We start from the raw sequence: 55327 nt of genomic DNA, 5'->3' as shown, positions 1-55327 counted from the left end.
CGATCGCGAACAGCCCCAACACCGTCGCCGATCCAGCCAGGCTGGCGGCGATGCGCCAACCGAAGCTGTTGTCGCCGAACACCGCCATCCCCAGCCCGATCAGCGCCTTGCCGAGCAGCGGGTGCTCGATGTTGGTTGGTCCGGCCAACGCCCACAGCTGGCGTGCGGCGGGAACGTAATGGACCTCGTCGAAGACAAGCGTGGTCGGGGTGGCGAGGCGGTAGAGGAACAGCGCCTGCGCAAACAGGGCTAGCGCGATCGCGACGGGCAGGGGGCGGGTCGGGAGGCGCACCCAAAGGGTTGTTTAGAATGGCCGCCGGTCACGCAAGCCCTGACATCGGCAAGTCAGCCCCTCCCCGGCGGAAGCCGGGGGCCGGTCGGCCGTGCCGGAGCAGGTGAGCACCCGAGACGGTGTGTCGATGGTCCGCGCGGCGGACTAGGCCCCTGCTTCCGCCGGGGAGGGTTGCTGCTCCTTGCGGCCCCGCCTGGGAACAGGCAAAGCGCCCGCATGAAGCGCCACACCGGCCAGGACCGTTCGATCACCGACCGCTGGCGGCCCGCCACCCGCGCGATCCGCGGCGGCACCGCGCGCAGCGAGTGGGGCGAGACGTCCGAAGCGCTCTTCCTGACCTCGGGCTATTGCTACGACAAGGCCGCCGACGCCGCCGCGCGGTTCGCCGGCGAGCAGGCGGGGATGACCTATTCGCGCCTCCAGAACCCGACGGTGGAGATGCTGGAGCACCGCATTGCGCTGATGGAGGGAGCGGAGGCCTGCCGCACCACCGCGACCGGTATGGCGGCGATGACGGCGGCGCTGCTGTGCCAGTTGCAGGCGGGCGATCACCTGGTCGGCGGCCGCGCGGCGTTCGGCTCGTGCCGCTGGCTCACGGACACGCTGCTGCCGAAATTCGGCATCGCTACCACGGTCGTCGATGCGCGGGACCCGCAGGCGTTCGCCGATGCGTGCCGGCCTGAGACCAAGGTGTTCTTCTTCGAGACGCCCGCCAACCCGACCATGGATGTGGTCGACCTCAGGGCCGTGTGCGACATCGCCCGCGCTCGCGGCATCGTCACCGTGGTCGACAACGCCTTTGCAACCCCGGCCTTGCAACGGCCGATGGAATGGGGCGCGGACGTGGTCGCCTATTCCGCGACCAAGATGATGGACGGGCAGGGTCGGGTGCTCGCCGGGGCGGTGTGCGGCACGCACGCGTTCATCAACGACACGCTGCTGCCCTTCACGCGCAACACCGGCCCGACGCTGTCGCCGTTCAACGCCTGGGTGGTGCTGAAGGGACTGGAGACGCTGGACCTGCGCATCCGCCGCCAGTCGGAGCATGCAGTAACGGTCGGCCGTTTCCTGGAGGGCCGGGTGCCGCGCGTGCTGCACCCAGGCCTGCCCAGTCATCCGCAGCACAATCTGGCGATGAGCCAGATGGACGCCGCCGGCGCGATCTTCGCATTCGAGGTGGCGGACCGCAGCCAGGCGCACGGCCTGCTCGACGCGCTGGAGCTGATCGACATCTCCAACAACATCGGCGACTCGCGTTCGCTGATGACGCATCCCTCGTCGACGACGCATTCGGGCATGGCCGAGGAGAAGCGGCTGGAAATGGGCGTGACCGAGGGGCTGCTGCGCCTGAACGTCGGGCTGGAGGATCCCGCCGACCTGCTCGACGATCTCAACCGCGCGCTGCTCGCGGTGGGCCTGTGAACTTTCTCTTCCCCCACGCCACGACGACGCGTGGCGTCACCGTGCGCGTGTCGGTGAGCTATCTGCCCGAACAATCCGAGCCGCGGCGCGGTCGGTGGTTCTGGGCCTATCACATCCGGCTGGAGAATGAGGGAGCCGGCGCGGTGCAGCTGCTCACGCGGCATTGGATCATCACCGACGGCCGCGGGGCCAAGCACACGGTCGAGGGCGAGGGCGTGGTCGGCGAGCAGCCGCTGATCGAGCCGGGTGGCAGTTTCGACTATGTGTCCGGCTGTCCGTTGGCGACGCCGACGGGCGCGATGCAGGGCAGCTATCGGATGGTGGCGGAAGACGGCACGACGTTCGATGTCGACATCCCGCCCTTCGCGCTGATCGCTCCGGCGGTGACGAGCTAGTTCGCCTCCCGCTTGCGGGAGGCGCTACGGGAGGGCATGTCCGCGTCGTGTTAATCGCATCACATTCCCACCCTCGACCCCACCCGCGAGCGGGAGGGGAGAGATGAAACGCACTCACCTGCCCCTGAACGGCCTGCGCGTACTCGACGCGGCCGCGCGGCACCTGTCGTTCACGCGTGCCGCCGACGAGCTGGCGGTGACCCCGGCGGCCGTCGGCCAACAGATCCGCGCGCTGGAGGACACGCTGGGCGCGGTGCTGTTCCGCCGCACCACGCGCGGGCTGGAGCTGACGCCGGAAGCGGAGGCGGGGCTCGGCCCGCTGCGCGACGGGTTCCTGCAATTCGAGGAAGCGGTGCGCGCGATGCAGGCCGGGCAGACCTCCAAGTCGCTGACCATCGCCGCGCCGCGTGACGTCACGGAGAAATGGCTGATGCCGCGCCTCGCCGAGATCGCGCGCGCGGACCCAGAGATGCGCTTCGTGCTGCTCGCCGCCGACGAGATGGTGGATTTTGCGCAAGCCAATCTGGACCTGGCCGTGCGCTGGGGCGACGGCCCGGGGGCGGAGGAGGGCGAGGCGATCGAGTCCGAAGGGATGGTGACTGTCGCCGGGCAGAGTTCCGGCCACGACGGCGCGATCGCCTGGCCGGGAGCGCCGGACGGGACCGCCGCGATGACGGTCGCCGACGCTGGGCTGGCGGTCGATGCGGCGGCGGCGGGGCTGGGCAGCGCCACCGTACCCGAGCTGATCGCACGCGCCGATCTGGCGAGCGGTCGGGTGGTCGCGGTCGGGGAGCCGCAGCCCTCCGGCCAAGGCTATTGGCTGGTCGCACCGCTGCCGCAGTGGCGGCAGAAGAAGGTCCGCGCGCTGGTGGATGCGCTGAGCGCATGAACTCCACACGCGCGTGAACGTGCCGGTGCTGACGACCACGCGGCTGGTGCTCCGGCCGCTGGTCACGAGCGACGCTGACGCGCTTCACGCCATCTATGGCGACGAGGAGGCGATGCGCTGGTGGTCGCACGCACCCCACGACACGCTCGAGCAGACGCGCGAGCGTGTCGCGCGCAACGTCGCCGGGCCCGACTTCCGGGTCTGGGCGGTCACCCTGCGCGGCGACGATCGCGCGATCGGCACCGTCAACGCGATGGAAAGGCGCAGCGGCTTGATCGAGATCGGCTATTCACTCGCGCGCGCGCACTGGCGTCGTGGCCTGGCAGGCGAGGCGGTGACGGCCCTGATCGACCTGCTGTTCCACCAAGGCGCCCGTCGGCTGTTTGCCGACACCGACCCGGATAACGCCCCCTCCAACCGCCTGCTCGAACGGCTCGGCTTCACGCTGGAAGGTCGGCTTCGCGGCGAGTGGGAGACGCATATCGGCGTGCGCGACTCGCTGATCTGGGGATTGCTCGGCGACGAGTGGCGGGCGCATTCTCACAGTAGGGGCACGGTGCGAGCTACCGTCTAGTTCTTCAGCTTCCACCCACGCCGCAGCAGCATATAGCACAGCGCACCCAGGGCGAGGGTCAGCACCAGCATCAGCGTCAATCCGATTGCCACGGGCGAGTCGGATACGCCCAGGAACCCGTAGCGAAACCCGGAAATGATATAGAAGAAGGGATTGGCGTGGCTGATGTCGCGGAACAGCGGCGATAGCCGGTCGACCGAGTAGAAGGTGCCCGACAGCAGCGTCAGCGGTCCGACCACGAAGTTGGTCACCGCGGCGGCGTGATCGAACTTCTCCGCCCAGATCGAGGTCAGCAGCCCGAGCAGCGCCAGAAATGTGGCGCCGAGCAGCCCAAAGGCGAGCACCACCAGCGGATGTTCGGGAATGACATCGACGCCCGGCCACAACAGCATCGCCAGCCACACCGCGCCGCCGACGCAGAACGCGCGCGTCACCGACCCGCCAATCAACGCCACCAGCAGCTCGCCCGTCGACAGCGGCGGCATCAGGTAATCGACGATCGTGCCCTGAATCTTGCCGACCAGCAGCGAGAAGCTCGCGTTCGCGAACGCGCTCGTCATCATCCCCATGACGATCAGCCCCGGCCCGACGAAATTGGCGAAGGTTACCGTCGTGCCGCCGATCGACACGCCGCCATTCGCGCCCAGCGCGGTGGTGAAGACGACCAGATAGAGCAGCGTCTGGATCGCGGGCGCCCACACCGTCTGCAGCTGCACCTTGAAGAACCGGCGCACCTCCTTCACATAGAGCGTCTTCAGGCCACCCCAATTGACGTTTCGGATCACCGGCACACCCCAACTGCTCAAGGGGGGCGCGGTCCTGATCGCCGATGGAACTAAGACGGGGGGTTGGCTGCTCATCGCTCGTGGCGCTACTCCGCGCCGCCGCCGCCCGCAACGCACTAAGGAAGATGCATGTCCTGGACCGAAGACCGCATGGACCAGCTGAAGACGATGTGGGAGGCGGGCCAGACCGCCAGCCAGATTGCCGAGGCGCTGGGCGAGGTCAGCCGCAACGCCGTGATCGGCAAGGCGCATCGGCTGGGCCTCCAGGCGCGTCCTTCGCCCGTCCGGCCCAACGAGCCGGAGGCCAAGGCACCGATACCGACGCCCGCGCCGCCGCCGCCGGTGGTTGAACCGGTGCGGGAAGTCGCACCGCCGCCGGTCGATCGCCCGACGGCGGTGGCCGCGCCGGAACCGGAGTCGGACGCGGACAGCGAAACACCCGTACCGCGTCCGGCGGCGCCGTTGCCGATCATGCGTTCGGTCGGCCCGGGTGGGTTCGTGCGCCAGTCGCCCGGCGACCAGCATCCGCCCACCACACCCGCGCCGCCGCGCCGGCTGGTGCCCGCGAAGCCTTCCGCCGACATCGCCGGCAAGACGACGCTGCTCGACCTCAACGATCGGATCTGCAAATGGCCGCTGGGCCATCCCGGCGAGCCCGACTTCCACTTCTGCGGCGACAAGGTGAACCCGGGCTTCCCGTATTGCGTCGCGCATTGCGGCCACGCGTATCAGGCACAGCTGCCGCGCCGTGATCGCCGTGCCCCGCCGCCGCTGCCGTTCGGCGGACCCAGGGTGCGCTGAGCCAAGCTTAGCGGGCCTATTCGGGGCCGCCCGTGACGGGGCGGTGATCGCAGCGTTACCTCCGTGCGCTTGCTCCCTTTGGGCTTGTCTCCCATACGTTCCGCACATGGCTGACCTGTTCGCTTCCGCCCCTTCGACACAACCCACTTACGACGCCTCCTCGATCGAGGTGCTCGAAGGGCTGGAGCCGGTCCGCCGCCGTCCCGGCATGTATGTCGGCGGCACCGACGAGCGCGCATTGCATCATCTCGCGGCCGAGGTGCTCGACAATGCAATGGACGAGGCGGTGGCGGGGCATGCGACCCGCATCGAGGTGACGCTGGAGCCCGGCAACCGGCTGACGATCACCGACAACGGCCGTGGCATCCCGGTCGATCCGCACCCCAAGTTCCCCGACAAGTCGGCGCTGGAGGTGATCCTGTCGACGCTGCACTCGGGCGGCAAGTTCGGCGGCAAGGCGTACGCGACCAGCGGCGGGCTGCACGGGGTGGGCGTGTCGGTGGTAAACGCGCTGTCGTCGGACACGGTGGTGGAGGTCGCGCGCGACCGGCAGCTGTACCGCCAGCGCTTCGCCAAGGGTCTGACGTTGGGGCCGCTGGAACATCTGGGCGGCACCCCCAACCGGCGCGGCACGTCGGTCGCGTTCACGCCCGATACGGAAATCTTCGGGCCCGAGCTCAGCTTCAAGCCGCAGCGGCTGTACCGGCTCGCGCGGTCCAAGGCGTACCTCTTCGCCGGGGTCGAGATCCGCTGGCATTGCGACGCGTCGCTGATCGCCGACGACACGCCCCCGGAGGCGACCTTCCAGTTCCCGGGCGGTCTAGCCGATCACCTCAAGGAGCAGCTCGGCGATCGCGAAAGCGCGACCGCGCAGTTCTTCGCCGGATCGCAGGACTTTCCCGCCGAGCAGGGCCGCGTCGAATGGGCGGTCGCGTGGCCGCTATGGTCCGACGGCAGCTATTCCTGGTACTGCAACACCATCCCGACGCCCGACGGCGGCACGCATGAGCAGGGCCTGCGGCAGGCGGTGGTGCGCGGATTGCGCCAGTTCGGCGAGCTGGTGAAGGACAAGCGCGCCAAGGAGCTGACCGCCGACGATGTGGTGGTCGGCGCCGAGCTGATGCTGTCCGTCTTCATCCGCGAGCCGCAGTTCCAGAGCCAGACCAAGGACCGGCTGACCTCGCCCGAGGCGGCCGGGCTGGTCGAGAAGGCGGTCCGGGATCACTTCGACCACTGGCTGTCCGCGCACATGGATCGCGGCAAGGCGCTGCTCGGCTATGTCTGCGAGCGGATGGAGGATCGCCTGCGCCGCAAGCAGGAGCGCGAGGTCAAGCGCAAGACCGCGACATCGGGCCGCAAGCTGCGCCTGCCCGGCAAGCTGACCGACTGCTCCGCCGACAGCCCGGCCGGCACCGAGCTGTTCATCGTCGAAGGCGACAGTGCGGGCGGCTCGGCCAAGCAGGCCCGCGACCGCAAGACGCAGGCGATCCTGCCGATTCGAGGCAAGATCCTCAACGTCGCATCCGCCACGCAGGCCAAGATCGGGGCCAATTCGGAGATCGCCGATCTGATCCAGGCGCTCGGCTGCGGCACGCGCAAGGACTGCGACCCGACCGCGTTGCGCTACGAACGCATCGTCATCATGACCGACGCCGATGTCGACGGCGCGCATATCGCGACGTTGCTGATGACCTTCTTCTTTCAGGAGATGACGGACATCGTCCGGCGCGGGCACCTTTATCTCGCGCAACCGCCGCTCTATCGGCTGACCGTCGGCGCGAAGTCGCTCTACGCGCGCGACGATGCGCACCGCGCCGAGATCGAACGCACCGCGTTCAAGGGCAAGACGGTGGATGTGTCGCGGTTCAAGGGGCTGGGCGAGATGAACCCGATGCAGCTGCGCGAGACCACCATGGACCCGAAGACGCGAGGCATGCTCCGCATCACCCTGCCGCAGGAGTACGAGGAGCGCGCCGGCGTGAAGGACTTGGTCGACCGCCTGATGGGCAACAACCCCGCGCACCGCTTCGCCTTTATTCAGGAGAATGCAGGCCGGCTGGAGGAAGAGGCGATCGACGCCTGATTGCGTCCCTTGGCAGGCGGGCACTCCACCCGTATGAAGTCGCAGGGCGGTCCAGCGCGGGCCGCCCTTTTGCGTCGGAGAACTCCCGTGGCGATCACCGCTCTCATGCCCGTCTATCCCCGCTGCGGGGTTCGGCCGGTGCGAGGCGAGGGCTGCTATCTGTATGGTGAGGACGGGGCCAAGTATCTCGACATGGCAGCGGGCATCGCGGTCAACGCGCTCGGCCACGGCCATCCGGCGCTGACCGAGACGATCGCGCGTCAGGCGGCCACGCTGATGCACGTTTCGAACCTTTACGGCTCGCCGCAAGGGGAGCGGTTCGCGCAGCGCCTTGTCGACGCGAGCTTTGCCGACACGGTGTTCTTCACCAATTCGGGTGCCGAGGCGATCGAGTGCGCGATCAAGACCGCGCGCCGATATCACTATGCGAACGGCAATCCGCAGCGGCACACGCTCATCACCTTCGACACCGCGTTCCACGGCCGCACGCTGGGCGCGATCTCGGCGACCGACCAGGCCAAGATGCGCGACGGGTTCGAGCCGCTGTTGCCGGGGTTTGCCTACAGCAAGTTCAACGATCTCGACGCCGCGCTGGCGCTGATCGACGACAACACCGCCGGCTTCATGGTCGAACCGATCCAGGGCGAGGGCGGTATCCGCGTCGCGTCGCAGGACTTCCTGCGCGGCCTGCGTCAGGCGTGCGACGAGCGCGGGCTGCTGCTGGTGCTGGACGAGGTGCAGTGCGGCTATGGCCGGACCGGCAAGATGTGGGCGCACGAATTGTACGGGATCACGCCCGACATCATGGCGGTGGCAAAGGCGATCGGCGGCGGGTTTCCGCTCGGCGCGTGCCTGGCCACCGAAGACGCGGCCAAGGGCATGGTGTTCGGCACCCACGGCTCCACCTATGGCGGCAACCCGCTCGCGATGGCGGTCGGCGAGGCGGTGCTGGATGTGATCGAAGCGCCGGGATTTCTTGACCATGTCGTGCAGATGGGCGCGCGGCTGCGGCAGGCGCTGGAGCAGATGCTGCCCAACCACGACCACCTGTTCGCGGAGGTGCGCGGCGAGGGGCTGATGCTGGGCGTCAAGCTCAAGAGCGACGCGCGCCCGTTCGTCGCGCACGCCCGCGACAATCACGGCCTGCTGACGGTCTCTGCCGGCGAGAACGTCGTCCGCATCCTGCCGCCACTGGTGATCGACGAAAGCCACATCGCGGAGTGCGTGGAAAAGCTGAGCGAGGCGGCGCGGGTGTATGTGCCGGTGGCGGATGAATAGTCTGCTTTCCCCGCTCCCCTCGCGGGAGGGGGAGGGAGGCCCGCAGGGCCGGAAGGGTGAGGGGGGCGACCGCGCAGCGGTCGCGCGAGCCGTCGACTCGCGCGCCTCATCCGTCTCCGCTTCGCGGAGCCACCTTCTCCCGCAAGGGGAGAAGGAAACATGAGGCACTTCCTCTCGCTCACCGAGGCCGGTGCCGACGGCATCGCCGCGATGCTGGCGGATGCGCTCGACCGCAAGGCGGCGCGTGCGGGGTGGCCCAAGGGTCGGGTGGATGCGGACGCACCGCTCGCCGGCCATGTGCTGGCGATGGTGTTCGAGAAGAACTCGACCCGCACCCGGTTCAGCTTTGACGGTGCCATGCGGCAGCTCGGCGGCGAGGTGATCATATCGGACTCGAGCCAGATGCAGCTCGGTCGCGGCGAGACGGTGGCGGACACCGCGCGCGTCCTGTCGGGCTATTGCGATGCGATCATGCTGCGCACCGACGACCATGCGAAGCTGCTGGAAATGGCCGAGTACGCGACCGTGCCCGTTATCAACGGCCTGACCGACGCATCGCACCCCTGCCAGATCATGGCCGATCTGCTGACCATCGTCGAGGCGGGCAAGCCGCTCCCCGGCCTGAAGGTCGCGTGGCTGGGGGACGGCAACAACGTGCTCGCGTCGATCGTCGAGGCGGCATCGCTGATGCACTTCGACGTCGTGGCCGCTTGCCCACAGGGGTTCCAGCCGGACGAGGAGGCGATCGGTCGCAGTTCCGGTCGCGCTCGAGTCGTCGCGTCGCCTCACGAGGCGGTGGAGGGTGCGGACGTGGTCGTCACCGACACCTGGATCTCGATGGGCCAGGCGCATGCCGACACCAAATTGGCGGCGCTGACGCCGTATCAGGTCGACGCGGCGCTGATGGCGCTCGCCAAGCCCGATGCGAAGTTCCTCCACTGCCTGCCTGCGCATCGCGGCGAAGAGGTGAGCGCGGAGGTGATCGACGGGCCGCAGTCGCTGATCTGGGCGGAGGCGGAGAACCGCCTGCACGCGCAGAAGAGCGTGTTGAGGTGGTGCTTCGGGCAGATCTAGCCGTCATGCCGGGCTTGATCCGGCATCGCCGTGTTGCGCCAGCGGCTGCGGCGGGTTGGCGGCACGTTGGACCCAGGCTCAAGGCCTGGTGACGTTGGTAGCCATTTGATCGAGCCCACGCGCGTCTTATGTCATGTCGATGAACGACCCCACTCTCGACCTCGCGCTCGGCTTCGCCATCCCGCAGCGTCACGCGCGCGGACGGCTGGTCCGGCTCGGCCCGACGCTGACCCGCGTGCTCGCCGCGCATGCCTATCCGCCCGCGATCGAGCGGTTGCTGGCGGAGGCGTTGACGCTGACAGCGCTGATCGGTTCGACACTCAAGGACGGCGACGCGCAGCTGACGATGCAGACGCGTACCGAAACCGGCGTGGTGCGGCTGCTGGTGTGCGACTATCGCGGCGGCGCCGTGCGGGGCTATGTCGAGTTCGACGCCGACGCGCTCGCCGCCGCGCCGATCGAGCCGACGCTGTTCGCGCTGTTCGGGCCGACCTATCTGGCGATCACCTTCGATCTCGCGACATCGGGCGAGCGCTATCAGGGCATCGTGCCGCTGGACGGCGAGACGCTCGCCGAGGCGGTGCAGAGCTATTTCGTGCAGTCGGAGCAGATCCCCAGCCTGGTGCGGATCGGCGTCGGCAAGCTGGCGGACGGCACAACGATTGCGGGCGGGCTGTTCCTCCAGCACCTGCCCGAGGGCGAGGACGGCCGCGAGCGGCTGCACACGCGGCTCGATCACCCCGAATGGGAGCATGTCGCCGCCCTGGGCGAGACGGTCGCGCCGGCCGAGCTTGCCGACCGGCAGCTGCCGCTGGAGACGTTGCTGTGGCGGCTGTTCAACGAGGACGAGGTGCGGCTGCTGAGCAGCACCGCGATGACGCGCGGCTGCCGCTGCGATGGCGACCACATCCGCTCGGTGCTCGCGAAGTTCCCCGCCGACGAACGCCGCGCCATGGCCGACGCGCAAGGGCTGATCAAGGTCGACTGTCATTTCTGCGCGACGGTGTTCAGCGTGCCGTCGGAAACGGTGGCCGCCTGAATCCTCCCCGTCCCGGGGAGGATTAAGATGTTCTTCATTCCTGCAGGTTAGTGGACGTCGGGTGCTTGATCGGCACGCTATTCTCCCTTGATCGAACCTCGGGCCGCGTCACTGCGGCCCGTTTTTTCGTTGCGGCGCGGCAGCGTGCCCCGTAGCGCGCGCGCGATGACCCAGCCTCTCGCCGTGGTGCTCGTATCCGGCGGGCTCGATTCCTTCGTCGCCGCCGCCCTGGCGCGCGAGAGCGGGTTCGCGGTGCTCGCGCTGTCGTTCGACTATAATCAGCGCCATCGTGTCGAACTCGCCGCAGCCCGCCGCGTCGCGGCTGCGGTGAGCGTCGCGCGTCACGTCGTGTTGCCGCTCGACCTTGCCGCGTTTGGCGGCTCCGCGCTGACCGACGACATAGCCGTGCCGAAGGGGGGCGTGGGCGAGGGCATTCCCGTCACCTATGTCCCCGCGCGCAACACGGTGTTCCTGTCGCTGGCGCTTGCCTGGGCGGAGGCGGCGGGCGCGCGCGATCTGTTCATCGGCGTCAACGCGCTCGACTATTCGGGTTATCCGGACTGCCGGCCCGAGTTCATCGAGGCGTTCGAAACGCTGGCCGAGCTCGCCACCAAGGCGGGCGTCGAGGGCAACGCGTTTCGCGTCCGCGCGCCGTTACAGCACATGACCAAGGCCGACATCGTGCGCGAGGGCACCCGGCTCGGGCTCGATCTCGGCTTGAGCTGGTCCTGCTACGATCCGTCCGATGACGAGCATTGCGGCCTGTGCGATAGCTGCCGGTTGCGCAGCAAGGGCTTCGCAGACGCGGGTATTGCCGACCCGACCCGATACGCCGCCGCCCCATGAGCTATGCCGTCAAGGAGCTGTTCCTGACCCTGCAGGGCGAGGGCGTCAACGCCGGCCGGCGTGCCGTCTTCGTCCGCTTCGCCGGCTGCAACCTGTGGTCGGGGCGGGAGGAAGACCGCGCGCGTGCCGTGTGCCGGTTCTGCGACACCGACTTTGTCGGTACCGACGGCGATGGCGGCGGCAAGTTCGCGGACGCGGAGGCGCTTGCGGCACAGGCGGCCGCAAGCTGGGGCGAGGGACTGGCCGATCGGTTCGCCGTCCTTACCGGTGGCGAGCCGATGCTGCAGGTCGACGACGCGCTGGTCGAGGCGCTGCATGCGCAGGGGTTTCGCATCGCGATGGAGAGCAACGGCACGCTGCCGGCACATCCCGGCATCGACTGGCTGTGCATCAGCCCCAAGGCCGGCAGCACGGTGGTGCAACGCACCGGTGACGAGCTGAAGCTGGTCTGGCCGCAGGCGGGCACCGATCTGGCGGAAGCCGAACGGTGGGACTTCACCCACCGCCTCCTCCAGCCGCTCGACGACGTACAGGCGGTCGCCAATCAGGCGGCTTGCATCGCGCTCGTCATGGAACGCCCCCAGTGGCGACTGTCGCTACAGACGCACAAGCTGCTGGGGTTACGGTAGCTCCGCTACGCGGCAGCCGCCGGCGGCCACACCAGCGGACCGCACTTCTTGGCGACCCATTCGCCTTTCTTGCTCCAGCATACCGGGTCCAGTCGCGGGAGCCGTGGCGGAACGTAGCCCATGCGGCTGAGCGCCTGTTCGCCAAAGGAGCCGATCAGCGTCTGGCGCAGCTCGGCCATTCGATTGGCGGCGAGCGAGCCGAACTCACCGCGCGGCTGAAACACGGCGTCGCGCCCGATCGAGGCAGCGGTCTGGCAGAAGCTGAGCTGGCCGCCGACGGTGACGAAGGACGAGTAGGTGCGGGTGCCGAACTGATCGAGCGCCGTCTGTCCGGCCGGCTTGGTCTTCGCGGTACGCGCGAAATACTTGTTCAGGGTGTCGAACGCGTTCTTCAGCTCGACACGATGGTCGACCAGCATCGCGTTGTAATTGGGTACCGTGAGCAGCGTCGGCTCGAACTGGCATGACAACGCCGCCACGTTGAGGGCGGCGCGCATGTTCCAGACCAGCGACGCGCGGACCTCTGCCGGCGTCGCGCCCGGCAGCGACGGGCCGATCCCCGGTTCGTCCCCGCGCACGGGATCGCCGCTGAACGCCTTGCTCTTGAGATAGAATTGCGCGGATGCCGGTGCCGTGGCCAGCCCAACGATCAACCCACCCAGGATCAACGCCTTACCCAACATCTTCAGCCTCTCGAACTTCGCCGTTAACCATCGCCGTAGAGCCGATCCCACATGAACCCAAGCTTTTCCGGCGCGGGCATCGGGCGCGCCGTCGCACGCGTCAGCGAAGATACTTCTGCCCGCAAGACCGCCGAAACGAGAAAAGGCCGCCCGGTCGCCCGGACGGCCCCTCAAACCATCGACCCCAAATCGGGGCCGCGCGATTACATCGCGTTGGTGGTCGTCGTCGTGGAGTTCGACATCATCATGGTGTCGTTCGCCATCATGGTGTCGTTGCCCATCATGGTGTCGTTCGCCATCATGCCGGTGTTGGCGCCGCCGTCCAGCGTGGTCATGGAATCGTTCATCGTTCCCATGTCGCCGGTGGTGTTCATGTCGGTGACCATCGTGTTGTCGGTGGTCGTGGTCTCGGTCTTCGGGCCACAGGCCGACACCGCGAGCGCCGCGCCGGCGATGAGCGAGCCGGTCAGGACCTTGGAGATGATTGCACGCATTCGAATTGCTCCCTTGGATTGAGGATTTGGGTGGCTGGCTGGCCCGTTGAATGTACCAAATCAACGTGGGGTTTAACCGCTTTGCCGCCTCGCCTCAAGCCTCCATTTCACCCGGGCAAGAAAGAGTATCCAAAAATGTCGGAACGTTCCGCTGCATTGCTTGATCGAGATCAGTAATCGTTGCGGCATTGCCAAGCTGATAGAGGCTGGTGACCGGGAAATCTGGTAGTCCGCAGGGCACGATCCCGGTGAAATGGGTAAGGTCGGGCCGAACGTTGAGCGAGAATCCGTGCAGCGTCACCCAGCGTTTGACGCGCACGCCGATCGCGCCGATCTTCGCTTCGTGCCCGCCATCGCCGGTCCAGATCCCGACGCGACCCGGCGCGCGGAACGCGGCGACGCCAAGCTCGTCCAGCGCGGCAATGATCCAGCCTTCCACCGCGTGCACGAAGCGTCGCACGTCACGCCCGCGCTTGTTCAGGTCGAGCACAAGGTAGCCGACGCGCTGGCCTGGCCCGTGATAGGTGTACTGTCCGCCCCGTCCCGCCGCGACCACCGGAAATCGCGGGTCGAGCAGATCCGCCGGCCTCGCGCTGGTGCCGGCGGTGTAGACGGGCGGGTGCTCCAGCAGCCAGATCAGCTCCGCCGCCTCGCCAGCCGCCACGGCCGCCGCGCGTGCCTCCATCGCCGCCAGCGCATCGGCGTACGGCGTCAGCCCGGGGGCCACGCACCAATGGGGAGGGGCGAGCTCGCTCACGCAGGTGATGTGCAGCCGTCGAGCCGCGCGTGCAACCGTTGCCCGGCGGACGCGGCGTCCCTACACGCCGGCCCAGCAGCGAGGGAGCATCATGGTCAGGATCGGCAACGTCTGGGACAGCACGACGGACGTGCTCGCGGGCAGGACAGCGACGCTGGCCGGCGTGGCGACGCTCGCCTTCTTCGTGCCCGCAGCCGCCCAGGTGGGGCTCACCGCATGGGGCGGCGCTTCGCCGGCCCCCGGCGTGGCGGCGCTGGGCGCGCTGGTGAAGCTGGTGGCGCTGATCGCCAGCGTCTGGGGATCGCTGACGATCATCGCCGTCGCGAGCGATCCTGCGATCACGCGCGGGCAGGCGAGCGCGAGCGCGACGAAACGGCTGCCGGCGGCGCTGCTGCTCATGCTGGTGCTGATCGCGGTCGGGATCGCGCTGGTCGTGCCCGTGGTCGCCATGCTCGCTGCCGGCGGCTTCGACTTCCAGGCCGCGATGGCGCAGGCCGGCAGCGCCACGCAGCCCAGGTTGCCCGCGGGCACCAACGTCTTCCTGTTCTTCTATGTCCTGGCCATCCTTATCGGTGCGGCGTGGGCCTGTGCGCGTCTGTTCCCGCTGTTGGCGGTGGTGCTGCACGAAAAGCGCGGCATCGGCGCGTTCGGTCGCTCGTGGACGCTGACGCGGGGGATGACCTGGCGGCTCATCGGCGTCGGAATCCTGTTCGTGGTGGTGTTCCTGATCGCGAGCTTGGCAGCACAGGCGGTGGTTGTCGTCGTCTTGCGGCTGGTTCTTGGCCCAGCGCTGATCACGGTCGCGACGCTGCTCGGCGGGCTGGCGGCGGCGGTGGTCGGCGCCATCTTCAGCGCCGTCGTCGCGGTGTTCGGCGCGCGGCTCTACGCGGCGCTGCTTGCCCGCGATGCCGTGCCGATTGCGGCCGCTCCGATCCCGTCCGCGACGTGAGACTGCGTGCCACGCACGTGGTGGCGGACGCGCTGATCCTGTTCCGGCGCGACCGCGAGCTGTTGCTCGGCCTGGCCGGCCCGTTCTGGTTTCTGCCGGCGTTCGCGCTGGCGCTGCTGGTCCCCACCGCGCCGGGGATGCCGGAGGGCGCGCGCGCCGGCACGCCGGAGGCGACCGCGTGGGTCGAGGCGCTGGCCCAATGGGTCGCGACACAAGGCCACTGGTTCATGCTCGCGGCCGGGATCGGCGGCTGGGGGACGGCAACGCTGTATGCCCTGTATCTCGACCGCTCGCGGCCCGATCTGCGCGCGGCCCTGCGAATGGGCGCGCGGCTGTGGCCACGCTTCATGCTCTTGAGCCTGCTGGTCGGTTTGATGGCGGTCGGCGGACTTGCCCTGTGGATCCTGCCCGGCCTTTACATCCTTGGCCGTTTCCTTCCGGCCGGGCCGGCGCTCGTGGCGGAGCGGCCGTTGGGCGCGCTGAATGCGGTCGGTCGCGGCTTTGCGCTGACCCGCGGCACGGGGTTGCCGCTGATGGGCGTGACCGCAGCGATCTCGGGACTGAGCTGGTTCGCGCCGCAGCCGCTGCTGTCGCTCGACGCCTGGCTGCGCGCGCAGCCGGGCGGCGCGAACCCGTTGGCGCTGGCGACGGTGGACGCCCTGGCGGCGGCCGTGACGACGCTGGCGGCGCTCGCGTCCGCGCTGTTGGCGGTCGCGGCCTATCGCCGGTTGACGAGCAGCGGTACCTGAGGCGCGGCGTCGGGCGGCAACAGTCCGATCGCGCGCGGGTCCGCAAACGTCTCGATCGTACGCCGGACAGCCACGAAACCCTGCGCCCGGTAGAAACCGAGCGCGGAAGGGTGGTCGAGCGTGCAGGTGTTGAGGTGCATCCGCTCCACCCCTCGCCGCCAGCCGAGCGCCAGCGCGTGCGCCATCAGCCAGCGGCCGTAACCCTGCCCGGTCAGCTCGGGCACCAGCGCGAGGTAGGTGAGCTCCACTTCGCCGGGGGTCGCGAAATCGAGTTCGAGCATGCCGACCTCCACGGCCTCGCGATCGACGACTGCGTAGATCGCGGCATGCGGCGATCGCAGCTTGACCAGCAGGGCTTCGTCGCTGAGCGCCAGGCGCGAGAACCACAGCCACGGTCCGCCGACCCGACGGAACAGCGCTCGGTAGGACGCGCAGTCCGGCTCGCGCCACCGTGCTAGCCTGAGGTTCGACGAGGGCAAAGGGCGAGGGCGGGGCCGTTCGCGCATCTCCAGCGTGGTGACCACCGTCGCCAGCCGGTCGGCGGCGACCGGAGTCAGTCCCATGTCGCGAGCGGCGGCAGGCTCATCAGAATGGCATCGATGTTGCCGCCGGTCTTTAGCCCGAACAGCGTGCCGCGATCGTACACCAGGTTGAACTCGGCATAGCGTCCTCGCCACGCGCGCTGCGCCGCCACGTCCGCAGGCGTGAACGGCATGTCCACGCGCCGCCGCACGATGGCGGGGTAGATGTCGAGAAACGCCTCGCCCACATCGCGCGTGAACGCGAAATCGGCGTCGAAATCCTGCTCAAGGTGATCGAAGAAGATGCCGCCGACGCCGCGGTGAACCTTGCGATGGGGAATGTAGAAATACTCGTCCGCCCATTGCTTGAAGCGTTGGTAGTGGGCCGGGTCGTGCGCGTCGCACGCCGTCCGCAGCCGCGCGTGGAAGTCGGCGGTGTCGTCGGCGATCGGCAGCGGCGGGTTCAGGTCGGCGCCACCGCCGAACCATTGCTTCGTGGTGCGCAGGAACCGGCAGTTCATGTGGACCGCCGGCACATGCGGGTTGACCATGTGCGCGACCAGGCTGATGCCGGTGGCGAAGAAGCGCGGGTCGTCGCCCGCCCCGTGGATTGTCCGCCCGAATTCGCCTTCGAACGTGCCCCCGACGGTGGATACGTTGACTCCCACCTTTTCGAACACCCGTCCCTTCATCACGCCGCGCACGCCGCCTCCGCCGGGTCCGCCGGAGGGATCGCTGCGATCCCAGTGGATGTAGTCGAACGAAGCGTCCGATCCGGCCTCGCGCTCGATCGCCTGGAATTCGGCGCAAATCCGGTCGCGCAGCGATTCAAACCAGGCGCGGGCGGCGGACTGCTGGGCGTCGAGGGTAAGCATCGCTGCGCGCTGTAGCGGGCGGGGCCAGAGGGGTCGAGACCGGCGCAAGCCGCTATTGTTCGGGATGCGATGGCCAGGTGTTCGTCATGCGGCGCGCCGGCGCGGCTCCGGCTTGCCTGCGTTGACCGCGAGCAGAACTTCGGCGGCTGCATCGCCGATGCGCCTGGCGGTTTCCAGCGCAGCCGCGGGGGTCATCGTCACGTCGACATCCGACGGGCCGTGAACGTGAACCGTCAATCCTTCGGCTCGCGCATCGCTCGGCTCGTCATCCACGGGGGGCGACGCTGGCGCCGTCGCGGCGGCCCGCAACACCCAGTCCCGCGCCAGCACCATCGACGTGAACACCTCGGCGTCGACATCGGCGATTCGCCGCGCCTGCAACTTGGCGACTCCCGACGACATCACCACGGCCGTCCGTGTTGCAAACAGCGGACCCAACCGCCCGATCATTTCCCGCAATGCGTCCGCTACATCCTTGGCCTGCGCGCCGCCGGCCCCGCGCAAGCTATTCGCCGGCCTCGATCCCGGGCACGGGCCCGCGTGTCTGCCGCAGCGCCTCCGCCAGCACGATCCCCACCGTGACCGACAGGTTGAGCGACCGAACCTCCGCCCGTACCGGCACCCGCACCGCCAGATCGGCGCGCGCATGCACGGCGTCGGGCACGCCCGCCCCCTCCGATCCGAACAGCAGCACGTCACCCGTCGCGAACCGCGTGTCCCACAGGTCGCGCGCCCCACGGGTGGTCGCCAGCACCAGCCGCCCGCGGACCGTTCGGGCAAACGCCTCCCAGTCGGCGTGGCGCGCCACGGCCACGTGATCGATATAGTCCATCGCCGCGCGCGCCACCCGCTTGTCGTCCCACACGAATCCCAGCGGCTCGATCAGGTCGACGCTCGCGCCCAGGCACGCCGCCGTGCGCAGAACCGCGCCGACATTGCCGGCGATTTCCGGCTGATACAGTGCGATCCGCATTGATACTGTTAACCCCACGTGACCGTCAGCCAAAAGGTGTTGGCAAAGGCGCGGGGCGGTGTCTATTTGGAACCAGTCACCCCGCCCCTCGCGCGGGACCAATCGGGCGTTCGCCCGTGTTCGCAATCATAGGGCTCGATTGAATGGCGACCGTTTCCGATCAGCTTCCTCCTGGCGAAGACCCGGCGCTGCTGGACGAGCCGGTCGGCGATCCGCGCCGGCGCGATTTTCTCAACATCGCCACCGTCGCGTTCGCCGGGACAGGGGTGGTCGCCATCATCCTGCCGCTGGTCAATCAGATGAACCCGTCGGCGGACGTGCTGGCGCAATCGACCACCGAGATCGACCTGTCCAAGATCGAGCCCGGCCAGGCGATCAAGACTAGCTTCCGCAAGCAGCCCTTGTTCGTGCGCAACCTGACGCCCGCCGAGATCGCGGAGGCCGACAAGGTGCCGGTCGGGGATCTGCGCGATGCGCAGACGCTGGCCGACCGGACGAAGCCCGACAAGAAGAACTGGCTGATCACGCTGGGTGTGTGCACGCATCTGGGCTGCGTGCCGCTCGGCGCCGGAGAGGGCGAGAACAAGGGGCCGTTCGGCGGTTATTTCTGCCCCTGTCACGGTTCGGCTTACGATACCGCCGGCCGTATCCGTTCCGGCCCTGCGCCGACCAACCTGACGGTGCCCGACTACGTCTTCAACTCCGATACGACCGTGACGGTCGGCTGAGGCAGATATGAGCTTTCCCTGGGCCAAGCATTACGAGCCAAAGGTGCCGCTTATGCGGTGGCTGGATGAGAAACTGCCGTTGCCGCGGCTCATGTATAACGCGATCGGCGCGGGCTACCCCGTGCCGCGCAACCTCAATTATTTCTGGAACTTCGGCGTGCTCGCGGGTGCGGCGCTGGTCATTCAGATCGTCACGGGCGTTACGCTGGGAATGCACTACGCCGCCAATGCCGGCGTTGCGTTCGCGTCGACCGAGAGCATCATGCGCGACGTCAACGCTGGCTGGTTCCTGCGCTATGCCCACGCCAACGGCGCGTCGATGTTCCTGGCGGTGGTGTACATCCACATCGCGCGCGGGCTGTATTACGGGTCGTACAAGGCTCCGCGCGAGATGGTTTGGTTGCTGGGCGTGGTCATCTTCCTGCTGATCATGGCGACCGCGTTCATGGGCTATGTGCTGCCCTGGGGGCAGATGAGCTTCTGGGGCGCGCAGGTGATCACCGGCTTCTTCTCGGCCATTCCGCTGGTCGGCGAGAGCATCCGCGTGTGGCTGCTGGGCGGCTACGCGCCGGACAACGCGGCGCTCAATCGTTTCTTCTCGTTGCACTATCTGCTGCCGTTCGTGACGGCGGGCGTCATCATCCTGCACATCTGGGCGCTGCATATTCCCGGTTCGAGCAACCCGACCGGCGTGGAGGTCAAGTCGGAAAAGGACACGGTGCCGTTCCATCCCTATTATACGGCCAAGGACGCGGTTGGCGTCGGCGTGTTCTTCCTGATCTTCGCCGGGTTCATCTTCTTCCAGCCCAACCTGCTGGGTCATCCGGACAATTACATCGAGGCCAACCCGCTCTCGACGCCGGCGCACATCGTGCCCGAATGGTATTTCCTGCCCTTCTACGCGATCCTGAAGAGCTTCACGACGAACTTCATTCTCGACGCGAAGCTGTGGGGCGTGATCGCGATGTTCGCGTCGATCCTGCTGCTGTTCTTCCTGCCCTGGATCGACAAGTCGCCGGTGCGCTCGGCCAATTTTCGGCCGACCTATCGCTGGTTCCTGATCGTCCTGCTGTTCGACATCCTCCTGCTCGGCTATGTCGGCGGCGCGGAAGCGAGCCCGCGCAACGTGATGCTGGGGCAGATCGCGACGATGTACTATTTCGCGCACTTCCTGGTCATTCTCCCGCTGGTATCGATGGCGGAGCGACCTCGGCCACTGCCCAATTCGATTACCGAAGCGGTGCTGCAGAAGCATGGCGGAACGTCGCCCGCTAAAACCGCGATGGCGAGCTGAACGAGCAGGACGGATAAGGAAAAACAATGGCTCGTCTCATCTCCATCCTGATCGGCGCGGGGTTCATCTTCGTCCTCGCGCTGTCGCTGTTCTTCACCGCGAAAGACGCGGTGCAAGCCCCCACCGTCGAGACCGCGGAGCACGCGTTCTATGAGCACCCGCGCGCGGCGAACCTCGCGTCGGACGGCATGTTCGGCCGCTGGGATCGCCAGCAGCTGCAGCGTGGGCTCAAGGTCTTCCAGGAGGTCTGCGCCGCCTGCCATTCGCTGAAGTACGTGGCGTTTCGCGACTTCGCCGACCTCGGCTACAACGAGGCACAGGTGAAGACGCTCGCCGCCGGCTGGCCGATCGAGCAACCGACGTCGAACCCGGACACCGGTGAGTCGATGACGCGCAAGAACGTGCCCTCCGACCGCGTGCCGTCGCCCTATCTCAACGAAATCGCCGCGCGGGCCGCCAACAACAATGCGCTGCCGCCCGATGCCTCGCTGCTGGTCAAGGCACGGCACGATGGGGGCAACTACATCTACTCGCTGCTGACCGGCTATCGGAAGCAGGAGGGTTACAAGAACCACGATGGCGAGGAGTTGTTGAAGAAGTTCCCTGACGTGAAGACGCCACAGGGGCTCCACTTCAACCCGTACTTCCCCAACCTGAACATTGCCATGCCCCCGCCGTTCACGGCCAACGGCCAGGTGACGTACGAGGACGGCACCGCGCCGACGGTCGATCAGATGTCAAAGGACGTGGCGGCATTCCTCACCTGGACCGCGGAGCCGAACCTGGAATCGCGCCACGCGGCCGGTCTGGGCGCGCTCGCCTTCATCCTGATCTTCTGCTTCCTGGCATGGGGCGCGTACAAGAATGTGTGGCGCGACCTGAAGCATTGAGCGGGCGCCCTCGGGTTGCATAAGCAAGCCGAGGAGTCGCCACGGCGGGCAGCGTAGTCGGCGCAGTGTCGCGACCTCACCACGCTGCTGATCGGTGCGGCCGGACTGAAGGCGCGGGTCGACCGCCTCGTCGCGGAGACCGATGGCCCTGATCGCGAGAGTCGAGCCGCGGGGTTTCCTGTTCGGCGCCGCGATGGCGATCCCGCTGGACGCAGGCGTGCTGTTGATCTGCAAGGACGGCAGACTGTCCGGCACCACCATCGCCCAGGATTATGCACCGAATATCGGCGCGACCGCATCGCTGTGCATGCGGTCGCGTGCGCGCCCGGCGCGCGCGTGCTGCTGGTCGACGGCCTGATCGCCACCGGCGGCACCGCACGCGCCGCTGTCCGGCTGATGCAAAAGGGGGGCGCACCCGTCGCCCAGGCGCTGTTCCTGTTCTACCTGCCCGACCTCGCCCGTGCGGGCACCATTGTGCGGCTAGGGCGTCCAGGTCACCGCGCCGATGGACTTCCCCGGCCACTGACGGAACCGCGTCGGCATGGCCGTCGTTTCATGGTTATTGCGGCGCTTACCCTGCCGCGGCTCCAGTGTGGGAGAACCTTCATGTTCAAGATATTGGGGACGGCAGGCCTGGCGATCGGCCTCGGGCTAACGACGACGGCGTGCACCGACGGTTATGGCTATAGCGGCGTCAACGTCGGTTACAGCAATTACGGCGGCTACGGCGGCTATGGCGACTATGGCTACCCCGGCTATCCGACCAGCAGCAGCTACTATGGATGGTACGGCGACTATTACTATCCGGGCACCGGCTATTACGTCTACGACCAGTATCGCCGGCCGTATCGCTGGAACGACGATCAGCAGCGCTACTGGCAGGGTCGTCAGCAGTACCGCAACCAGTATCAGGGGCGTGGCGGTCGCGCCGAGTATCGCGAAGACCGCCGCGAGGTGCAGGATAACTGGCAGGCTTTCAGTCGCGACCAGCGTCAGGACCGGCGCGAATATGTCCAGGACCGCCGTCAGGACCGTCAGGCACTCCAGAATGGCACGGTGACCCGTGAGCAGTTCCGGACCGAACGGCGCGAAGACCGGCAGAATTATCGTACCGGGCAGCGGCAGGACCGTCGCGCGCTGCGCCGCGAAAACCGTCGCGACATCCGCAACTGAGCTTACCCGGTCCCCCCGGCCTGCGGTCGGGGGACATGGCTATGTCGCGGCAGGGCGGGTCTGGATCAGCCCGTTGGAGACCATCGATGCGACCGCGACATCGTCCTGGTTGAACACGGTCAGCCGAGATTTGAAGATGCCCATCTCTGGCCGCTTTGCCGATACCCGCTTCTCGATCAGCTCGGTTTCGCAGCGCAGCGTATCGCCCGGATAGACCGGCTTCAGCCAGCGCAGCTCGTCGATCCCCGGCGAGCCGAGACCTGCCTGGGCGTTGGCCTTCAGATTTTCTACCAGCATCGCCATTGTCATTGCGCAGGTGTGCCAGCCGCTGGCCGACAGCCGACCGAAATGCGTCTTCGCGGCAGCCTCGTCGGACAGGTGAAACGGCTGCGGATCGTACTTCTCCGCAAATGCAATCACCTCCTCGCGGGTGACATGATAGCTGCCGAACTTCGCCCGGCGACCAATCTCCAGGTCTTCAAAATACTGCATCGCCGATCTCCGCCTGCATGGCTTCGTGACAGCCCTTCGCGCCCATGCCAAGACCGGGTCGCACGCCAGACGCCCGGAGCCACGATGCGCCATCTGCCTCTTCTGCTCTCGTTTGCCGCCCTGAGCGCCTGTGCCACGCCGCTTGCCGAGCGACGGGCGACCGGCCCCGTCGCGGTCAAGATCATCGCGCTCAACGATTTTCACGGCGCCCTGGAGCCGCCCGGCAACAGCGTTCCCGTGACGAACGCGGGCGGGACCACCGTGAACGTGCCGGCGGGCGGCGCCGCGCATTTGGCGACCGCTGTCGCACGACTGAAAGCACAGAACTCCAACAGCCTCGTGGTCGCTGCCGGCGACCTGACCAGCGCTTCCCCGTTCGTCTCGTCGCAATTCCTCGATGAACCCACGATCCTGGCGATGAACCTGATCGGGCTCGACCTGAACGCGGTCGGCAATCACGAATTCGATCGCGGCCCCGACGAGCTCAAGCGGCTGCAGGGGGGAGGGTGCGTCCAGCATACCGGGCGCAAACCGTGCCGGGTCGATCCGACCTTCCCCGGCGCGTCGTTCAACTATCTCGCTGCCAACGTCCGCACCCGCGATGGTGGCACGCTATTCCCCGCCACCGCGATCCGAACTCTCGGTGCGGGGGCGCGCGCGGTCCGCGTCGGGTTCATCGGCCTGACCCTGCGCACCACGCCCAGTCTGGTGGTGCCCACCAACGTTGCGTCGCTGACGTTTCAGGACGAGGCGGACACCATCAACGCGCTCGTGCCGTCCTTACGCGCCGACGGTGCGGCGGCGATCGTCGTGCTGATCCACCAGGGCCTGTATACGAAGGTCGGCTACAACGACAAAAGCTGCGGCGGCGTCTCGGGCGATCTGTTGCCCATATTGGCCAAGCTCGACCCGGCGGTCGACCTCGTCGTGTCTGGCCATACCCATCGCGCTTACGTCTGCGACTACGCGACGATCGATCCGACCCGCCCAATGCTGGTCACCAGCGCCGGGCGCAACGGCACGATGCTGACCGACATCGAGCTGCTCGTCGATCCCGCGCGCCGGCGGGTCACGGGAAAGCGTGCGGACAACCTAATCGTGCAGGGCGCCGCCTATACCAGCGCAAGCGGCCCGGTGCCGCTACGGTCCGAGTTCCCGGTCTATGCGGCCGAGCCGCGCGTGGCGGCGCTGGTAAATCGCTATGTCGCCGCGGCGACGCCCGTGGCGGCCCGGGTCGTCGGCCGGATGTCCGCGCCCGCGACCCGGCAGCGAACGCCATCGGGCGAATCGGTGCTGGGCAATCTGATCGCCGACGTGCAGCGGCAGGCGACGGGCACGGACATCGCCTTCATGAACAGCGAGGGCCTGCGCGCGGACCTGAACCCGACGGCGGACGGCAGCGTCACCTATGGCCAGCTTTATGCCGTCATGCCGTTCGGCAACACGCTGCAGGTGAAGGGCATGACCGGGGCGCAGATCCGCCACGTGCTGGAGCAGCAGTTCGATAGCGCATCCAACACCGTTGAGCAGCCCAACATGATGATGGTTTCGAAAGGGCTTACCTATCGGTACGACCTGCGGCGACCGGCCGGCGCGCGCATCATGGATATGCGACTGAACGGAGCACCCGTCGACGAGGCGCGGACCTACCGCGTCGGGGTCAGCAACTTTCTCGCGGCGGGCGGCGACAATTTCACCGGGTTCACGAATGGTACGGACCTGCCCGGTGGAGCGGAGGACATCGACGCCTTCGAAGCGTTTGTCCGCGCGGCGGGCACGCTGACACCGCCCACCGCCGACCGGATCACCCGCGTCGACGTCCCGTCAGGCGGCTGACCTGCGCTGCGCTCAGACGTTGAAGCGGAACAGCATCACGTCGCCGTCCTGCACCACATATTCCTTGCCTTCGGAGCGCAGCTTGCCCGCTTCGCGCGCGCCCGCCTCGCCGCCAAGCGCCACGAAATCCGCGAATGCAGTGGTTTCCGCGCGGATAAAGCCGCGCTCGAAGTCGGAATGGATCGCACCCGCCGCCTGTGGGGCCTTGGCCCCGACGTCGACGGTCCACGCACGCGCCTCCTTTGGCCCGACCGTGAAGAAGGTCTGGAGGTGCAACAGTTCATAACCGGCGCGGATGACGCGCGCGAGGCCGGTCTCGGTCAGTCCCAGCTCGGCGAGGAATTCAGCCCGTTCGTCAGCAGGCATGGTCGCGATCTCCGCCTCGATCGCCGCCGATACCACCACCGCCTGCGCACCCTCGGCCGCCGCCTTGGCGAAGACGCGCGCGGAGAGATCGTTGCCGTCGGCTGCGTTCGCCTCGTCGACGTTGCAGACATACAGCACCGGCTTGCCCGTCAGCAGCTGCGCCTGGGCCAGATGCCGCGTCTCCTCCGGGTCGCTGGCGACCGTCAGCCGCGCCGGCTTGCCTTCGCGCAGCAGGTCCAGCGCGCGGCCGAGCACCACCGCCGCCGACTTGGCATCCTTGTCGCCCTGCGCGGCTTTCTTCTGGAGGTTGGGGACACGCTTCTCCAGGCTCTCCAAGTCGGCGAGCATGAGCTCGGTCTCGACCGTTTCGGCGTCGGCGAGCGGATCGACCTTGCCGTCGACGTGCGTGACGTCGTCATCCTCGAAACAGCGCAGCACATGGACGATCGCGTCGACCTCGCGGATGGTGGCGAGGAACTGGTTGCCGAGCCCCTCGCCCTTGGACGCGCCACGCACCAGGCCGGCGATGTCGACGAAGCCCAGCTGCGTCTCGATGATCTTCGCCGATCCCGCCAGTGCCGCGAGCTTCTGAAGCCGCTCGTCGGGAACCGCGACGTTGCCGACATTGGGTTCGATCGTGCAGAACGGATAGTTCGCCGCCTGCGCCGCAGCGGTCTGCGTGAGCGCATTGAAAAGCGTCGATTTGCCGACATTCGGCAGCCCGACGATGCCGCAGCGAAAACCCATGATTGAACCTGTCTCAGTTGAAAGCGCCGCGCTGTAGCCGAGCGCGACCGGCCTGTCAGCGATAGTTGAAGCTGATGCTGATCCGTTCGCCCTTGCCGGTGCCGGCGGGGACCTCGTGGCGCAGCCAGCTTTCCCACAACAGCACCGTGCCGGGCGTGGGCGTCAGTTCGACGAACGTCCGCATCGCCTCGGGCGCATCGACTTGGCGGGGCGGGGCGGCCATCAGCATCGCGAGCCTGGGATCCTCCAGCTTCAAACCGCGCGAACCCGGCGGCAGCGCCAGGTACAGCGTGCCCGACACCACGCTGTGCGGGTGCAGATGCGCGCTGTGGGCGCCGCCGCCCTGCAACACATTGACCCACAGCGAGTCGAGCCTGAGCTTGCGGGTGAGATCAAAAACGCACGCCTGCGCGAACCGCGCGACATGCCGGTCCAGGTTGCGTTTCAGGTCGGCGAATGCGGGATCGCGAACCGGCAGGTCGTTTAGCGAGGCGTAGGACGTATAGCCGCGATAGCCATGCTCGCGCGCCCAGCGCCGCCCGGCGGTGTCGTCCGTGGCAAGCGTGCGAACGGAGTGCTCGAGCGCGGCGAGAAGCAACTCGTCGCCGAGCATGTCTTCGTAGACGAGGGTCGGGAAGAGCTGGCGGATCATCGGTAGGGGGTAGCCGAGCGACCCGCGTCCGTCATCCCGGACGAGAGTCCGGGCGACCAGGATTACGCCAGTGCCGCCTTCAGCTTTTCGACCAAGTCGGTCCGTTCCCAGGTGAAATGGTCGCCCTGCGCGTCGCGACCGAAATGGCCGTAGGCGGCGGACTTGGCATAGATCGGCGCGTTGAGCTTCAGATGCTCGCGGATGCCCTTGGGCGTCAGGCGGACCAGCTGCGGCAACACCGCCTCCAGCTTCGCCTCGTCGACCGTGCCGGTGCCGTGCGTGTCGACATAGACGCTCAACGGCTCGGCAATGCCGATCGCGTAGCTGAGCTGGATAGTGCAGCGGCGCGCGAGGCCTGCCGCGACGACGTTCTTGGCCAGGTAGCGCGCGACATAGGCGGCCGAGCGGTCAACCTTGGTCGGGTCCTTGCCGCTGAACGCGCCGCCGCCATGGGGCGCGGCACCGCCATAGGTGTCGACGATGATCTTGCGGCCGGTCAGCCCGGCGTCGCCGTCAGGCCCGCCGATCTCGAATGCGCCGGTCGGGTTGATGTAGATGGCGGTCTCGTCGGTGATGAAGCCATCGGGCAGGACGTCGTGCATAACGCCCGTCACATAGGCGCGCAGCTCCGCATATTTCGCAGCGTCGGCATGCTCGCCCTTCTCGCAATAGCCACGCTTGTGCTGCGTCGACACGACCAGCGCGGTTGCCGCGACCGGCATCTCATTCTCGTAGCGCAGCGTCACCTGGCTTTTGGCGTCGGGCTCCAGGAAGGGGGCAGCGCCCGAATGGCGGTCGGTCGCCATCCGCTCGAGCAGCTTGTGGCTGTAGTATAGCGTCGCCGGCATCAGTCCGGCGGTCTCGTCCGTGGCGTATCCGAACATGATGCCCTGGTCGCCGGCGCCTTCGTCCTTGTTGCCAGCTTCGTCGACGCCCATCGCGATTTCCGCGGACTGACCGTGCAGGTTGTTCGAGAAGTCAAACGTGCGCCAGTGGAAGCCGTCCTGTTCGTACCCGATCCGCTTCACCGTCGCGCGCACCGCTGCCTCGATCTCGTCGAGAATACCCGGTGCCCACTCGCCGTCTTCGTAGACGCCATGGCCGCGGATCTCGCCGGCGAGGACCACCTTGTTGGTGGTCGTCAGCGTCTCGCACGCGACCCGCGCCTGCGGGTCCTTGGACAGGAACAGATCCACCACCGCGTCGCTGATCTGGTCGGCGACCTTGTCGGGATGGCCCTCGGACACCGATTCGGACGTGAAAAGATAAGAGGCGCGCATGAGGATTCCGACGGATATAAGGAAAGCTTTATATGCGCCTAGCGACCTCGCCACCGAATGGCAACGGCTCCGGCTGAGAGCAGCAGCGCAACGAGCAGCGCCATCCAGTTTCCCACTCGCGAGAACAGCGTCGGTGGAAAAGGCACCGGCATTGGCGCGTCGATCGTTCCCGCCTTGCCGAGCGGGATACTCGCAAGCAGCGTCCCATCCGCTGCAATCACGGCCGAGATACCGGTCGGGGTCGCGCGCACGATCGGCAGACCTTCCTCGATCGCGCGCAATCGCGCTTGCGCAAGATGTTGGGGAGGGCCCCAGCTGCCGAACCAGGCATCGTTCGACGGGTTGAACAGCAGGCGCGGGCGGTTGGCCGGGTCGACCACCTGGCCGGAGAAGACGATCTCGTAGCAGACCTGGATGCCGATTGAGCCGACACCGGGCCATTCGAGGGCGCGCGGGCCGGGACCGGGGCCGAAGTCGATGCTGCCCGGCACCAGCCGCGCGAGTCCTAGCGGCTTCAGCAGCCATGGCATCGGCAGATACTCGCCATAAGGCACCAGATGCGACTTGTCGTACCGGCCCGCGATCGTCCCGCCCGGTGTGATCGACAGCACCGAATTTGCCGCCCCGGCGATCTCGCCATTCGCGTCGAACGACAGCGTCGGAGCATTGGTCATCAGCAGGTCGCGCGGCCCGAGCGTCTGCGCGATCCGCGCCCGCACGCGCTCCGCCGGGCGAGCGCCATACCAGGCATCGGGGTAGCCGCTCTCCAGCATGTCGTAGACCAGCCCTTCGGGCCACACCACGAGCCTGGGCTCCGGGCCGGGCCGGCCGGATCTCCGGATCAGATCGGCCAGCGAGCGCTCCCGTGACTGTTCCACCCGCAGGTCGTTGCCGATGTTGGGCTGAACGACCACAAGGCGGGGGTGAGGGTCGGGGAGTGTCGGCTCCTTGGCAGGGGGACGCACTAGCGGGCCGACCAACATGGCTGCGAGTAACACAGCCGTTGCAACCACGACCGGCTGCCATCGGCCGCGCAGGGCGACCAGAATGAGCCCCGCCACAACAACGGTTGCGCCGCTCAGCGCATAGGTGCCGATCAGGGCGGCAAGGCTCGCCACGGGCAGCAGCGGCACCCAGATCGCGGCCAGCGGATCCCAGGGGTAGCCGGTGAACAGCCAGCTCCGGGTCCATTCCGTTGCGATCCACGCCGCGCCCGCGATCAGGGCGAACGCCGCGTCCGGCCTCGCTCCGCGCCATCGCCACATCGCCAGCGCCGCCGCCGTCGGGAACACCGCCAAGTACAGCGCCAGCCCAATCGGTGCGCCATAACCGAGCACCGGCGGCATCGCGTCCTGGAAAGTGAAGGCGTGCTGGATCCAGTTGTTGTTGATCGTGAAATGGCCGACGCCGAACAGCCATCCGCGCCACGCCGCCGCCCGCCACGTCGGCGCGGCGTGGACCAGCATCAGCCAGCCTGCAAAGGCGAGCAGCGTCAGCGGCCATAGCTCCAGCGGCGCGAAGCCGAGCGCGGCGATGGCGCCGAGTAGGAGGGAGAACAGAGCAGGGTAGGTCACGACAAGGCTATGGTAGTGCTAACCGGGCGACACAACTGCTTCCCCGGCGAAAGCCGAGGCCTAGTTCGGCGTCGCGATCTCTTTACCGACCGCAAAGGCGGGCAGGGCGCATCTCGGCCCCGGCTTTCGCCGGGGAGGGTGGTGGTGCTAGGGCTTCGTCTATGTCGCTGCGCCCCTTTCACCTCGCCTTCCCCGTCCACGATCTCGCCGCCGCGCGCGCATTCTATGGCGGCGTGCTCGGCTGTCCTGAAGGGCGCTCGTCCGACCAGTGGATCGACTTCGACTTCTTCGGCCATCAGCTCGTCGCGCATCGGTCGGCGACCGCGACGGCGGAAAGCAGCAATCCCGTCGACGGCCACGACGTGCCAGTGCCCCATTTCGGCGTCGTGCTGACAATGTCCGACTGGCAGGCACTCAGCGAGCGCGTCCGCGCTGCCGGTGTCCGGTTCGGGATCGAGCCGCACATCCGCTTCGCCGGCCAGCCGGGCGAACAGGCGACGATGTTCTTTCGCGATCCAAGCGGCAACGCGCTGGAGTTCAAGGCGTTCGGTGACGACAACCAGCTATTCGCAACATAAAGGACGGCTCATGTCTCAGCCTCTCGCCCTGGATATCCCGCACAGCCTAGGCAAGGCAGGCGTGCGTGCGCGGCTTGACGGCGGCGTCGGCAAGCTGGGCGAGAAGATTCCGGGCGGGGCGACGGTCCAGCACCGCTGGGAGGGCGACACCATGCACTTCACGGTCGCGGCGATGGGGCAGCAGGTCGCCTGCACCGCGATCGTGTTCGACAAGCATGTCCGTGCGGTCGTCGATCTGCCCGGCATGCTCAGCCTGCTCGCCGGCCCGATCAAGGCCGCCATCGAGTCGCAGGCACCCAAGCTGCTGAAATAAGTTCAGCGCGCCGCCGATTTCCGTGCCGGTGCCACGCGCCAGATCACATTGCCCACGTCATCCGCCACCAGCAGCGCACCCGTACGGTCGCCGATCACGCCCACCGGCCGACCTCGCGCGTCGCCGTTGGCGTCGAGGAATCCGGTCAGCACGTCGACCGGCTTCGCGCCGGCGGCCGGAAACCCGGAGCTGGCGAACGGTACGAACACGACCTTGTACCCGGACACCGGCTTGCGGTTCCACGAGCCATGCTCGCCGATAAATGCTCCGCCGCCAAAGCGGCCGCCCAGCCGCACCTCGTCCGAGAACGCCAGCCCCAGCGCCGCGACGTGCGGCCCCAACGCAAAGTCGGGCCGCTTGGAATATTCCTGCAAGGCCGGGTTCTTCGGCTTGACGCGCGCATCCGGATAGCCGCCCCAGTAATACCAGGGCCAGCCGAAATTGTCCCCGAGATTGACCTGCGTCAGGTAATCCGGCGCGAGGTCGGAACCCAGCATGTCGCGCTCGTTGACCACGGTCCACAGCTGCCTGGTGACGGGATTGATCGCCATGCCGACCGGGTTGCGCAGGCCGGATGCATAGATGCGCATCGTCTTGGTATCGGGTGCGACCTCCAGGATGCTGGCGCGATAGCGTTCGATCTCGATACCGTTCTCAGCGATGTTGGACGCCGAGCCGACGCTGACGAACAGCCGCTTGCCGTCGGGCGTCGCGACCAACCCGCGCGTCCAGTGATTGCCGGCTGGGGGCAGCTTAACGATCAGTTCAGGGCGCGCGGTGATCCGCGTCGCGCCGGCCGTGTACGGGACGCGGACGACGGCATCGTGGTTGCCGATGTAGAGCTGGTCACCCGACAGCACCATGCCGAACGGCGAGGCAAGGCCGGTGAGGAACGGCGTCTTGACCTCCGCCACGCCGTCGCCGTCCGCGTCGCGCAGCAGCGTGATGCGATTGGCCGACGGCACCCCCGCGCCCGCCTTGCCGAGCAGCAAGCCCATGACGATGCCCTGAATACCGCCGCCCTTGCGTGGCGGCGAGTTGCTCTCCGCGACCAGCACGTCGCCATTGGGCAGGCGGTACAGCCAGCGGGGATGATCGAGCCCGCGCGCAAACGGCTGCACGGTCAGGCCGGCTGCCGGCGTCGGCATCGCGCCGCCCTGCCAGCCGACGGCGTCCGCGACCCTGACCGTCGGGATGATCTGGCGGCGCGGTTCGGAAATGGTCGGGCGCGTGCCCTGCACCGCGCTGATGTCGAGCCGTGCGTCGTCCGGCCAGCCCAGATAGACGGCAACGCCGACCGCGAGCAGCAGAAGGACGAGCGCGACGCGCAGGATGTGCTTGATCATGCCTGTGGAAATACGCGATCCGACCACGGCAGGGAAGGGCGGCTTACCACGGTCCTAGCGTTCCGACGTCTCAATGTCGCCGAACTGGTTCACGGGTTTGTTGCGGAAGTGCAGATCAAGGTAGCGGTCGAACGCGACGAGCTGGAGGTACAAGGCAGCTGCCTTCATCCGCCGTGCGGGATCTACGATGTCGCGCCAGTTTGCCACAGCGCGCCGGCGCGCAAGCCTCGTTTGGACGCTCGCCGCGTCGGCGTCGGTACTGGCCGCAGCATCGCGCAGCGACTTGGCCTTGGCGACCACGTCCTGAGCCTCGGCCACCGTCACCTCATCCCGATCCAGCCGTTTCAACAACCCGCAACGAAAGGTCCGGCATTTGGACGGCCGCTCATCGTAGATGGTGCAACAGGCACCATCCAGAAGGTGGCAGGGCAGTGCAAATGCGACCCCTGACCCGTCTTCGCGGATCGTGAAACCGAGCGCGAGAAGGCGATCGACCTCCGCCGGCTGGAAGGTCGCGATATCGAACAGCGTTCCGTCGCAGCACAGCCCGCAGTCGGTGCAAAGCTGCGAGGCGGGCGAGAACGTCACGACGCGGTGGGCTAACCCTCGGGTCGGCCAATCGCAAGGCAAGAGGCCGCCGACGCACTCGACGCCAGCGGCCCCCTTGCGTCAGGCGGCCTGTTCGGCGTCGCCGGCGATGAACGCGCCGTAGTGAAGATCGAAGCGGTCGGCCTCCATCACCTTCGTCCATGCCCTTACGAAATCGCGCACGAACTTCTCCTCATTGCCCGTTTCCGCATAGACCTCCGCCGTGGCGCGAAGCTGGGAGTTGGATCCGAAGACCAGGTCGGTGCGCGTCGCGCGCCACTTCTCGGTCCGGCCGGCCCGCACATAGCCGATGAATTCCTCGTCGCTCGACCGATCGACCAGTTCCCAAAACGTATCGTTGTCGAGCAGCTTGACGAAAAAGTCGTTGGTGAGCTGACCCTTGCGGTCGGTGAGCACGCCTTCCGGAATGTCACCGTGATTGGCACCGAGCACGCGTAGGCCGCCGAGCAGCACCGTCATCTCGGGCGCCGACAGGCCGAGCAGCGAGGCCTTGTCGAGCAGCAGCTCCTCCGTCTTCACCGGCTGGCGCGTCTTCAACCAATTGCGGAAGCCGTCGGCCTGCGGCTCCATCCAGCGGAAGCTTTCCACTTCGGTCATTTCCTGAGTCGCGTCGCCGCGCCCGGTCGACACAGGCACGGTCACGTCGAAGCCGGCCTCCTTGGCAGCCTTCTCCACCGCCGCCGCGCCGCCAAGCACGATGGCGTCGGCTAGGCTGATCGGCCCGCGAAGCTCGTTCAGCTTAGCGAGCACGATCGCCAGCTGCTCCGGCTCGTTGACCGGCCAGTCCTTCTGCGGCGCCAGGGCGATGCGCGCGCCGTTCGCGCCGCCGCGATGGTCGGACTTGCGATAGGTCGAGGCGGATGCCCAGGCCGTCTTGACGAGCTGGCCGACGGTCAGCCCGCTCGCCAGCACCTTCGTCTTGAAGGCGGCGACGTCGGCATCGGACAGCGTCGTTCCGGCCGGGACTGGGTCCTGCCACAGCAGCTCCTCTCCCGGCACCTCCGGCCCGAGCAGCCGGACCTTCGGCCCCATGTCGCGGTGCGTCAGCTTGAACCAGGCGCGCGCGAACGCATCGTCGAGCGCCGCCTGATCGTCGCGGAAGCGCTCGGAGATGGCGCGGAACTCGGGGTCCATCTTCAGCGCCATGTCGGCGGTGGTCATCATCGTCGGCACGCGCTTGTTCGGATCGCGGGCGTCGGGCGCCATGTCCTCGGGGTCGGGGTTGACCGGCTGCCACTGCTTGGCGCCCGCCGGGCTCTCGACCAGCTCATAGTCGTACTTGAACAGCAGCCGGAAATAATTGCCGTTCCACGCCGTCGGCGTGTTGCTCCACGCGCCCTCGATACCGGACGTGGTGATGTGGCCGCGGCCGATCTCCTCGCTGTCGGTCATCCAGCCCAGGCCCTGCATGTGGACCGCCTCGGACGCCGGGTTCTGGCCGAAGGTCTCGCCCGGCTTCGCGCCATGCGCCTTGCCGAAAGCATGGCCACCGGCGGTGAGCGCGACGGTCTCCTCCGAATTCATCGCCATGCGGCTGAAGGTCGCGCGCATGTCGCGCGCCGACTGGAGCGGGTCGGGGTTGCCGCCCGGACCCTCGGGATTGACGTAGATCAGGCCCATCTGGATCGCGGCGAGCGGCCCTTCGAGCTCGTGGACGTCCTCCTCGGGGACGATGCGGGTTTTCACGCCCTGATTGACCCACAGCTCCTCCGCGCCCCAGAAGGTGTCGCCCTCGGACTGGAATACGTCCTTGCGACCGCCGCCGAAGCCGAACACCGGCCCGCCCATGCTTTCGATCGCGACGTTGCCGGCCAGGATGAACAGGTCGGCCCAGCTGATGTTCTTGCCGTACTTCTGCTTGATCGGCCACAGCAGACGCCGCGCCTTGTCCAGGTTGCCGTTGTCGGGCCAGCTGTTCAGCGGCTCGAACCGCTGCTGCCCCGACGACGCGCCGCCGCGCCCGTCCGTCACACGATAGGTGCCCGCCGCGTGCCAGGCCATGCGGACCATGAACGGGCCATAATGACCGTAATCGGCGGGCCACCATTCCTTGCTGTCGGTCATCAGCGCGAGGAGGTCGGCCTTGAGCGCGTCATAATCGAGCGCCTTGAACGCCGCCGCATAGTCGAAGTCCGCGCCCATCGGATCGGGCGAGACCCCATGCTGGTGAAGCATGTCGATCGGCAGCGCTTCGGGCCACCAATCACGGTTGGTGCGGCCCAGCAGGCTGCGCGGCGAGGCGCCGGCGGGTTGGTTGAAAGGGCAGCCCGAGGTGGTGGCGTCCATGGATGAAAACTCCTCTGCATTGCCGCCGGCGAACGTGGGGCAGCCGGCGCGGGTTGGTTGTCGCATCCTATGGACGAGGTGGAGAAATCAATCCAATGAATGAATGCGATTAATTCGATAGGATCACTCGATCAGTACTCCGCTCCCACCGCTGCGCCAACTCACCTATCTGATCGCGCTGCACGAACATGGTCATTTCGGCCGGGCGGCGGCGGCGTGCTTCGTGACGCAGTCGACGCTGTCGGTCGGCATCGCCGAGCTGGAGCGGCTGCTGCGCGCGGTTCTGGTCGAGCGGTCCAGCCGCAGCGTCAGGTTCACGGGCCTGGGCGAGGAAGTGGTCGCACGCGCCCGCGATGTGGTGCGGGCGGCGGAGGATCTGTGCGCGGTCGCGGAAGGCGCGCGCGAGCCGCTGGTCGGGCCGCTGCGGCTGGCGGCGATCCCGACGGTCGCGCCGTTCCTGCTGCCGCGGTTGCTGACCGACCTGGCGACGACGTGGCCGCGGCTGCGGCTGTTCGTGCGCGAGATGCTGACGGGAACGGCGTGCGAGGCACTGGCGCGCGGCACGGTCGACTGCGTGCTGCTCGCGTTGCCGACCGAATGCGGCGACGTCGACACGGTGGAGGTGGCGATCGATCGGCTGATGCTGGCCATGCCGGCGGGCGAGGTCGCGTCGCTCGATGCGATCGACCCGGCGCGGTTGCTGCTGCTGGAGGATGGCCATTGCCTGCGCAACCACGCGCTGGCGGCGTGCAGCCTGGGCGCGCCAACGGCCGACGCGCCGCTGGTCGCGTCGACGCTGCACACGGTGGTGGGGTTGGTCGACGCAGGACTGGGTGTCACCTTGCTGCCGGAAATGGCGGTGGCGGCGGGCTTGCTGAACGGTACGCGGGTCAGCGCGCACCCGCTCGACGAACCGGCGGCCGAGCGCCGCATCGCGCTCGCCTGGCGCACGGATCACCCGCGCGAAGCCGAGTTCAGGCTGCTGGGCGAGCGGGTCCGCGCCGTTGCGCAAGCCTAGTCTTCTTCGGGCTCCGGCACGGGCGGGTGGAGACGCAGGCGGTTGATGCGACGTTCGTCGGCGTCGATCACCTCCAGCTTCCACCCCGATGGGTGGGTGATGCAGGCGCCGATGGCGGGCACCTCGCCGGCGAGCAGCGCGGCAAGACCGCCCAGCGTGTCGACGTCGCCTTCGGTCCGGCCCAGCCGAGGATCGATCGCAACGGCGACGTCCTCCAGCTCCGCGCGAGCGTCCGCCTCCCATGCGCCGCCGTCCAGCGGCACCAGCAACACCGCCGGCGCGTCGTCATGCTCGTCCTCGATCTCGCCGACGATCTCCTCGATCAGGTCTTCGATCGTGACGAGACCTTCGGTGCCCGAATACTCGTCGAGCACGACCGCGAGGTGGACTCGGCTGGAGCGCATGTCGGCGAGCAGGTCGAGCGTGCCGCGCGCCATCGGAACGTAGAGAGGCTGGCGGATCAGCTCGGCGATGGTCGCGGGGTGCTCGGCGCCGGTGGCGAGGATCGCGAATACGTCCTTGATGTGGACCATGCCGATGATGTGGTCGAGCTTGTCGCGATAGACAGGCAGGCGGCTGTGCCCGGCGTCGGCGAGCAGCTGAACCAGGTCGGCGAAGCTGGTGTTCTCCGCCACCGCGACGATGTCGGCGCGCGGCACGCCGACATCGCCCGCATCGCGCTCGCCGAAATGGAGCAGATTGCGGACCATCGTCCTTTCGAGCGGCGACAGATCGCCCTTGGCATCGGGAGCGGGATCGCCCTCGTGGCGATCGATCGCGTCCTCCAGCTGCTCGCGAAGGGTGTCTTCGCCGTCGTTGCCGAAGATCAGTCCCTTCAGCCCGCGCCAGATGCTGCTTTCGTGGGAGTCGCCAGCCCCGTGTGTCCTGGGGAAGGCGCTACTTCGGTCGTCCGGCACGTCTCAGTCGTCCTCACGGATACGGTAGGGGTCGGCAAGGCCCAACGAGGCCAGCGCGTCGCGCTCGATCGCCTCCATCGCGTCCGCCTCGCCGTCCCCCTGGTGATCATGGCCTAGCAGATGCAGCACGCCATGCACCACCAGATGCATGACATGGTCGGTGAGCGGGATCGCGCGCTCGACCGCCTCGCGAGTGCATACCCCGTGCGCAAGCACGATGTCGCCGAGCAGCACCTCGCCGTCGTCCGAGTTCCGCGTGACGGTGTCGAGCAGGTCGGGCTGCACCATCGCAAAGGACAGGACGTTGGTCGGCTTGTCCTTGCCGCGATATTGCGCGTTGAGTTGGCGCACCTCTTCGTCGCCGGTCAGGCGTATGGAAACTTCCACTAATGCGGGCGAGGTCGCGAGATCGCCGTGCGGCGTGCGCTCGAACGCGGCATGCGCGGCGCGGGTGGCGAGCGCGCCCCAGTCAGTATCGGGCCACGGCTCTTCGCGGGACACCTCAACCTGGATCATGCGAGGTCCGTGTGGACGAAGTCGTCACCCTTGTAGAGCAACCGCGCCTTGTTGGTCTTGGCACAGGCATAGGCGAAACAATCGCCCATGTTCAGCCGCGCGGGATGGCCCGACCCCTTGCCATAGCGCAGCTGTGCCGAAACCGCTTCTTCGGCCTCCGCCGCGCCGATCGGCACTATGTCGATATCCAGCAACGCGCAGAATCGTTGAACTTCGCCCAAGGCATCGTCGAGCGGTCGTCTGATGATGCGTGCAACCGCTCGTGTCGCCTCCCATACAGCCATGCCGTTGGAGAGCCGCGACTGCGCACCGGCGAGCGCAAGCTCCAGCTCCTCGAAGCCGGTCTCGCTACGCATGAGGGCAACAAGTGCCGAGGCATCTACAAGCAGGATCAATCATCGTCTTCGTACAGTGAGTCCCAGAACGCCTTGTCGATGATTATGTTGGGGTCATAGGTGAACTTAGAAGTCCGGCGCAGCTCGGCTACGATCTCGTGTACGGATGGCTTGGGCGTATCCTTGGCCAGCTCATTGAGCAAAGCCAGCTTGACGGCAGCCGTCTTGGTCAGCCCGCGTTTGTCCGCCAGCTCCTTGGCGAGCCGGAACGCTTCATCGTCCTTGACGTATAACGCGCCCATAGGGCCTCCTGGATATCCAAAGCATATTTCAGGATATCCAATGCGTCAACCCGCGCCTTCATACGCCGCGACGATCCGGCCCACAATCGGATGGCGCACGACGTCGCCGACCGTGAAGCGCGCCATGGCGATGCCGTCGACGCCTTCGAGGCGGCGGACCGCGTCGGCGAGACCTGACGCCTCGACGCCGCCGGGGATGTCGACCTGCTTGGGATCGCCGCAAATCACCATTCGGCTGTTCTGGCCGAAGCGGGTCAGGAACATCTTCATCTGCGCGGGCGTGGTGTTTTGCGCCTCGTCGAGGATGACGAAAGCGTCTGCAAGCGTGCGGCCGCGCATGAAGGCGATCGGCGCGACCTCGATCTCGCCCGACGCGATGCGGCGCTCGACCTGTTCGGCGGGCAGGCAATCGTAGAGCGCATCGTAGAGCGGACGCAGATAAGGGTCGACCTTCTCCTTCATGTCGCCGGGCAAGAAGCCCAGCCGCTCGCCCGCTTCCACCGCCGGGCGCGACAGGATAAGGCGTTGGACCGAGCCGGTGATAAGCTGAGCCACCGCCTGCGCGACCGCGACATAGGTCTTGCCGGTGCCCGCCGGCCCGAGCGCGAAGATCATATCGTGGCTGGTCAGCGCCTGCATGTAATGCGCCTGCGCCGGCGTGCGCGGGACGATGGTCTTCTTGCGCGTCCGGATCATGATGGAGGCGCCGCCCCCAGGACCTTTTCCGCCGTCTGTCCGGATGATTCCGTCGAACGTCGGCTCGGCGGACATCGCGATCGAGGCATCGACAAGGCCGGTATCGACCTCCTCGCCGCGGTTGATGCGGGCATACAGATCGTTCAGCACGTCGCGCGCGACCGCCACCTGCTCGGCTGATCCTTCCAGCCCGACGCGATTGCCGCGCGCGGTGATGTACACGCCCAGCCGGTTCTCCAGCGCCACCAGGTTCTGATCATATTGGCCGAACAGGCGCGACAGTGCCTGCGGCTTGTCGAACAGCACCTCGACGCGGGCGCGGTCTCCCGATTGGGCGGGGGTAGGCTTTCGGCTCATGAGGTCCTTTCAAAAGAGAATGTCACAGTAGGTAACACCAGAACGCGTTGTTCGTGCATTCGGCCCTCGGCGCGATCACCAGCGGCGACTCCGGCGGGCAAGGACCGGAGCCTTTCACAGTCTGACAGCACAAGGTCCTGTAGGACAGCGCGCTTATCGGGTCAGCGCGATTTGATGAACGTGGAGCCCCGGCTTCTCCGCGATCACGATGCGCCCGTCCGCCAAACTTGCGAGCATCTCAGCCGCATCGCGCGCACCGCGGTCCCAGCGATCGCGGATCGTGGCGGGCGAGAAGTCGAACGCCTTGCCCACCACCTCGCGCTGCTGGTCGGCGTAGATCAGGTGGATCAGCGTCACCGCGCCGACGTTGCCTGCATCGGGACCACGCAACCGCTCCGCGAACAGTCGCTGCCACCCGGCGATCGCCCGGCGGCTCTGCATCGCGAAGTTCAGATCCTGCAGCCGGCTGGCGACCTCGGTCAGCGTGCGTGGACGTGGCGCCATCGGCGGCAGCAGGTCCACCGCGATCACGAGGCGGCGCTCGCCGTCGCTCTCTTCCAGCACGGTATCGAGCGGCAGATTGGCGGAGATGCCGGCATCGCCGAACAGCCGGCCCTCGATCTCGACCGGCGGAAAGGCGGGCAGCATGGCGCCGCTGGCGCGGACATGCTGGGGCGTCAGCTGCATCCGCGTGCTGTCGAAGATCACGTCCTCGCCGGTGTCGACGTCGACGGTGGTGGCGGTGAAGCGCGGGTGCCCGGAGTTGAGCATGTCCCAGTCGACGATTTCCGCCAGCGCCGCGTCGAGCGGCGTCGTGTCGAACAGGCTGGGGGGCTCGGTGTTGCCGAACGGCCAGGCGGGGATCATCAGATTGCGCGGCCCGAAGAGGTCGACACGCCCCGTCACGATCGAGGTCAGCACCGCCATCGACCGTCGCCAATCGTCGATCGGCCCGCCATCGGCAGCCTGGGTCACGCCCGGCCGCCAGTAACCGCGGAGGCGCGCGACGCGCTCGGCCGGCGGACAGCCGACGATCAGCGCGCCGTTGACCGCGCCCGCCGAGCCGCCCGCAACCCAGTCCGGCAGCATGCCCGCCCCGTGCAGCACCTCATAGACACCCCCCTGATAGGCACCGAGCGCGGCGCCGCCGGCGAGCACGAGCGCAAGCGAGTGATCGGGGGAATGATCGGGCATGATGAAGCTTCTCGTGCGGTCGGCGCTCGATGACGCCGGAGCAGCCTTAACGCTCAGGCGGCCTGTCCGACCCGCTCGACGCCGCTCAACGAATTGGGATCGGCTCTCACCAGTTCGACCTTCACCAGATCGCCAACCGTCGCACCCGTCAGCAGGTGGACCGATTGCAGCCATGGCGACTTGCCGAGCATCTGGCCAGGCAGCTTGCCAGGGCGTTCGATCAACACGGCGCAGGTGCGCCCGACCGTCGCGGCGTTGAAGGCGTGCTGGTCGCGGTTGAGCGCTGCCTGGAGGCGCTGGAGGCGGTCGTCCATCGTCTCGGGCGCGACCTGATCGGCCAGGCTCGCGGCCGGCGTCCCGGGTCGCGGGCTGTACTTGAACGAGAACGCCTGGGCATAGCCGACCGCGTCGACCAGGCTCAGCGTTTCGGCGAACTCGGCCTCGGTCTCGCCGGGAAAGCCGACGATGAAGTCGCCCGACAGGGCGATGTCCGAACGGGCGGCGCGGATGCGGTCGATAAGGCGCAGATAGCTGTCGCGCGTGTGGCTTCGGTTCATCGCCTTGAGCACGCGATCGCTGCCTGCCTGCACCGGAAGGTGGAGGAAGGGCATCAGCGACTCCACGTCGCGATGTGCGTCGATCAGCCCCTGCGTCAGGTCATTGGGGTGGCTGGTGGTGTAGCGAAGTCGCGCCAGCCCGGGCACTCGGTCCAGCGCGCGGATCAGATCGTGCAGCCCGCGTTCTCCATCCGCCCAGGCGTTGACGTTCTGGCCGAGCAGCGTGATCTCGCACGCGCCGGCGTCGACCAGCGCACGCGCCTCGTCAACGATCGCGTCGAAACCGCGGCTGACCTCGGCGCCTCGCGTGTAGGGCACGACGCAGTAAGTGCAGAACTTGTCGCAGCCTTCCTGAACGGTCAGGAATGCCGACGGTCCGACCCGGCGGCGGCGCGGGAGCTGTCCGAACTTGGCGAGCGCGAGCAGGTCGGTGTCGAGCGCAGGGGTGCCGGCGGCGGCATCGCGGATCAGCTGCGGCAGGTTGTGATAGGCCTGTGGTCCGACCACCACGTCCACCTTGGCGCGCGCGACGATCTCCGGTCCCTCGGCCTGCGCGACGCAGCCCGCGACCGCGATCATGGGAGCGCGCCCTTGTTTGCCAGCGTTCTTCCGCAGGCGGCCGATGTCGGAATAGACCTTCTCCGTCGCCTTCTCGCGGATGTGGCAGGTGTTGAGCACGACCAAATCGGCGGTGTCGGCGTCGGCGAGAGTCAGACCGTCTGCCGTCATCAGCTCGGCCATGCGCTCGCCGACGTAGACGTTCATCTGGCAGCCGAACGATTTTACGTGGAAGGTCTTGGGGAGAGGCATGGCTGTCCCCGTAGCAACTTCCGCGTCTTACGGGGAGACCGACTCGATCCGGCGTCGCGTTTCCGCCGCGATCGCCTTGCGGCCGGGGAAGTCGGTGGGGTCGAACGGCTCAAGGAAGTGGAGGTTGACGGCGAAAGTGCCCCGTCGGCGAAACACGCGGGTGCCGTGCGATCGGCCGGACTCGTCGCCGACCCAGGCAAGTTCGGGCGTGGCCGGACCGTAGTCGAGCCGGACGGGCTGCACCATCAAGCCGGGCGGCGGCGGCTCCAGCACCGCGAGCAGCGCGGGCTTGAACGGCAGCAGCGTCTTGCCGTCGCCGGTCGTGCCCTCGGGAAAGATCGTCACCGCCCATCCGTCCGCGATCGCGGCGGCGATCCGGCGAACCTGTTCGGCGATGCCCATCCGGTCGCCGCGGCTGACGTAGAGCGTGTGGTTGAGATCGCATAGCCAGCCGACCGCGGCAACGTCCTTGAGCTCCGCCTTGGCGACGAAGCTGGTGCCGGTAGCGCCGGCGAGCACCGGAATGTCGATCCAGCTCAGGTGGTTGGCGAGGAACACCACGTCGCGCCGCAGGGGCGTCCCGGTGACCCGCGCGCGGGCGCCGGCGATGCGGCCGAAGCTCTTGAGGAACAGGCGCGGCCAGGGAGAAGGCGCGCGGACGAGCCGCCACAGGCTGTGGAGGGGGAGGAGTGTGCCGAGGGTGAGAAGGAGGGCGGCGAGGCGAAGGGTGAGGCGAACCTGTGCGGCAATCTTCGTCATGCCGGGCTCAACCCCGCATCCAGCGTGCCGCGAATACTCACGCCGAAGTCATTGCGGCACGTTGGACCCCGGCTCAAGACCGAGGTGACGATAGCCCTATTCCTTGCGACTGAGGCTGACGCCGTACAGCTCCATGCGGTGATCGACGAGGCGGAAGCCGAGTTTCTCCGCAATCGCCTTTTGCAGCTGTTCCAGCTCAGGGTCGACGAATTCGATGACCCGGCCCGTTTCGACGTCGATCAGGTGATCGTGGTGCGCCGCGTCGGCGGGTTCGTAGCGCGAACGCCCGTCGCCGAAATCATGGCGGTCGAGGATACCGGCCTCCTCGAACAGTCGCACGGTGCGATATACGGTGGCAATCGAGATGCCAGCGTCGATCGCCGAGGCACGCTCATAGACCTTTTCGACGTCCGGGTGGTCCTCGGCTTCCGATAGCACGCGCGCGATGATGCGCCGCTGATCGGTGATCCGCAGCCCCTTTTGATTGCACAGCGTTTCGAGGTCGATCGGTCGCGCCATCTCCCTTCTCTACGCGCAAAAGCTTATTGCGAAAAGCGCAATCGAATCGCAATAAGCTCAGAGTGCGAGCGAATAGGTGTGGGCGTCGAACAGCTGGCCGGTGCGACCGCGATAATAGCCACGGCGCTCGCCCAGCTTCGCGAACCCTTGCGCCAGGTACAGCTGTGCGGCGTCGTTGCCGGCGCGAACTTCCAGGTGCATGCGGGTTGCCCCGTCCGCGCGCGCCTCGCCAGCCAGCGCTCGGAGCAGCGTGGCCGCGACACCGCGCCGCCGGTGGGCGGGTACGGTGGCGAGCAGGAGCAGCTCCACTTCGTCCAGCACCGTGCGCACCAGAGCAAAGCCGGCGGGCTCGTCGTCAAGCCAGGCGAGCAGCAGGCGCACGCCCGGCATGGCGAGCACCCCCAGACACTGTGCGCGGGTCCAGCCCTCCCCAAAGCGCGGATCGAATGCCTGTTCCATCAGCGCATCCACCGTGTCGATGTCGCGCGGGCTGCCGGCGCGGAGCAGGAGCGTGCGCGTTGCCATCAGCGTGCCGGTTGCGGCTTGGCGTCGGGCGCGCGGCCGTAGAGGGGGCTGGGCGGCAGCTGCGTCAGCGCAGCGGGTAGCAGGACCGCATCGGCGGCACGGGGCAGGGCACCGGGCGGTGCGGCGCGCGGGTCCGCCGCATGGAGCCAGCGCAGCCCGTCACCGATCGCGCGCATTGCCCCCAACCGCTCACGTGCGATCGCCGGCGGCAGCGATTCGAACGGGCCGAGCGGTGATATTGACGAGGCGAAGATCTGCATGAACACCTCGCCATGCCCGCCCTCCAGCACCGCCGCAAGCGGGCCAACGTCGTCATCGGCCAGCGCACGCGCGGCGAGCAGGGAAAGCGACGTGTAGCCGCCAATGCTGGCGCCCCACCCCAACGCCAGCCCGCGCGCGGCGGCAATCCCGACGCGGATGCCGGTGAAGCTGCCGGGGCCGACATCGACCAGTATGTGGCCGGCGCGACCACCGTCGGGTAGCTCAGCGATCATCGGCACGAGACGCTCGGCATGGCCGCGACCGACGCTGTCCGCCGCGTGCGCCATCACCGCGCCGGCCTCGATCAGCGCGACCGAGCAGCTGGCGGTGGCGGTGTCGATGACGAGGGTGCGGTTCGCGAAGGTGCTTTGTGCTGACACCGACCCACTCCGTCATTCCCGCGGAAGCGGGATACATCTCTCCACCGGCGCCTGTCGCACGATGAATCCCCGCTTTCGCGGGGATCACGACGCTAGGCAAGGCGGTTGAAGACGTCGAAGTCGGGGCGGGGAAGCCGGGCATGGAAGCTTGCCGGGTCGCCATGTCCCAACGTGCAGATAAAGTTGGTCTTGACCGCAGGGCTGTCGGCGAAGAACGCCTTGTCGACCTCGCCGCTGTCGAACCCCGACATCGGCCCGGCATCCAGCCCGAGCGCGCGGGCGGCGATGATCAGATACGCGCCCTGCAGGGTCGAATTGCGGAACGCCGACACGGCGCGCAGCTCCGCATTGCCGGTGAACCACGCGCGCGCATCGGTGTGGGGGAACAGCCACGGCAGCTGTTCGTGGAAGTCGTTGTCCATGCCGACGATCGCGGTCACCGGCGCGGCCAGCACCTTTGGTGCATTCTGCGCCGAACAGCAGGCGGCGAGCCGCTCCTTGCCTTCGGGCGTCCGCACCCAGACGATGCGCGCGGGCATCTGATTGGCGGAGGTCGGCCCCCACTTCATCAGCTCCCACAGCGTCCGTAGCTCGTCGTCCGACACAGGCTGGTCCAGCCAGCCATTATAGCTGCGCGCGGTGCGGAAGATCGCGTCGAGCGCGGCATCGTCGAGGCGGGGTTGGGTCATACAGCGCGCACCTCTGTCACTTCGGGGACATAGTGCTTCAGCAGCTGCTCGATGCCCTGCTTCAGCGTCGCCGACGAGGAGGGGCAACCGGCGCAGGCGCCCTGCATGCGCAGGTAGACCTTGCCCTTGTCGAAGCCGCGATAGACGATGTCGCCACCATCGTTTGCGACCGCGGGGCGGACGCGGGTTTCGATCAGCTCCTTGATCTGTTCGACGATATCGGCATCGGCGGGATCATCCGCGAAATCGGCATCGGGCGCGGGGACGCTGAAGCCGGCGGATGGTCGAAACAACGGCATGTCGGCGCTGAAATGCTCAAGCAATAGCTGCAGCACGTCGGGCTTCAGGTCGCGCCAGTCGGTGGCGGGAGCAGCGGTGACGGAGACGAAGTCCCGCCCGAAGAACACGCCCGTTACGTCGCCCAGCCCGAACAGCGCGTCGGCGAGGGGGCTGGCGACCGCCTCTTCGGGCGTCGCGAAGTCGCGCGTGCCGGCTTCCATGACGGTGCGGCCCGGCAGGAACTTCAGCGTCGCCGGGTTAGGCGTGGTTTCGGTCTCGATCAGCATGAGTGAGCATGTGGCGGGTGCGCGTTGCTCGCGCAAGGCAGCAGACCGCAGGCAGCAGGCCCTGAGGCGGTATGAGGTGCCGCGTTGAACTCCTGCCCTCCCCGGCGGACGCCGGGGAGGAGCTGCTGAAACGGTGGTCCCTGCTCGCTGCTGCCTCTCTACACCTCTCGCTGCTTCGCCGCCCGGTTCCATTGCGAAATGTTGTCGCGGGCCTCCTGCACGAAGGCGGAACGCCGCACGACGGCGAGGAGCTTGCCCGCCAGCCACTTGCCCGGATTGCGCAACGGCCGTTCGAACTGGACCAGCAACACGACGCGGGTGCCGGCGGTGTCGTTCCAGACCTCGTGGTCATAGGTATCGTCGAACACCAGCGTCTCGCCCTCCGCCCAGCGCACGACCCGGTCGGCGACGCGCATGCGGACATCGCCGTCGCGCGGCACGATCAGGCCCAGATGGCAGGTGATCAGCCCCTTGGTCACGCCACGATGCACGGGGATGTGCGTGCCGGGTGCCAAAATCGAGAAGAAGGCGGAGTTGAGGCCGGGGACCTGCTCGACCAGCGTTGCGGTCGTCGGGCAGCGGTCGGCATTGTCGTCGATGCGGAAGCCGTAGCCCCAAAGGAAGAAAGATCGCCACTTGTCGACCTCGGCGATCGAGCGGTGGTCGGGCGAAATCGTAGCAAGACTCGGCGAAGCGTCGCCACGCAAGGCGACCGCAAGCGCCTCGTCGCGGATCGCCTGCCAGTGGGCGCGCAGGCCTTGCGTCCAGGCGAAGTCGCGCATGTCGAGCACGGGATCGTTCGACACGAGCGATGAAGACGCGATCAGCTGGTCAAAGAACCCGCGGAGATGCTTGCCGACGCGGATGATCAGCGGGCGACCGCGTTCCGCCCGCATCGGGGTGCCCGGTGGGGGCGCGCCGGAGATGACCGGCAGATCGGGCACGTGACGGGTGTGGCCGTCCCCCGGCTGCTGCCACCGGGTGGTGGTCGTCAGGTCGGCTGCGGTCTTCATGCTCGCCAATTAGGTATGATCTGGGACAGAAACATGGCGAAACCAGCCATTTATGTGCCGCGGCGAACAGCGCTGGCGGGCGGGCGCGGCGACGGCTAAGGGTCGGCGATGGCGTTACTTTCGCGCGCGTTCGGCGCTTCGCTTTTCCTTCCCCTTCTGCTCGTCACCGGCCAGCCCGCGACCGGTCAGCGAGCGTCGGCGACTTCGGCAGCGCCCCCCGCAGCGACCATCGACACGCGCGCGTGGCTGTACGAGGGCAGCGACATTCCGCCCGATCCGGCGTGGCAGTTCGGCACGCTGCCCAACGGTCTGCGTTACGCCGTGCGCAAGAACGGCGTGCCACCGGGGCAGGTCTCGATCCGAGTGCGGATCGACGCCGGCTCGTTGCACGAAACCGATAGCGAGCGCGGCTTCGCGCATTTCCTGGAGCATCTGTCGTTCCGCGCGTCGCGCGACGTGCCCGATGGCGAGGCCAAGCGGGTGTGGCAGAATTTCGGCGCAACCTTCGGCTCCGACACCAACGCCTCGACCGGGCCGGTCTCGACCACCTACAAGCTCGATCTGCCGTCGGCCACGAGCGAGCGGCTGGACCAGAGCCTGAAGATCCTGTCGGGCATGATGGCGGCGCCCGTGCTGGACGACAAGACGATCAGCGCCGAGCGCCCGGTGGTCCTGTCCGAACAGCGCGAGCAGCCAGGGCCGCAGGTGCGTTTCTCCGACCTGCGCAACGGCGTCTTCTTCGCCGGGCAGCCGCTCGCCGAGCGCTCGCCGATCGGCAGCATCAAGACGCTGGAGGGCGCGACCCCCGCGTCCGTGCGCGCGTTCCACGACCGCTGGTATCGGCCGGAGCGGACCGTGGTGGTGATCTCCGGCGACATGGACCCTGCCACCTTCGGGCCGCTGATCGCGAAGAATTTTGGCTCGTGGAATGGCGTCGGTGCCAACCCGGCCGATCCCGATTTCGGCCAGCCGGACGCGGGCAAGCCGGCGACCGGCGCGCTGGTTGAGCCGGGACTGCCCTCCGTGGTTCAGCTGGGCGTGGTGCGGCCGTGGAAATTCAACGCCGACACGGTGATCTTCAACCAGAAGCGGCTTGTCGACGTACTCGCGACCCGCCTCATCAGCCGGCGACTGGAGACGCGTGCGCGCGCCGGTGGCAGCTTCATCCAGGCCAGTGTCGGTCTGGATGACGTGGCGCGCACGGCGAACATCACGCAGGTGACGATAGTGCCGGTGGGAGCCAGCTGGGAAGCGGCGCTGAAGGACGTGCGCGCGGTGATCGCCGACGCGCAGGCGAGCCCGCCCAGCCAGGCCGAGGTCGATCGCGAGTATGCCGATTTCGACACGATCATGAAAAACGAGGCGGCGACCGCGCGGGTGGCGGCAGGCGCGAAACTCGCCGACGATCTGGTCGAGGCGCTCGACATCCGCGAAGTCACGACCACGCCGGCGGCATCGTACAAGGTGCTGACCGACGCACGCGCGGCCGGCATGTTCACGCCGGCGACGCTGCTCGCGTCGACGAAACGGCTGTTCCAGGGCAGCGCGACGCGCGCGGTCGTGGTCACGCCCGCCGTCGAGCAGGATGCGGACGTAAAGCTCGCCGCCGCGCTGACCGCGCCCGTCTCCACCGCCGGGGTGACGCGGCGCCAGCAGGCCGCGGTCAGCTTCGCCGCGCTGCCCGCGCTCGGCGCACCGGGCACGGTGATCAGCCGCGAGGCATTGGCGGGGCTGGAGATGGAGCAGGTCGCGTTCGCCAACGGCGTGCGGCTGCTGATCTTTCCGACCACGTCGGAGACTGGCCGCGTCTATGTCCGCGCACGGTTCGGTGGTGGCTACAACGCGCTGCCCGCCCGACGGCCGAGCCCGATCTGGGCGGGTGAACTTGCCTTGGTATCGAGCGGCGTGGGCACGCTGGACCAGGGTGATCTCGATCAGCTGACCGCCGGTCGCGTGATCGGACTCGACTTCGACATTAACGAGGATGCCTTTTCATTAAACGCGCTGACCTCGCCCGCCGACCTGTCCGATCAGCTGCGGCTGATGGCGGCGAAGCTCGCGAAGCCGGGCTGGGACCCGGCGCCCGTGGCGCGCGCGCGCACGGTCAAGATCGCCGCCAATGCCGGGCAGGATGCGTCGCCCACCGGCGTGCTCAACCGCGATCTGGAAGCATTGCTGCACGACAATGATCCGCGCTGGGTCTCGCCCTCGCTCGCCCAGGTACAGGCCCTGACGCCGCAGACGTTCCGGCAGTTGTGGGAGCCGGCGCTGGCAAGCGGGCCGATCGAAGTGTCGGTGTTCGGCGACGTCAAGGCGGACGCAGCGATCGCAGCGGTGGCGGCGACCTTCGGTGCCCTGCCACCCCGCCCGGCGACCAAGGCTGTGGCCCCGCCGATCCGCTTTCCCGCGCATAACGCCACGCCCAAGCGGCTGACGCATACCGGGCCGGCGAATCAGGCGGTGGCGGTGATCGCCTGGCCGACCGGCGGCGGCATCGACGGCATCGCCGACAGCCGCCGGCTGGACGTGCTGGCGCAGGTGTTCAGCGACCGGCTGTTCGAGCGGCTGCGCCAGACGGCAGGCGCCAGCTATTCGCCGTCGGTGGGCAGCCAATGGCCGATCGGCAGCCCCGGTGGCGGGCGGCTGATAGCGATCGGGCAGGTGACGCCCGACAAGACCGCGTATTTCTTCCAGCTCGCGCGCGAGATCGCGGCCGATCTGGTGGCGACGCCGCTGTCGGGTGACGAGCTGGGCCGGATCATGCGACCGATGGGTCAGTACATCGTCCGCGCGTCGTCGGGGAACCAGTTCTGGCTCCAGCAGATGGGCGGTGCCGCGTTCGACCCCAAGCGGGTCGAGGCGACGCGCAACCTGGCGACGGACTTCGTCTCGATCACGCCCCAGCAGCTGCAGGCGGTCGCGACGAAATACCTGCGCCCTGAAAAGGACTGGACGCTGGAGGTGGTGCCGAGGAAACCAGCGGCGGCGCGCTGACTTCCCTCTCCCGCAAGCGGGAGAGGGAAGCGCTTAGTGCTTGTACAGCGCGTCCAGTCGCTCTCCATACGCCGCTCGAATGACGTGCCGCCTGATCTTCAGGCTCGGCGTCAGCTGTTCGTTTTCGATCGCGAACGCGGCGTCGGCGATAATGAAGCGGCGGACGCGCTCGGTGAGCGACAGGTCCTTGTTGACCCGCTCCACCGCCGCACCCAGCGCCGCGCGGAACTGGGCGTCTCCCGCGAGCTTGGCGAAGTCGCAGGTGGTTCCGCCCTTGGCGCACCATTGCTGCACCCACTCCGGGTCGGGGACCAGCACCGCGACCATGTAGGGACGGCGGTCGCCGGTGATCATCGCCTGCGCGATCTCGGGCTGCAGCGTCAGCATGCCCTCGACCTTTTGCGGAGCGACGTTGTCGCCCTTGTCGTTGATGATCAGGTCCTTCTTGCGGTCGGTGATCTTGATGCGGCCACCTGCGTCGATCTCGCCAATGTCACCGGTGTGCAACCAACCGTCCTTGAGCACGCGCGCGGTCTCCGCGTCGTTGCGCCAATAGCCGTGCATGACCAGCTCGCCACGCACCAGGATCTCGCCATCCGCGGCGATGCGGACCTCGGTGTCCCTCAGCGGGGGCCCGACGGTGTCCATGCGGATGCCGGCCGACGGCAGATTGCACGAGATCACCGGGCCGGCCTCGGTCTGGCCATAGCCCTGCAGCACCGTCAGGCCCATCGAATGGAAGAAGACGCCGACCTCGGGCGTCAACGGCGCTCCGCCCGAGATCATCGCCTTCAGTCGCCCGCCGAGCCGCTTGCGGATCTTGGGTTTGAACAGCCGGTCCACGACCAGTTTCGCCGGCCGATCGGTCCAGCGCAGCCTGCCTTGGTAGTCGCGCTCGCCGATTCGCATCGCCTGGTCGAGCAGGCGCTGTGACAGGCCGCCCTGCTTGGCGATCCCCTTGCCGATTCTCTGGTGCAGCACTTCCAGCAGTCGCGGCACCACGAACATCAGCGTCGGGCGGACTTCTTCCATGTTGCTCGCGAGCTTCTCCAGCCCTTCGCAATAGTAGATCTGCCCGCCCAGGCCGATCGGCACATATTGGCCGCCGGTATGTTCATAGGCGTGGCTGAGCGGCAGGAACGACAGGAACGTCTCCGGGTGATCGATCCCAAGATCGTCCGAGATCGCCGCGACGCATCCCGCGACGTTGTGCAGGATCGCGCCGTGGTGCTGCATCACGCCGCGCGGCGCGCCGCCGGTGCCCGAGGTGTAGATGATGCAGGCCAGATCGCCGCGACCGAAGTCCGTCACGATGTCGGCGGGCAACGCGGGATGCTGCGCGATCAGCGCGTGCCAGTCGTGATGCTCGACGGTGGCGGGGAAGCGCATCTCTTCCATGCCGATGACGAGCTGACCCTGGTTCGATTTCAGGACCGCGGGCATCAATATCTTCGCGAGCTTCGCGGTCGAGACGATCACCGCGCACGAGCCGCTATTCTCCAGAATGTGCTGGTGATCGCGCTCGGTGTTGGTGGTGTAGGTCGGCACCGTCACGCAGCCGGCGGCCATGATCGCGAGGTCGGAGATGCACCATTGCGGCCGGTTCTCGCTGACCAACATGACGCGGTCGCCGGGCTTCAGCCCCTTGGCTCGCAGCGCGGTGGCGAGGCTGGCGACCTGACGCGCGGCGTCAGCCCAGCTGATCGAGGTCCAAGCACCGTCCGTTTTCGCCCAGAGGAACGGCTTGTCGCGCTGTTCGTCGGCGCGCGCGAAAAACATCGTGACCAGATCGGGGAAATGTTCGAGGTGAGGCATTCTCTCTCCGCTTTGGTCGGGTCGTTGCCCGCCTTTTTCTGTCATTCCGGCGGTGCGTTATCCGGTCGTACCGCACGGGCGGGGGTGGTGACGCGGCCCGCCAGATCGATCGAGACGCCTTCGCTGCGCGGGTCCGCCGCGCCGATCCAGCGTCCACCCACGCGCTCGACGGCATTGGCCTTGAGGCCGAGCGGCGCGCTGACGATCTTGTGCCCGCGCGCGCGCAAGCCCGGCACCATCGCGTCCAGCTCCGTGCCCTGCTCCGCGACCGCGTTCTCGCCGGGCGCGAAGATCAGCCCCATGGCGATCGCGTCCTGCGCCGACATGCGCCAGTCGAGCACGCCGACCAGCGCCTTGGCAATCTGAGCGATGATCGTCGGCCCGCCCGCCGCGCCGATGCTCAGTCGGACGCTGCCGTCCGGGTTATAGACGATGGTCGGCGCCATCGACGAGCGCGGCCGCTTGCCGCCCTCAACCCGGTTCGCGACCAGCGCGCCGTTCTTTTCGGGGGCCAGATCGAAGTCGGTCAGCTCGTTGTTCAGGATCGTGCCGTCCACCGCCAGGCCAGAGCCAAAGACACCTTCAACCGTGGTGGTGACGTGGACGACATTGCCGCGCGCGTCGGCCACCGCGAGGCTGGTAGTGCCCGGTGTTTCCGCCGCCGCGACTCGCACGCGGGGTTGCGCACCGGGCGGGGTGCCTGGCGCGTAGCTGCCGATCGCCTTGTCCGGCGAGATCAGCGCCGATCGCTGACGGAGATAGGTCGGATCGAGCAGCCCGGCGACGGGCACGGACACATAGTCGGGATCGGCGATATAGAGGTCGCGGTCGGCATAGGCGAGGCGCGAGGACTCGGCGAACAGATGCCAGCTGGTCGGGTTGGCGCGGCCGAGCGCGGCCATGTCGAACCGCTCCAGCTGCTTGAGGATCATCAAGACGGTCAGCCCGCCCGACGATGGCGGACCCATGCCGCAGACCTTGTACGTGCGATAGGTGACGCATACCGGCGTCCGCGACTTCGCGGCGTAGGTAGCGAGGTCGCCGGTCGTCATGCGCGACGGGTTGCGCTCGGCGGTGTTGACAGCGCGGACCAGCTTGGCGGCCTGGGGGCCGACATAGAAGCTGTCCCCACCCTGTCGCGCCAGCCGCTGGAACAGCGCCGCCTGAGCCGGATTGCGCAGACGATCGCCCGCCTTGAGCGGCTGTCCCCCCGGTCCGGTGTAGAGCGCGCGCGTCTCGGTGGTGAGATGCCGGCCATAGCTGTTGAGGCCGCCGACGAAGCGCGGTGTCGCCACCCAGCCGTCGCGCGCCAGTCGGATCGCGGGTTGGAACAGCCGCGCCCACGGCAGTCGCCCACCCTGCCGGTGCGCAAGCGCCATGCCGCGCAACGCCCCGGGCACGCCGACGCTGCGCCCGCCGGGCACCGCGTCGCGACGGTTGAGCGGCTTGCCGTCGGGACCGAAGAACCAGCGGCCGTCGGCGGCGGCGGGAGCCGTCTCGCGTGCATCGACCGTGGAAAGCTTGCCGCCGGAATGCGAGACCCAGAAACTGCCGCCGCCGATGCCCGAACTCTGCGGCTCGACGACGTTCAGCGCCAGCATGGTGGCGATCGCCGCATCGGTGGCGCTGCCGCCCGCGCGCAGGATCTCGATACCGGCGGCCGCGGCGCGCTCGTCGGCGGCGCTCACCACCCCTTGGGCCGGCGCTTGCTTTCGCGCGTCGGCGATCGTGGCGGGCAGGGCGAGGGCGACGGCGAACAGCAGCTTCTTCATCACCTAAGACCCTAGGCGCGCGCGACGCCCCCTTCAACTGGCGCTGGCGATGCGGGCGGGGGCGTCAATCGACCCCCACCGCATCCGCAACATTGGCGAAGCCGTCGCGGGCGAGCAGGGCGTCCAGATCGCGCAGGATGCGCGCCGGCAGGCCGGGGCCGCCATACACCAGCGCGGTGTAGAGTTGCACCAGGCTCGCACCCGCTCGAAGGCGGGCATAGGCTTCCGCGGCGGAGCCGATGCCGCCGGCAGCGATCAGCACGATGCGATCACCGGTTGCGTGGCGCAAATCGCGCAACGTCCTGCTCGCCAGCGGCGCGAGCGGCGCACCGGACAGGCCGCCCGCTTCACGGGCATGCATCGACCCCAGCGGTGGCCGCGACACGGTGGTGTTGCCGATGATCAGTGCGTCGAGCCCCGCGTCGATCGTGGCGGTGGCGATCTCGTCAATCTGGGTCGGCTCCAGGTCGGGTGCGACCTTCAGGAACAGGGGCGTCGCGCCGCGTGCGGCGACGCAGGCGGCGAGCAGGTCGCGCAAGGCCGCGCCATGCTGCAGATCGCGCAGCCCAGGCGTGTTGGGTGAGCTGATGTTGATCGTCACGTAATCCGCGCGCCGCGCGGCGGCGGTGACGCCGTGGACATAGTCGGCGATGCGGTCGGTGGCGTCCTTGTTCGCGCCGACGTTGATGCCGAGGACACCCTTGCGCTGCGTCGGCAATCGATCGAGCGCGGCGTCGAGGCCGCCATTGTTGAACCCCATGCGGTTGATCACCGCGCGATCCTCCGCCAGCCGAAACAGCCGTGGCTTTTGGTTCCCCGGCTGAGGCAGCGGCGTCAGCGTGCCGACCTCGACCGCACCGACGCCCAGTCCGAACAGGCCGGCGACGGCGCGTGCGTCCTTGTCGAGGCCCGCCGCCACGCCAAGGGGATTGGCGAAGCGCAGTCCCGCGACGGTGGTGGCGAGCCTTGGAAACCGGTCCGCCGCCGAACTGAGCGGCGTTCCCAGGCTTGACCAGCCGGACAGCGCAATCAACGCCAACCCGTGCGCCCTTTCAGGGTCAATCGCCTGGAGTGCGCGCGTAAGCATGGCCGCCTCCTCGCATCGAAGGGGGCGGGCGTCAAAACGTACAAGGCGCTTTCATCCAATACGCACGCGTCACGACCTGCCACTTGTTGTTCGCGACCCAAGGGCGGCCCCTAGCCGCCCTACCTCACGGCCCGGCGGCTTAGGCTGCCGGGCCGCTTTTTGTTTCGACGTCGAACCGATACAGTGCCTGTGCCGGGGGGCGAGTCGCGATGGTCGACGTCGAATTGGACTATGTGCTGCCGTCACCGGACCTGCGGGCGTTCCTGACGTTGTTCTACCGTTTCCATGCTCCAGCCGCTGTCCATGACGACGTCGAACGCGCGCAGCAGGCGCAGCTGCGGTTCCGATTGTCGCCGGGTGCGGGCGCCTATCATCTTCCCGACGGGTCTCGTCAGGATGCGCCGGCTGCCCATCTGATCGGGCCAACCACCGGGCCCGTGCGCGCCCGCGCCGAAGGGCCATTGACGGTCTTCGGCATGGGCATTCCTCCGACAGGCTGGTGGGCATTGGTCGGGGGCGATGCGTCGGCGACGCGCAATCGCGTTGTCGACGCGACCGCGTTGCTGGGCGCCGAGGGAACGGCGGCGGTGCTGGCGTTGCGCGAAGCGGGGGATGTGGCGGCGATGGCGGCAGTCGCGGAGCCGCTGCTGCGGCGGCGGCTGAGGGGCGGGCACGAGGGGGCGCTGACTTTCTGCACCGCCGTCGATGCGTGGCTGTCGGGCTCTCCCTCGCCTGCGCTTGACGCGCTGTTGGACGCGACCCGCCTGTCGCGCCGACAGGTGGAGCGGCGGTGCAACGCGCTTTACGGCGCACCACCCAAGCTGCTCGCGCGCAAATATCGCGCGCTGCGGGCGGCGGTGATGATGGCGTCGGGAGAGACTGGCGGGGCGGACGGCTTCTATGACCAGAGCCACATGATCCGCGAGGTGAAGCAGTTCACCGGCCTGACCCCCCGCCGCCTGCGCGATGCACCCGGCGCGCTGGCCCGGATCACGATCGCGCAACGCCGGGCGTTGGTGGGCCAGGTGCATCCGATCGTCAGCGAGACGTGAGCGCCGGTTGACGCGGCGGCCGCCCGCGCCCATTTGCCAATCGGAGCGGAATGCTCCGATTTGAGAACCGTTCGCAGATGCGCCTTTCCAGCCTTGCCGACTATGCCGTCGTGATGATGGCCGCCGCTGCGCGCCATTGTGGGCAAGAGCGGCTGAACGCGACGACGCTCGCGACCGCCACCGGCGTGCCGCTGCCGACCGCGCAGAAGCTGGTCGGGCGGCTCGCGGCGGCGGGGCTCGTGGAGAGCGCGCGCGGGACCGGCGGCGGCTTTCGCCTGTCGCGGCCGGCGGCGGCGATCAGCCTTGCCGACATCGTCGAGGCGGTGGAGGGGCCGATCGCGCTCACCACCTGCGTCGATCACGAGCGCGACAACTGCGCGCTCGATCATCACTGCCTCGTCAAACCGCACTGGGGCGTCGTCAACGAGGCGATCCGCAGCGCGCTGGCGGGCGTCAGCCTCGCTCAACTCTCCGCGGCTCCCGTGCCGCGCGCAAAGGTTTTCGCATGAAGAACGCCCAGGCCTATGCGGCCATCGACAAGAAGTACGAGTGGGGCTTCTCCTCCGACATCGAGCAGGAGTTCGCGCCCAAGGGGCTGTCCGAGGACACCGTTCGCTACATCTCGGCCAAGAAGAACGAGCCGCAGTGGATGCTCGACTGGCGGCTGAAGGCGTTCGCCTTGTGGCAGACGATGGAACATCCCGACTGGTCGAAGCTCAACATCCCGCCGATCGACTATCAGAACGCCTATTATTACGCGGAGCCCAAGGCGAAGCCGAAGCTGGGCTCGCTGGACGAGGTCGACCCTGAGATCCTGCGCGTCTACGAGAAGCTCGGCATCCCGATCCAGGAGCAGAAGCTGCTCGCGGGCGTGGTCGAGGAGGTCGAGGAGGGTGCGGAGCCCAAGCGGCGCGTCGCCGT

Annotated in this window: 58 protein-coding genes and 2 pseudogenes (1 of these 60 cut by a window edge); 27 read left to right on the top strand and 33 right to left on the bottom strand. The window is 67.8% G+C overall.

Annotated features, from left to right (window positions below; translation table 11 throughout):
- On the bottom strand, positions 1-292 hold the beginning of the coding sequence (locus JWN21_RS07155) for a phospholipid carrier-dependent glycosyltransferase (RefSeq protein WP_299647694.1). The gene continues 938 nt to the left of window position 1, outside the view; only the first 292 of its 1230 coding nucleotides appear in the window; its start codon is at positions 290-292; its stop codon lies beyond the left edge, outside the window.
- A gap of 216 nt (positions 293-508) precedes the next feature.
- On the opposite strand from JWN21_RS07155, the gene JWN21_RS07150 reads away from it, so the two are divergent.
- From JWN21_RS07150 to JWN21_RS07135, 4 genes are all read left to right on the top strand, one after another.
- Entirely contained in the window at positions 509-1714 is a 1206-nt protein-coding gene (locus tag JWN21_RS07150) for an aminotransferase class I/II-fold pyridoxal phosphate-dependent enzyme (RefSeq protein ID WP_299647692.1), read from the top strand.
- Positions 1711-2109, top strand: coding sequence for a Co2+/Mg2+ efflux protein ApaG (gene apaG / locus JWN21_RS07145; protein ID WP_299647690.1), 399 nt, complete (start codon positions 1711-1713; stop codon positions 2107-2109). Before JWN21_RS07150 ends, apaG begins: the two co-directional genes overlap by 4 nt.
- A 103-nt stretch (positions 2110-2212) precedes the next feature.
- A complete protein-coding gene (locus tag JWN21_RS07140; RefSeq protein ID WP_299647688.1) occupies positions 2213-2998 on the top strand; it encodes a LysR family transcriptional regulator in 786 nt (261 codons plus the stop codon).
- A gap of 13 nt (positions 2999-3011) precedes the next feature.
- On the top strand, positions 3012-3572 hold the full coding sequence (locus JWN21_RS07135) for a GNAT family protein (RefSeq protein ID WP_299647686.1): 561 nt from the start codon (positions 3012-3014) through the stop codon (positions 3570-3572).
- Here JWN21_RS07135 and JWN21_RS07130 read toward each other — a convergent pair.
- Entirely contained in the window at positions 3569-4432 is an 864-nt protein-coding gene (locus JWN21_RS07130) for an ABC transporter permease (protein ID WP_299647684.1), read from the bottom strand. The genes JWN21_RS07135 and JWN21_RS07130 overlap by 4 nt on opposite strands.
- Positions 4433-4486: 54 nt before the next feature.
- Here JWN21_RS07130 and JWN21_RS07125 point away from each other — a divergent pair, with 54 nt between their 5' ends.
- From JWN21_RS07125 to queE, 7 genes are all read left to right on the top strand, one after another.
- Complete coding sequence (locus JWN21_RS07125; RefSeq protein WP_299647682.1) at positions 4487-5158, top strand: GcrA family cell cycle regulator; 672 nt, start codon at positions 4487-4489, stop codon at positions 5156-5158.
- A gap of 106 nt (positions 5159-5264) precedes the next feature.
- Positions 5265-7241 carry a DNA topoisomerase IV subunit B gene (gene parE, locus JWN21_RS07120; protein WP_299647680.1) on the top strand — a complete coding sequence of 659 codons (1977 nt, stop codon included), beginning with the start codon at positions 5265-5267 and terminating at the stop codon, positions 7239-7241.
- 87 nt (positions 7242-7328) lie between these two features.
- Positions 7329-8519 carry an aspartate aminotransferase family protein gene (locus JWN21_RS07115; RefSeq protein WP_299647678.1) on the top strand — a complete coding sequence of 397 codons (1191 nt, stop codon included), beginning with the start codon at positions 7329-7331 and terminating at the stop codon, positions 8517-8519.
- 159 nt (positions 8520-8678) lie between these two features.
- Entirely contained in the window at positions 8679-9593 is a 915-nt protein-coding gene (gene argF / locus JWN21_RS07110) for an ornithine carbamoyltransferase (RefSeq protein WP_299647676.1), read from the top strand.
- 139 nt (positions 9594-9732) lie between these two features.
- A complete protein-coding gene (locus JWN21_RS07105) occupies positions 9733-10632 on the top strand; it encodes an Hsp33 family molecular chaperone HslO (protein WP_299647675.1) in 900 nt (299 codons plus the stop codon).
- Positions 10633-10797: 165 nt separating this feature from the next.
- Positions 10798-11478 (top strand): 7-cyano-7-deazaguanine synthase QueC, encoded by a 681-nt coding sequence (gene queC, locus JWN21_RS07100; protein ID WP_299647674.1) that lies wholly within the window; start codon positions 10798-10800, stop codon positions 11476-11478.
- Complete coding sequence (gene queE, locus JWN21_RS07095) at positions 11475-12107, top strand: 7-carboxy-7-deazaguanine synthase (protein ID WP_299647673.1); 633 nt, start codon at positions 11475-11477, stop codon at positions 12105-12107. The genes queC and queE overlap by 4 nt, the downstream gene beginning before the upstream one ends.
- Positions 12108-12112: 5 nt before the next feature.
- On the opposite strand, the gene JWN21_RS07090 is transcribed toward queE, so the two are convergent.
- A complete protein-coding gene (locus JWN21_RS07090; RefSeq protein WP_299647672.1) occupies positions 12113-12787 on the bottom strand; it encodes a hypothetical protein in 675 nt (224 codons plus the stop codon).
- A 54-nt stretch (positions 12788-12841) separates the two neighbouring features.
- Here JWN21_RS07090 and JWN21_RS07085 point away from each other — a divergent pair, with 54 nt between their 5' ends.
- On the top strand, positions 12842-13306 hold the full coding sequence (locus JWN21_RS07085) for a hypothetical protein (RefSeq protein WP_299647671.1): 465 nt from the start codon (positions 12842-12844) through the stop codon (positions 13304-13306).
- A 72-nt stretch (positions 13307-13378) separates the two neighbouring features.
- Here the strand turns inward: JWN21_RS07085 and lipB are convergent, their stop codons facing one another.
- A complete protein-coding gene (gene lipB / locus JWN21_RS07080; protein WP_299647669.1) occupies positions 13379-14041 on the bottom strand; it encodes a lipoyl(octanoyl) transferase LipB in 663 nt (220 codons plus the stop codon).
- A 91-nt stretch (positions 14042-14132) separates the two neighbouring features.
- Between lipB and JWN21_RS07075 the strand changes: the two genes are divergently transcribed.
- Complete coding sequence (locus JWN21_RS07075) at positions 14133-14990, top strand: hypothetical protein (RefSeq protein WP_299647668.1); 858 nt, start codon at positions 14133-14135, stop codon at positions 14988-14990.
- Positions 14987-15739: a hypothetical protein gene (locus JWN21_RS07070; RefSeq protein ID WP_299647666.1), complete on the top strand. Its 753-nt coding sequence runs from the start codon at positions 14987-14989 to the stop codon at positions 15737-15739. The genes JWN21_RS07075 and JWN21_RS07070 overlap by 4 nt, the downstream gene beginning before the upstream one ends.
- Here the strand turns inward: JWN21_RS07070 and JWN21_RS07065 are convergent.
- The 4 genes from JWN21_RS07065 to JWN21_RS07050 all read right to left on the bottom strand — a co-directional run bounded on the left by JWN21_RS07065 (position 15709) and on the right by JWN21_RS07050 (position 18108).
- Positions 15709-16302 (bottom strand): GNAT family N-acetyltransferase, encoded by a 594-nt coding sequence (locus tag JWN21_RS07065; RefSeq protein WP_299647664.1) that lies wholly within the window; start codon positions 16300-16302, stop codon positions 15709-15711. The genes JWN21_RS07070 and JWN21_RS07065 overlap by 31 nt on opposite strands.
- A complete protein-coding gene (hemF, locus tag JWN21_RS07060; protein ID WP_299647662.1) occupies positions 16293-17135 on the bottom strand; it encodes an oxygen-dependent coproporphyrinogen oxidase in 843 nt (280 codons plus the stop codon). Before hemF ends, JWN21_RS07065 begins: the two co-directional genes overlap by 10 nt.
- Positions 17136-17219: 84 nt before the next feature.
- Positions 17220-17639, bottom strand: a complete 420-nt coding sequence (locus JWN21_RS07055) for a hypothetical protein (protein ID WP_299647660.1) — start codon at positions 17637-17639, stop codon at positions 17220-17222.
- A 1-nt stretch (position 17640) separates the two neighbouring features.
- Positions 17641-18108, bottom strand: coding sequence for a tRNA (cytidine(34)-2'-O)-methyltransferase (locus JWN21_RS07050; RefSeq protein ID WP_299647658.1), 468 nt, complete (start codon positions 18106-18108; stop codon positions 17641-17643).
- 143 nt (positions 18109-18251) lie between these two features.
- On the opposite strand from JWN21_RS07050, the gene petA reads away from it, so the two are divergent.
- From petA to JWN21_RS07025, 5 genes and pseudogenes are all read left to right on the top strand, one after another.
- Positions 18252-18836 (top strand): ubiquinol-cytochrome c reductase iron-sulfur subunit, encoded by a 585-nt coding sequence (petA, locus tag JWN21_RS07045; RefSeq protein ID WP_299647656.1) that lies wholly within the window; start codon positions 18252-18254, stop codon positions 18834-18836.
- Positions 18837-18843: 7 nt separating this feature from the next.
- A complete protein-coding gene (locus tag JWN21_RS07040; protein WP_299647654.1) occupies positions 18844-20130 on the top strand; it encodes a cytochrome b/b6 in 1287 nt (428 codons plus the stop codon).
- A gap of 26 nt (positions 20131-20156) precedes the next feature.
- The gene (locus tag JWN21_RS07035; protein WP_299647652.1) at positions 20157-21020 is read left to right on the top strand and encodes a cytochrome c1; all 864 of its coding nucleotides are present in this window, start codon (positions 20157-20159) and stop codon (positions 21018-21020) included.
- Between the two features lie 63 nt (positions 21021-21083).
- Positions 21084-21504, top strand: a pseudogene (locus tag JWN21_RS07030) (phosphoribosyltransferase family protein); the annotation flags it as partial.
- Positions 21505-21626: 122 nt separating this feature from the next.
- Positions 21627-22193 (top strand): hypothetical protein, encoded by a 567-nt coding sequence (locus tag JWN21_RS07025; protein ID WP_299647650.1) that lies wholly within the window; start codon positions 21627-21629, stop codon positions 22191-22193.
- A 39-nt stretch (positions 22194-22232) separates the two neighbouring features.
- Here the strand turns inward: JWN21_RS07025 and JWN21_RS07020 are convergent, their stop codons facing one another.
- On the bottom strand, positions 22233-22685 hold the full coding sequence (locus JWN21_RS07020; RefSeq protein ID WP_299647648.1) for a MaoC family dehydratase: 453 nt from the start codon (positions 22683-22685) through the stop codon (positions 22233-22235).
- An 84-nt stretch (positions 22686-22769) separates the two neighbouring features.
- On the opposite strand from JWN21_RS07020, the gene JWN21_RS07015 reads away from it, so the two are divergent.
- Complete coding sequence (locus JWN21_RS07015) at positions 22770-24521, top strand: bifunctional metallophosphatase/5'-nucleotidase (RefSeq protein WP_299647646.1); 1752 nt, start codon at positions 22770-22772, stop codon at positions 24519-24521.
- Positions 24522-24533: 12 nt separating this feature from the next.
- On the opposite strand, the gene ychF is transcribed toward JWN21_RS07015, so the two are convergent.
- The 4 genes from ychF to lnt all read right to left on the bottom strand — a co-directional run bounded on the left by ychF (position 24534) and on the right by lnt (position 29140).
- Positions 24534-25634 carry a redox-regulated ATPase YchF gene (ychF, locus tag JWN21_RS07010; protein WP_299647644.1) on the bottom strand — a complete coding sequence of 367 codons (1101 nt, stop codon included), beginning with the start codon at positions 25632-25634 and terminating at the stop codon, positions 24534-24536.
- Between the two features lie 55 nt (positions 25635-25689).
- Entirely contained in the window at positions 25690-26286 is a 597-nt protein-coding gene (locus JWN21_RS07005) for a TIGR02466 family protein (protein WP_299647642.1), read from the bottom strand.
- 62 nt (positions 26287-26348) lie between these two features.
- A complete protein-coding gene (gene metK / locus JWN21_RS07000; RefSeq protein WP_299647640.1) occupies positions 26349-27566 on the bottom strand; it encodes a methionine adenosyltransferase in 1218 nt (405 codons plus the stop codon).
- A 38-nt stretch (positions 27567-27604) separates the two neighbouring features.
- Complete coding sequence (gene lnt / locus JWN21_RS06995) at positions 27605-29140, bottom strand: apolipoprotein N-acyltransferase (RefSeq protein ID WP_299647638.1); 1536 nt, start codon at positions 29138-29140, stop codon at positions 27605-27607.
- A gap of 161 nt (positions 29141-29301) precedes the next feature.
- On the opposite strand from lnt, the gene JWN21_RS06990 reads away from it, so the two are divergent.
- A complete protein-coding gene (locus JWN21_RS06990; protein ID WP_299647636.1) occupies positions 29302-29718 on the top strand; it encodes a VOC family protein in 417 nt (138 codons plus the stop codon).
- A gap of 10 nt (positions 29719-29728) precedes the next feature.
- Positions 29729-30031, top strand: coding sequence for a polyhydroxyalkanoic acid system family protein (locus JWN21_RS06985; RefSeq protein WP_299647634.1), 303 nt, complete (start codon positions 29729-29731; stop codon positions 30029-30031).
- A 2-nt stretch (positions 30032-30033) separates the two neighbouring features.
- Here the strand turns inward: JWN21_RS06985 and JWN21_RS06980 are convergent, their stop codons facing one another.
- From JWN21_RS06980 to katG, 3 genes are all read right to left on the bottom strand, one after another.
- On the bottom strand, positions 30034-31377 hold the full coding sequence (locus JWN21_RS06980) for a sorbosone dehydrogenase family protein (RefSeq protein ID WP_299647632.1): 1344 nt from the start codon (positions 31375-31377) through the stop codon (positions 30034-30036).
- 54 nt (positions 31378-31431) lie between these two features.
- A complete protein-coding gene (locus JWN21_RS06975; protein WP_299647630.1) occupies positions 31432-31965 on the bottom strand; it encodes a YkgJ family cysteine cluster protein in 534 nt (177 codons plus the stop codon).
- A gap of 81 nt (positions 31966-32046) precedes the next feature.
- On the bottom strand, positions 32047-34272 hold the full coding sequence (katG, locus tag JWN21_RS06970) for a catalase/peroxidase HPI (RefSeq protein WP_299647628.1): 2226 nt from the start codon (positions 34270-34272) through the stop codon (positions 32047-32049).
- Between the two features lie 130 nt (positions 34273-34402).
- Here katG and JWN21_RS06965 point away from each other — a divergent pair, with 130 nt between their 5' ends.
- Entirely contained in the window at positions 34403-35290 is an 888-nt protein-coding gene (locus JWN21_RS06965; protein ID WP_299647706.1) for a hydrogen peroxide-inducible genes activator, read from the top strand.
- Here the strand turns inward: JWN21_RS06965 and JWN21_RS06960 are convergent.
- The 14 genes from JWN21_RS06960 to JWN21_RS06895 form a co-directional block, all read right to left on the bottom strand.
- Positions 35287-36207 carry a hemolysin family protein gene (locus JWN21_RS06960; RefSeq protein ID WP_299647626.1) on the bottom strand — a complete coding sequence of 307 codons (921 nt, stop codon included), beginning with the start codon at positions 36205-36207 and terminating at the stop codon, positions 35287-35289. The genes JWN21_RS06965 and JWN21_RS06960 overlap by 4 nt on opposite strands.
- A gap of 3 nt (positions 36208-36210) precedes the next feature.
- Positions 36211-36723: an rRNA maturation RNase YbeY gene (gene ybeY / locus JWN21_RS06955; protein ID WP_299647624.1), complete on the bottom strand. Its 513-nt coding sequence runs from the start codon at positions 36721-36723 to the stop codon at positions 36211-36213.
- A complete protein-coding gene (locus tag JWN21_RS06950) occupies positions 36720-37118 on the bottom strand; it encodes a type II toxin-antitoxin system VapC family toxin (protein ID WP_299647622.1) in 399 nt (132 codons plus the stop codon). Before JWN21_RS06950 ends, ybeY begins: the two co-directional genes overlap by 4 nt.
- A complete protein-coding gene (locus tag JWN21_RS06945; RefSeq protein ID WP_299647620.1) occupies positions 37115-37360 on the bottom strand; it encodes a type II toxin-antitoxin system VapB family antitoxin in 246 nt (81 codons plus the stop codon). Before JWN21_RS06945 ends, JWN21_RS06950 begins: the two co-directional genes overlap by 4 nt.
- A gap of 45 nt (positions 37361-37405) precedes the next feature.
- Positions 37406-38413, bottom strand: a complete 1008-nt coding sequence (locus tag JWN21_RS06940; RefSeq protein ID WP_299647618.1) for a PhoH family protein — start codon at positions 38411-38413, stop codon at positions 37406-37408.
- Between the two features lie 153 nt (positions 38414-38566).
- Positions 38567-39607: a patatin-like phospholipase family protein gene (locus JWN21_RS06935; RefSeq protein WP_299647616.1), complete on the bottom strand. Its 1041-nt coding sequence runs from the start codon at positions 39605-39607 to the stop codon at positions 38567-38569.
- A gap of 53 nt (positions 39608-39660) precedes the next feature.
- Entirely contained in the window at positions 39661-40974 is a 1314-nt protein-coding gene (miaB, locus tag JWN21_RS06930; RefSeq protein ID WP_299647614.1) for a tRNA (N6-isopentenyl adenosine(37)-C2)-methylthiotransferase MiaB, read from the bottom strand.
- A gap of 27 nt (positions 40975-41001) precedes the next feature.
- Positions 41002-41733, bottom strand: coding sequence for a 1-acyl-sn-glycerol-3-phosphate acyltransferase (locus tag JWN21_RS06925; RefSeq protein ID WP_299647613.1), 732 nt, complete (start codon positions 41731-41733; stop codon positions 41002-41004).
- Positions 41734-41829: 96 nt separating this feature from the next.
- Positions 41830-42252: a Fur family transcriptional regulator gene (locus tag JWN21_RS06920; protein ID WP_299647611.1), complete on the bottom strand. Its 423-nt coding sequence runs from the start codon at positions 42250-42252 to the stop codon at positions 41830-41832.
- A 57-nt stretch (positions 42253-42309) separates the two neighbouring features.
- Complete coding sequence (locus JWN21_RS06915) at positions 42310-42777, bottom strand: N-acetyltransferase (protein ID WP_299647609.1); 468 nt, start codon at positions 42775-42777, stop codon at positions 42310-42312.
- Positions 42777-43418: a tRNA (adenosine(37)-N6)-threonylcarbamoyltransferase complex dimerization subunit type 1 TsaB gene (tsaB, locus tag JWN21_RS06910; RefSeq protein WP_299647607.1), complete on the bottom strand. Its 642-nt coding sequence runs from the start codon at positions 43416-43418 to the stop codon at positions 42777-42779. The genes JWN21_RS06915 and tsaB overlap by 1 nt, the downstream gene beginning before the upstream one ends.
- A gap of 92 nt (positions 43419-43510) precedes the next feature.
- Positions 43511-44107, bottom strand: a complete 597-nt coding sequence (locus JWN21_RS06905; protein WP_299647605.1) for a malonic semialdehyde reductase — start codon at positions 44105-44107, stop codon at positions 43511-43513.
- Positions 44104-44673, bottom strand: coding sequence for a NifU family protein (locus JWN21_RS06900; RefSeq protein WP_299647603.1), 570 nt, complete (start codon positions 44671-44673; stop codon positions 44104-44106). Before JWN21_RS06900 ends, JWN21_RS06905 begins: the two co-directional genes overlap by 4 nt.
- Before the next feature lie 158 nt (positions 44674-44831).
- A complete protein-coding gene (locus tag JWN21_RS06895; RefSeq protein WP_299647601.1) occupies positions 44832-45686 on the bottom strand; it encodes an aspartyl/asparaginyl beta-hydroxylase domain-containing protein in 855 nt (284 codons plus the stop codon).
- Between the two features lie 108 nt (positions 45687-45794).
- On the opposite strand from JWN21_RS06895, the gene JWN21_RS06890 reads away from it, so the two are divergent.
- The gene (locus JWN21_RS06890; RefSeq protein ID WP_299647599.1) at positions 45795-48680 is read left to right on the top strand and encodes a pitrilysin family protein; all 2886 of its coding nucleotides are present in this window, start codon (positions 45795-45797) and stop codon (positions 48678-48680) included.
- A gap of 33 nt (positions 48681-48713) precedes the next feature.
- Here JWN21_RS06890 and JWN21_RS06885 read toward each other — a convergent pair whose 3' ends face one another.
- From JWN21_RS06885 to JWN21_RS06875, 3 genes are all read right to left on the bottom strand, one after another.
- Positions 48714-50495, bottom strand: coding sequence for a long-chain fatty acid--CoA ligase (locus tag JWN21_RS06885; RefSeq protein WP_299647597.1), 1782 nt, complete (start codon positions 50493-50495; stop codon positions 48714-48716).
- Between the two features lie 41 nt (positions 50496-50536).
- On the bottom strand, positions 50537-52267 hold the full coding sequence (gene ggt, locus JWN21_RS06880) for a gamma-glutamyltransferase (protein ID WP_299647595.1): 1731 nt from the start codon (positions 52265-52267) through the stop codon (positions 50537-50539).
- Positions 52268-52331: 64 nt separating this feature from the next.
- Positions 52332-53354: a quinone-dependent dihydroorotate dehydrogenase gene (locus JWN21_RS06875; protein WP_299647593.1), complete on the bottom strand. Its 1023-nt coding sequence runs from the start codon at positions 53352-53354 to the stop codon at positions 52332-52334.
- A 209-nt stretch (positions 53355-53563) separates the two neighbouring features.
- Between JWN21_RS06875 and JWN21_RS06870 the strand changes: the two genes are divergently transcribed.
- The 3 genes and pseudogenes from JWN21_RS06870 to JWN21_RS06860 all read left to right on the top strand — a co-directional run.
- Positions 53564-54406, top strand: coding sequence for a helix-turn-helix domain-containing protein (locus tag JWN21_RS06870; protein WP_299647591.1), 843 nt, complete (start codon positions 53564-53566; stop codon positions 54404-54406).
- A 77-nt stretch (positions 54407-54483) separates the two neighbouring features.
- Positions 54484-54915, top strand: a complete 432-nt coding sequence (locus tag JWN21_RS06865) for an SUF system Fe-S cluster assembly regulator (RefSeq protein WP_299647704.1) — start codon at positions 54484-54486, stop codon at positions 54913-54915.
- A pseudogene (locus tag JWN21_RS06860) lies at positions 54912-55327 on the top strand (Fe-S cluster assembly protein SufB); the annotation flags it as partial. The gene JWN21_RS06865 and the pseudogene JWN21_RS06860, both read left to right, overlap by 4 nt.

Source organism: Sphingomonas bacterium (assembly GCF_028292945.1).
Classification (GTDB): domain Bacteria; phylum Pseudomonadota; class Alphaproteobacteria; order Sphingomonadales; family Sphingomonadaceae; genus Sphingomonas.
This window is presented reverse-complemented; position numbering and strand designations above follow the sequence as displayed.

Bases quoted from the DNA above. Each gene is read 5' to 3' on its own strand.
- JWN21_RS07150 (WP_299647692.1), top strand. From the start codon at position 509: ATGAAGCGCCACACCGGCCAGGACCGTTCGATCACCGACCGCTGGCGG.
- JWN21_RS07140 (WP_299647688.1), top strand. From the start codon at position 2,213: ATGAAACGCACTCACCTGCCCCTGAACGGCCTGCGCGTACTCGACGCG.
- JWN21_RS07130 (WP_299647684.1), bottom strand. From the start codon at position 4,432: ATGAGCAGCCAACCCCCCGTCTTAGTTCCATCGGCGATCAGGACCGCG.
- JWN21_RS07125 (WP_299647682.1), top strand. From the start codon at position 4,487: ATGTCCTGGACCGAAGACCGCATGGACCAGCTGAAGACGATGTGGGAG.
- parE (WP_299647680.1), top strand. From the start codon at position 5,265: ATGGCTGACCTGTTCGCTTCCGCCCCTTCGACACAACCCACTTACGAC.
- argF (WP_299647676.1), top strand. From the start codon at position 8,679: ATGAGGCACTTCCTCTCGCTCACCGAGGCCGGTGCCGACGGCATCGCC.
- JWN21_RS07105 (WP_299647675.1), top strand. From the start codon at position 9,733: ATGAACGACCCCACTCTCGACCTCGCGCTCGGCTTCGCCATCCCGCAG.
- queC (WP_299647674.1), top strand. From the start codon at position 10,798: ATGACCCAGCCTCTCGCCGTGGTGCTCGTATCCGGCGGGCTCGATTCC.
- queE (WP_299647673.1), top strand. From the start codon at position 11,475: ATGAGCTATGCCGTCAAGGAGCTGTTCCTGACCCTGCAGGGCGAGGGC.
- JWN21_RS07085 (WP_299647671.1), top strand. From the start codon at position 12,842: ATGAACCCAAGCTTTTCCGGCGCGGGCATCGGGCGCGCCGTCGCACGC.
- JWN21_RS07075 (WP_299647668.1), top strand. From the start codon at position 14,133: ATGGTCAGGATCGGCAACGTCTGGGACAGCACGACGGACGTGCTCGCG.
- JWN21_RS07065 (WP_299647664.1), bottom strand. From the start codon at position 16,302: ATGGGACTGACTCCGGTCGCCGCCGACCGGCTGGCGACGGTGGTCACC.
- hemF (WP_299647662.1), bottom strand. From the start codon at position 17,135: ATGCTTACCCTCGACGCCCAGCAGTCCGCCGCCCGCGCCTGGTTTGAA.
- JWN21_RS07050 (WP_299647658.1), bottom strand. From the start codon at position 18,108: ATGCGGATCGCACTGTATCAGCCGGAAATCGCCGGCAATGTCGGCGCG.
- petA (WP_299647656.1), top strand. From the start codon at position 18,252: ATGGCGACCGTTTCCGATCAGCTTCCTCCTGGCGAAGACCCGGCGCTG.
- JWN21_RS07040 (WP_299647654.1), top strand. From the start codon at position 18,844: ATGAGCTTTCCCTGGGCCAAGCATTACGAGCCAAAGGTGCCGCTTATG.
- JWN21_RS07035 (WP_299647652.1), top strand. From the start codon at position 20,157: ATGGCTCGTCTCATCTCCATCCTGATCGGCGCGGGGTTCATCTTCGTC.
- JWN21_RS07025 (WP_299647650.1), top strand. From the start codon at position 21,627: ATGTTCAAGATATTGGGGACGGCAGGCCTGGCGATCGGCCTCGGGCTA.
- JWN21_RS07020 (WP_299647648.1), bottom strand. From the start codon at position 22,685: ATGCAGTATTTTGAAGACCTGGAGATTGGTCGCCGGGCGAAGTTCGGC.
- JWN21_RS07015 (WP_299647646.1), top strand. From the start codon at position 22,770: ATGCGCCATCTGCCTCTTCTGCTCTCGTTTGCCGCCCTGAGCGCCTGT.
- ychF (WP_299647644.1), bottom strand. From the start codon at position 25,634: ATGGGTTTTCGCTGCGGCATCGTCGGGCTGCCGAATGTCGGCAAATCG.
- JWN21_RS07005 (WP_299647642.1), bottom strand. From the start codon at position 26,286: ATGATCCGCCAGCTCTTCCCGACCCTCGTCTACGAAGACATGCTCGGC.
- metK (WP_299647640.1), bottom strand. From the start codon at position 27,566: ATGCGCGCCTCTTATCTTTTCACGTCCGAATCGGTGTCCGAGGGCCAT.
- JWN21_RS06990 (WP_299647636.1), top strand. From the start codon at position 29,302: ATGTCGCTGCGCCCCTTTCACCTCGCCTTCCCCGTCCACGATCTCGCC.
- JWN21_RS06985 (WP_299647634.1), top strand. From the start codon at position 29,729: ATGTCTCAGCCTCTCGCCCTGGATATCCCGCACAGCCTAGGCAAGGCA.
- JWN21_RS06980 (WP_299647632.1), bottom strand. From the start codon at position 31,377: ATGATCAAGCACATCCTGCGCGTCGCGCTCGTCCTTCTGCTGCTCGCG.
- katG (WP_299647628.1), bottom strand. From the start codon at position 34,272: ATGGACGCCACCACCTCGGGCTGCCCTTTCAACCAACCCGCCGGCGCC.
- ybeY (WP_299647624.1), bottom strand. From the start codon at position 36,723: ATGATCCAGGTTGAGGTGTCCCGCGAAGAGCCGTGGCCCGATACTGAC.
- JWN21_RS06945 (WP_299647620.1), bottom strand. From the start codon at position 37,360: ATGGGCGCGTTATACGTCAAGGACGATGAAGCGTTCCGGCTCGCCAAG.
- JWN21_RS06940 (WP_299647618.1), bottom strand. From the start codon at position 38,413: ATGAGCCGAAAGCCTACCCCCGCCCAATCGGGAGACCGCGCCCGCGTC.
- JWN21_RS06935 (WP_299647616.1), bottom strand. From the start codon at position 39,607: ATGCCCGATCATTCCCCCGATCACTCGCTTGCGCTCGTGCTCGCCGGC.
- miaB (WP_299647614.1), bottom strand. From the start codon at position 40,974: ATGCCTCTCCCCAAGACCTTCCACGTAAAATCGTTCGGCTGCCAGATG.
- JWN21_RS06925 (WP_299647613.1), bottom strand. From the start codon at position 41,733: ATGACGAAGATTGCCGCACAGGTTCGCCTCACCCTTCGCCTCGCCGCC.
- JWN21_RS06920 (WP_299647611.1), bottom strand. From the start codon at position 42,252: ATGGCGCGACCGATCGACCTCGAAACGCTGTGCAATCAAAAGGGGCTG.
- JWN21_RS06915 (WP_299647609.1), bottom strand. From the start codon at position 42,777: ATGGCAACGCGCACGCTCCTGCTCCGCGCCGGCAGCCCGCGCGACATC.
- JWN21_RS06905 (WP_299647605.1), bottom strand. From the start codon at position 44,107: ATGACCCAACCCCGCCTCGACGATGCCGCGCTCGACGCGATCTTCCGC.
- JWN21_RS06900 (WP_299647603.1), bottom strand. From the start codon at position 44,673: ATGCTGATCGAGACCGAAACCACGCCTAACCCGGCGACGCTGAAGTTC.
- JWN21_RS06895 (WP_299647601.1), bottom strand. From the start codon at position 45,686: ATGAAGACCGCAGCCGACCTGACGACCACCACCCGGTGGCAGCAGCCG.
- JWN21_RS06890 (WP_299647599.1), top strand. From the start codon at position 45,795: ATGGCGTTACTTTCGCGCGCGTTCGGCGCTTCGCTTTTCCTTCCCCTT.
- JWN21_RS06885 (WP_299647597.1), bottom strand. From the start codon at position 50,495: ATGCCTCACCTCGAACATTTCCCCGATCTGGTCACGATGTTTTTCGCG.
- ggt (WP_299647595.1), bottom strand. From the start codon at position 52,267: ATGAAGAAGCTGCTGTTCGCCGTCGCCCTCGCCCTGCCCGCCACGATC.
- JWN21_RS06875 (WP_299647593.1), bottom strand. From the start codon at position 53,354: ATGCTTACGCGCGCACTCCAGGCGATTGACCCTGAAAGGGCGCACGGG.
- JWN21_RS06870 (WP_299647591.1), top strand. From the start codon at position 53,564: ATGGTCGACGTCGAATTGGACTATGTGCTGCCGTCACCGGACCTGCGG.
- JWN21_RS06865 (WP_299647704.1), top strand. From the start codon at position 54,484: ATGCGCCTTTCCAGCCTTGCCGACTATGCCGTCGTGATGATGGCCGCC.